This window comes from Pseudomonas sp. LBUM1652 (assembly GCF_059716105.1).
The window spans coordinates 6282473-6339511 of sequence record NZ_CP166804.1 but is presented as its reverse complement, the minus strand read 5'-3'; the positions used below and the strand labels follow the sequence as shown (position 1 = coordinate 6339511).

Sequence of the window (57039 nt, the reverse complement as noted above, 5' to 3'; positions counted from 1 at the left end):
TGCAGCTCAGCTGCGCACCGTCCAGCAGATCCGCAAGAAGTTTGGCGGTTAATCCGTCAGCCACTTGTTGTGTGATTGATAAAAAAGGGTAGCCTCGGCTACCCTTTTTTCTTTTCCGATTTTAACAACCCGGTCGCAGTTGCTGACCACCCAGGATTGGTAGCCAGTCATGTCTCTCGAAATCGTTATCCTCGCGGCCGGTCAAGGCACTCGTATGCGCTCGGCATTGCCGAAAGTGCTACATCCGATTGCCGGCGATTCCATGCTGGGTCATGTTATCCACAGCGCCCGCCAGCTTGATCCACTGCGTATTCACGTAGTTATTGGTCACGGTGCCGATGTGGTGCGTGAACGTCTGGCGGCTGACGATTTGAATTTCGTGCTGCAGGACAAGCAATTGGGCACGGGTCACGCCACTGCTCAGGCCGTGCCGTTCATTACTGCCGACACCGTGCTGATTCTTTACGGTGACGTGCCGCTGATCGAAGTCGAAACCCTGCAACGCCTGCTCAAACACGTTGTGCCAGGGCAGATGGGTTTGCTGACTGTCGAACTGGACGATCCAACGGGCTACGGCCGCATCGTCCGAGACGCTGAGGGCAAGGTCGCTGCAATCGTTGAGCATAAAGATGCCAGCGAAGCGCAACGCGCGATCACCGAAGGCAACACCGGTATTCTCGCGGTACCGGCCAATCGTCTGGCCGACTGGATGAGTCGCCTGTCGAACAACAACGCACAGGGCGAGTACTACCTCACCGACGTCATCGAAATGGCGGTCAGTGACGGTCTGGTGGTAGCCACCGAGCAACCGCACGATCCGATGGAAGTGCAGGGCGCCAACGACCGCAAGCAACTGGCCGAACTGGAGCGTCATTACCAATTGCGCGCCGGTCGTCGCCTGATGGCACAAGGCGTCACTCTGCGTGACCCGGCGCGCTTCGATGTGCGCGGCGAAGTCACCGTTGGTCGCGACGTGCTGATCGATATCAACGTGATCCTCGAAGGCAATGTGGTCATTGAAGACGACGTGATCATTGGCCCTAACTGCGTGATCAAGGACAGTACCCTGCGCAAAGGCGTGGTGATCAAGGCGAATTCTCACATCGAAGGCGCGGTTCTGGGTGAGGGCAGTGATGCCGGTCCGTTTGCTCGCCTGCGTCCGGGTACTGTGCTGGATGCCCGTGCCCATGTGGGTAACTTTGTTGAGCTTAAAAACGCCCACATGGGCGAAGGCGCCAAGGCCGGACACCTGACTTACTTGGGTGACGCCGAAATCGGTGCGCGCACCAACATTGGCGCTGGCACCATCACCTGCAACTACGATGGCGCCAATAAGTGGAAAACCGTGCTGGGCGAGGATGTCTTCATTGGTTCAAACAACTCGTTGGTAGCACCTGTGGATATCTCCAACGGTGCGACCACCGCGGCCGGTTCGACCATCACCCAGAATGTGGATAACGCACAGTTGGCCGTCGGTCGCGCACGGCAGAAGAATATTGATGGCTGGAAGCGGCCTGAGAAGATCAAGAAGGGCTGAGTTATCCACAGCCGTTTAAAGATCAATAGATCGCAGCATTCGGCAGCTCTTCAACGGAGCTGACCGGTGGCTGCGATTTTTTTTGTCTTCCGGGTTGACGATTCATAGCCGATAGGTTTTGATTGCTTCCGTTATCTTTCGAATCGAAACTTAAGCCGCCGCCATGTCGAAACGCAACACGCCGCAACGCCGCCACAATATTCTCGCCTTGCTCAACGAGCAGGGCGAAGTCAGTGTGGACGAACTGGCCAAGCGCTTCGAAACCTCCGAAGTTACGATTCGCAAGGATCTCGCCGCGCTTGAGAGCCATGGTCTGTTGCTGCGCCGCTACGGCGGGGCGATCACCATGCCTCAGGAACTGGTCGCGGAGACTGCCCAAAGCGTTTCCAAGTACAAACAGGCCATCGCCCGCGCAGCGGTGAAACGTATCCGCGAACACGCGCGCATCATCATCGACAGCGGCAGCACCACCGCTGCCATGATTCCCGAACTCGGCCAGCAGCCGGGTCTGGTGGTCATGACCAACTCCCTGCACGTGGCCAATGCCTTGAGCGAACTCGAACACGAGCCCGTGCTGCTGATGACCGGCGGCACCTGGGACCCGCATTCGGAATCCTTCCAGGGCCAGGTTGCAGAGCAGGTACTACGCTCCTACGACTTCGACCAATTGTTTATCGGCGCCGATGGGATCGATCTGGTGCGCGGTACCACCACGTTCAACGAATTGCTTGGCCTGAGCCGGGTGATGGCTGAAGTGGCGCGGGAAGTGATCGTGATGGTCGAAGCCGACAAGATCGGCCGCAAGATTCCCAACCTGGAACTGCCATGGAGCAGCGTCCATACCCTCATTACCGATGATCGCCTGCCCATTGATGCACGCGATCAGATTCAGGCCCGCGGTATCACCGTGATTTGCGCGGCTGTCAGTCAGGAGAAATAAGCATGTGTGGAATTGTCGGCGCAGTTGCTGAACGTAATATCACCGCCATCCTGCTCGAAGGCCTCAAGCGCCTTGAATACCGCGGCTATGACAGCGCCGGTGTGGCGGTGTACACCAACGACGAAACCCTTGAGCGCATGCGCCGTCCGGGCAAGGTCAGCGAGTTGGAAGCGGCATTGGCCGAGCATCCGTTGGTTGGCCGTCTCGGTATTGCCCACACCCGTTGGGCAACCCACGGCGCCCCGTGCGAGCGCAACGCGCACCCGCATTTCTCCGGCGACATCGCGGTGGTGCACAACGGCATCATCGAAAACCATGAAGCCCTGCGTGAGCAACTGAAAGCCTTGGGCTACGTATTCACTTCGGACACCGATACCGAAGTCATCGCCCACCTGCTCAGCGAAAAACTCAAGGCGCAGCCTGACCTCAGCGTCGCCCTCAAAGCCACCGTCAAAGAACTGCACGGTGCATACGGTCTGGCGGTGATCAATGCCAAGCAACCTGATCGCCTGGTCGCCGCCCGCAGCGGCAGTCCGCTGGTGATCGGTCTGGGTCTGGGTGAGAACTTCCTCGCTTCCGATCAACTGGCTTTGCGTCAGGTCACAGACCGCTTCATGTATCTGGAAGAAGGCGATATCGCCGAAATTCGCCGCGATAACGTGCAGATCTGGGACGTGAACGGCAACGCCGTAGAGCGCCAGACTGTGCAATACAGCGACGGTGCTGAAGCCGCCGACAAAGGCGAATTCCGCCACTACATGCTCAAGGAAATCCACGAGCAGCCGGCGGTGGTGCAGCGCACCCTTGAAGGTCGTCTGAGCAACGATCAAGTCTTGGTGCAAGCCTTCGGTCCGCAAGCCGCCGAGCTGTTCGCCAAAGTACGCAACGTGCAGATCGTCGCCTGTGGCACCAGTTACCACGCCGGCATGGTTGCGCGTTACTGGCTTGAAGAACTGGCCGGCATCCCTTGCCAGGTCGAAGTCGCCAGCGAATTCCGCTACCGTAAAGTGGTGGTGCAGCCGGACACCCTCTTCGTCACCATCTCCCAGTCTGGCGAAACCGCCGACACCCTGGCCGCGTTGCGCAACGCTAAAGAGCTGGGCTTCCTCGCCAGTCTGGCGATCTGCAACGTTGGCATCAGTTCGCTGGTGCGCGAATCCGACCTGACCCTGCTGACCCAGGCCGGTCGCGAAATCGGCGTGGCTTCAACCAAGGCCTTCACCACGCAACTGGTGGGTCTGTTGTTGCTGACCCTTTCGTTGGGCCAAGTACGTGGCAGTCTGGCAAATGGCGTTGAGGCCACGCTGGTGGAAGAGCTACGTCGCCTGCCGACACGTCTGGGCGAAGCGCTGGCGATGGACAGTACTGTGGAAAAAGTCGCCGAACTGTTCGCCGAGAAGAACCACACCCTGTTCCTCGGTCGCGGCGCACAATTCCCGGTGGCGATGGAAGGTGCCTTGAAACTCAAGGAAATCTCCTACATCCACGCCGAAGCCTACCCGGCGGGCGAGTTGAAACACGGCCCGCTGGCGCTTGTGGATAACGACATGCCAGTAGTCACTGTGGCGCCGAACAACGAACTGTTGGAGAAGCTGAAGTCCAACCTGCAGGAAGTCCGCGCCCGTGGCGGCGAACTGATCGTGTTCGCTGACGAAAAAGCCGGGATGACCAACGGCGAAGGCACCCACGTCGTGCAAATGCCGCATATCCACAACATCCTCTCGCCGATCCTCTACACCATTCCGCTGCAACTGCTGTCGTACTACGTTGCTGTGCTCAAGGGGACGGACGTTGATCAGCCGCGTAACCTGGCGAAGTCGGTGACGGTGGAATAAGTTATCCACAGTTAAATTCGACCCAAAAAATCGCAGCTTCGGCTGCGATTTTTGTATCTGATTCGAGGTATCCATGGATCGCTTCCAGGAAATGCAGGTATTCGCCGCCGTCGCCCAGGACCAGGGTTTTTCCGCAGCCGCGCGGCGCCTCGGCCTGTCGGCCGCCAGTGTCACCCGCGCGGTAGCAGCGCTGGAGCAGCGGATCGGTACGCAGTTGCTGATCCGTACCACCCGCAGTGTGCATCTGAGCGAAGCGGGGCAGCGTTATCTGGAGGACTGTCGACGAATTCTCGCCGAGGTGCAGGAAGCCGAGGATTCCGCGGCGGGTAGTCACGCCCAGCCCCGTGGGCAATTGACGGTGACGGCGCCGGTGTTGTTCGGCGAGTTGTTCGTTACCCCGGTGATGGCGGGTTATCTGGCGCAGTATCCGGACGTTTCGATCAACGCCGTGTTGGTTGACCGGGTCGTCAGCATGGTTGAAGAGGGCATCGATGTAGCCGTGCGTATCGGCGAGCTCGCGGACAGCAATCAGCATGCGATTCGCGTGGGTGAAGTGCGGCGAGTGGTCTGTGGTTCGCCGCAATACTTGGCAGAGCACGGCCGGCCCAACCATCCTCAGGCGTTGGCCGGTTTGTCCGTGGTGGCGACTTCGGCCACCGGCCAGATGCGGAACTGGCCGTTTCTGGAACAAGGTGAACCGCTGATCGTGCGTCCCGAGCCGCGCTTGGTGGTCACCGCCAATCAGGCCGCGATCACGGCTGCGTGTCTGGGGCTGGGGCTGACTCGAGTGCTGTCCTATCAAGTGGCGAGCAAGGTCGCGGCCGGCGAACTGGAAATCGTCCTCGCGGAATTCGAACTGCCACCGCTGCCGATCCATGTGGTGTATCAGGGCGGGCGCAAGGCGCCGGCGCGGGTGCGCAGTTTTGTTGATTTCACCGTGAACGCTCTGCGTGAGCATCCGGCGCTGAAAAACGTAGCGTTATTGCACGAGAAGAAATAATCGATTGCGAATGCTGGTGATTCTGTTGCTTCGAAGATAGGTGGAAGATGGCTTCCATCGGCGCTGCCACCCTCGGGCAGTGCGATCATCCAGCGGAGTCGACCATGCAAGCGATCAAACTCTACAACTTTCCCCGTTCCGGCCATGCCCACCGGGTAGAGCTGATGTTGTCCCTGTTGCAACTGCCGACCGAGCTGATCTTTGTTGATCTGGCCAAAGGTGAGCACAAACAACCGGCCTATCTCGCCATCAACAGTTTCGGTCAGGTGCCGGCCATTGATGACAATGGCGTGGTGCTGGCTGACTCCAACGCGATTCTGGTCTATCTGGCGCAAAAGTACGGTGAAGGTCGTTGGTTGCCAAGCGATCCGGTGGGTGCCGCACGGGTACAGCGCTGGTTGTCGGCAGCGGCCGGTCCGATCGCTTTTGGCCCGGCGGCGGCGCGGTTGATCACGGTGTTCGGCGCGAAATTCAATGCTGAAGAGGTGATCTCCCGTGCACACAACCTGCTCAAGGTGATGGACGTCGAGTTGGGCAATACGCCCTATCTGGCGGGCAGCGAGCCGACCATCGCCGACGTTTCGGCCTACAGTTATATCGCCCACGCGCCGGAAGGCAATGTGTCGCTGGATGACTACGGCAATGTGCGCGCCTGGCTGGCTCGAATCGAAGCGCTGCCCGGTTTTGTCGCGATGCCGCGCACCGTCGCCGGTCTGCAAACTTCAGTCTGATGCTCGCAATTCACACTGTGCCGACGGCGCAGGGGGAGGTCGTGATGGAACGTTCACCGTGGCACGCTGGCGAGCAACAATTGCAGGCGCATGTCGGTGTTGCCGAACGCATGGAGGCATTCGGGCGTAAGGTGATTCGCACCTGGATGCCGGATCAGCACCGTGAGTTCTATCAGCAACTGCCTTTCATGGTGTACGGCGCGGTCGATGTTGATGGTCGTCCTTGGGCCAGTGTGCTCGAAGGCGCGCCGGGGTTTGCCCATTCGCCCGATCCTGAGCATCTGCACTTCGCAAGCCTGCCTGCTGCCGATGATCCGGCGCAGTTGCGTAACGGCGAGCCTATCGGATTGCTCGGCATCGAACTGCACACCCGTCGGCGCAATCGCCTTAATGGCCATGTCGATCATCTCGGCCCCGACGGTTTCGAGGTGAGCGTCGATCAAGCGTTCGGCAACTGCCCGCAATACATCCAGCTGCGTCAATTCCAGCGCGTCCCGCTGAGCGATCCGCAGACCCGGCCTGCTCAGCATCTCGACACACTCGACGAAGCTGCCATCATCCTGATCGAAGGCGCCGACACGTTCTTTGTCGCCAGTTATGTGGACGCCGACGGCCAGCGTGCTGTGGACGTTTCCCACCGAGGCGGCCAGGCCGGTTTTGTGCGGGTGGAAGGCAATCGCCTGACCATCCCCGACTTTGCCGGCAACCTGCACTTCAACACCCTCGGCAATTTACTGCTCAACCCCAAGGCCGGCCTGCTGTTCATCGACTTTTCCACAGGCGATCTGTTGCAGCTCAGCGGGCGCACCGAAATCATTCTGGAAGGGCCGCAGATCGAGGCGTTTCAAGGTGCGGAGCGGCTGTGGACATTTGAGGTGGAGAAACTGGTGCGGCGTCCGGCGGCACTGGCCTTGCGCTGGCGCTTCGACGGCATGTCGCCCACCAGTCTGTTGACCGGCAATTGGGCTGAGGCCGACGCGCGTTTGCAAGCGCAGGCTTTGGGCAACCAGTGGCGGCCGTTGCGGGTAGCAAAGATTGAAATGGAGAGCCGCCACATCCGCTCGATATACCTGGAGCCGGACGATGGCGCCGGTTTGCCGGTGTTTCTCGCGGGCCAGCATCTGCCACTGCGGTTTACCCTCGACGGCGAAGTACACATCCGCACTTACAGCCTGTCGAGTGCGCCATCGGATGGTTTCTATCGCATCAGTGTGAAGCGCGAGGGGCGCGTGTCGAACCATCTGCATGAGCAGATCCAGGTGGGTGATGTGCTGGAAGCGCGGGCGCCGCAAGGGCATTTCACCGTGGCGCCGCTGGAGCGCCGGCCGCTGGTGTTGTTGGCGGCCGGGGTCGGTATCACGCCGATACTGTCGATGCTGCGTGAGGTGATTTATCAGGGGTTGCGCACGCGCAGGATTCGTCCGACGTGGTTGCTGCAGAGTTCGCGCAGCCTGGCCGATCAGCCGTTTCGCAAGGAACTGGATCGTCTGCTGGAAAGTGCTGGTGATGCGGTGCGGGTCCTGCGTTTGCTCAGTCAGCCGGAAGCGGATGCGCACGAGGGCGAGGATTTTGACCTGCATGGGCGGATTGATGAAGCGGTGCTGAGAAATCTGCTGGAGGTCGAGGATTACGATCAGATCGACTTTGTTCTGTGTGGCCCCGGCGCTTTCACCCAAGGCCTGTACGACAGTTTGCGCGAGTTGGATGTGCGCGACGCGCAGATTCACGCCGAAACCTTCGGCCCCTCGACGCTCAAGCGGCGTGCCGATGCGGACGCGATCGTCATTGAGCAACCACCGGCCGCCACCCAATCGGTGCCGGTGGTGTTCGAACGTTCAGCCAAGGAAGCACGCTGGCAACCGGACGGCGGCAGTTTGCTGGAGCTGGCGGAGAGTCGCGGATTGCGTCCGGAGTTCAGTTGCCGCGGTGGTTCGTGCGGCACCTGCAAGACGCGGCTGGTCAGTGGCGCGGTGAATTATCCACAGGTACCGGCCGAAATACCTGAGGCGGGACATGTGCTGATTTGCTGTGCGGTGCCGGCGCAGAGTGAGCAGCCGCTGGTGCTGGATCTTTAAACCTGATCCCGTGTCTGATAGGGATCAGGCGTAGGACAGCGATTTTTCTTCGAGCAATTCCTGCTAGAGCTCTGTCCACTTGCGGCCCATTTCATCGGCTGTGAATAACTGCCGATAGCGAGCCTCCGCTTTCACCCCCATCTCTGCTGAGCGCAGCGGGTTTTCTCGCAAATCGTAGGGAATCACTCGGGTCTTGTCCTGGAGCTGCTGCAACACGTCGCTGCTGTGCAGGTAGTTCGGCGAGGCCGCGACAATGCGGTCAGCGCTGGCGAGGAAGCGGTTCATCGGCAGCAGCACCTGGCCGTCGATGCCGTGGTTGGCGCCGCTTTCGCACAACTGATAGACCACTTGTCCGATGTCGCAGACCGAACCGGGCAGGTACGTCGTGAAAAAATGAAGAACTCCCTGCGTTAAGGGCAATGCGCATGTTGCCTCGCTGGCGCCACCGGCGCTTTCAGAACATTGCGCACACTGCGTTCGGCCAGTTGCAGACTGGCTTGCCGCCAGTCGATCCACTGCCAGTCGGCGACCTCGCGAGCGGCGGGGAACTGGCCGCTGCGCTCAAAGGTGGTGACCAGATCGGCAAGGCTTTGCGGGTTCTGCAGATCGAAGTACGCCATGAACTCGCCGCCGATTTCGCGGAACACCGCGATATCGCTGCCCATCGCCGGCAAGCCACGCTGCATGGCTTCCACCAGTGGCAGGCCGAAGCCTTCAACGAAAGATGGAAATACCAGCGCACTGGACTGCGCATAGGCGAATTCGAGGCTGGTGTCGTTGAGGTCGTTGAACATGAACAGGCGCTGGTTCAGTTCTGTGTGATTGCGCACACGGGCGAGCAGGCTGTCACATTTCCAGCCGACGTGTCCGGCGATGCACAGCCGTACGTTTGAACCGGCGGCCCAGGCGCGTTCGAAGGCATCGAGCAGGTACGCATGGTTCTTGCGCGGCTCGATGGTGCTGACCATCAGGAACACCGGTTCAGGTGTGTTGAACAAAGCCTGGAGGCGCGGTTCGACTGTCGCGTCGGTGCTGCGCAGGTCCAGTTCGGAGCCGAGGTGGAAGAACTCGAACCAGCGCTTTTCCGTCTGCTCGGCGCCGATACGCCGCTGCAATTCTGCGCGCACCTGATTGCGCACTGTGGCGGAAATAGCCATGTAGCCATCGGCTGTGCGGGTGATCCAGTCGAACCACTCGCTGAAAACCTCAGCCGGACGTGTGTCGTAAAACTGTGGATGAGTCAGTGGGATCAGGTCGTAGATCACCGCAGTCACGCCAACGCCGTCGCGTTTGAGCCGCTCAACATGGGCGAAAAAATCCGAATGCCATGACGAATCCAGCAACACCAGTTGATCGCCTGGTCGGTGTTGCAGCGGTGAACAACGTTTGAGCAGTTGCCTGCGATTGATCCGTCGAATCAGGCGCAGCGGTATGCCGAACGCGCCAAAGGTTGTCAGTCGATAGCCGACATACAAAAGCTGTTGTGCCAGTTTCGAAATGCACTGTGCGTCACGTCGCTGGTGCCATTGGCAGAAGCGATAGGCCAGGCGCTCCAGACGCTCACCGAAGTTCTCAAGCTTGTTGAGCAATGGTGTATCGAGCGGCGTCAGTTGCAGCACACGATAGAGCTGACCATAGAGCATCACTACCGGTATGCACTCGACGCCGTCGACGCTGGCGGGAAGTTGCTTGATGACGTTGCGTACCACGCGCTGAATGCCCGAGTTGACCGTCGGGTGTTTGAACACGTGGGTACATTCCACCAGCAAGCGGGTCATGGTGTACGCTCGACATGGCTGACTTCGGAATAACGGCTGACCGTGGTCTGCGCGTTGAGCCATGAACACCCGACGAAATCTTCGCGTCGATTGTTGATGACATGAAACACCAAAGCGAGATCACGCCACTCGTAGTTTCGATCCAGGTGCGAGTCCAGCCTCGACAGGCTCAGGGTCGCGAAGGTATGCCCGGCCAAATGGATGACTGTATCAGGCTGTGGTGGCCACCATTTGGTGAGGCTATGCGGATTGATGAGTTCGTAGGGCGAGGGGACAGGCAGCAGTTCCCGAGACGAATCCGACGATGCCAGACGCGACCGAATAGGTTGTCCCCCGAATCTACTCGTATCCGTGACGAACAGACGCTTTTTCAAACATCGACCCCTTGGTTTTGAACTTGCGCCGCTTTCCCACAGGCTTTGAGGGTAAGTCTGTCAGACCGATAGAAAAAACCGGCAGGACGACAGGCGAAGTCTTTGTTGTAGTTGTTTGTTACCAATCTGTGCCAATTGCGCAGCAATTTCAACAGGCCATACCGTGACTGGTGAGTTCTCGTCAGCGTAGTCCGATTTTTCTCGCCGGGCGGTTCACGAACCCTCTGCGGATGTGTTTAGAATGCGCCTTGTCGCGATTACCCGGCTTCGTCGGGGCCGTCGTGCAAAGAGTTGAAACTGACCACTAAAACAAGAACAAGACGAGACCTCAGACGAAGGACGGATATCAATCCGATTCGACGCTTGGCCGTCATAGTGTGAGGCTGCCGGGATGGCAGTTTCATCGTGGAATGCCATGAATTTCATTCTTTACTCGGACATCAACGACAGTTCCATCAGTCAGAATCTGGGGCATCCCGATTCCAGTTACTACTTTGTCCTGAAGGCCTATCGCCCGCTGCTCGAAACGCTCGGGCGAGTCCACGTGGTGGATACGGTTGCAGACGTTGATCCGGTCTACCGACAGTTGCTCGCCGCAGGCCAGGAGAGTGTCTTCCTCTCGTTCACGCGGCCGCAGAACACCCCGATCGATCTTGAGTGCCCGACAGTTTGCGTTGTCGCGTGGGAGTACGACTCGATCCCCGACGAACAGTGGGACAACGATCCGCGGCAGGACTGGACGCGCATGCTGGCCAGGCAAGGGCGAGTGATCACGCTGTCCAGCCACGCGGCCCGGGCGATCCATCGCGCTATGGGCGACGACTTCCCGGTGCTGGTGCTGCCGGCGCCCCTGTGGGAAAGCTTTGCAACGATTCGCGATCGGCATGTCAGTGCACCGGTCAATGCCGGTGCGACATTGACCGTCAAAGGCTGCATCTTTGATTCCCGCTTGATGAACCTGCACCCGGATAATCTGCTACCGGAGCCGCTCACCCCGGAGGAGCAGGCCGAAATCGAGGCTCAACTGGAGGCCTCGCGACCGCCGCCGCTGACCTTGAAGCGGCGCTTTGTGATTGCCCGGCATTTCCTGCGCCTGTGGGTACTGAATCTGGGCCACGAGCAGACGCCGCCGGTGCCTCGGGTCAGGTTTGTGCAGAACTGGTACTGGGAAGGGATTCGCGATCTGCTCTCGGACTCCGTGCATGAATGGCTGGGTAACCGCCTGCCGAATATCGCCGGCCCTATCCCTTTACCTGTGGCCGTTCAACCGCCACCGCGGGATATGCCGGACACATCGTTGCAGGTCGAAACCCACGTCGACGGTGTGGTCTACGTGTCGGTATTCCGCCCCTCAGACGGGCGCAAGAACTGGCTACAGATCCTGAGCGCTTTTTGCGCGGCGTTTCGTGACACGCCAGACGCCACACTGGTGATGAAATTCACCCAGAGCGATCTGGCGGCCGTCTATGCGCACTTGATGACACCACTGGCGCAACTGGCACCCTTTTCCTGTCGGGTAGTGATGATTCAGGGCTATCTGGATGATGCTGAATATGCGCGGCTTTACCAGGCTACGAGTTTTTACGTCAACGCTTCGCATTGTGAAGGGCTGTGCCTGCCACTGATGGAGTTCATGGCGTGCGGCAAACCGGTGATCGCTCCCGATCATACGGCGATGCAAGATTACATCGACGATTCCGTGGCGTTTGTGGTCGGCTCCAGCTTAGAGGTGTGCACTTGGCCACATGACCCGCGAATGCTCTTTCGCGCACAGCGTCATCGACCGGACTGGGGCTCATTGAAAAAGGCCTACGAAAACAGCTACCGAATGGCCAAGACACAGCCTCAGGATTATCAGCGCATGTCGCTGGCGGCAGCCGAACGCATGCGCGATTACAGCGCGATGCCGGCACTGCAAAAGCGTGTTGCGGATTTCTTCGGGCCACAGTCACAGGCGAGCAACATTGCCCCGGTTACGGATAACGCCTCATGCTGATCATCATCCATTCGGAAACCAACCAGCACACAATTACCCGCAACCTGGGGCGTTCGGAGTACAGCTATTACTTCGTCCTCAAGGAGTATCGGCCGGTGCTGGAGCGCCTCGGGCGGGTGATCGAGGTCACTGACCCGAACACTGAAGTCGATGCGTTGTACGCCGACTGCCAATCCCGTGGCGAGGCCTGTGTGTTTCTATCGTTCTCGCCACCGCACCGCACGCCGGTGCATCTGGCCTGCCCGACGTTGCCGGTATTTGCTTGGGAGTTCAGCACCATCCCCAACGAGCCGTTTAACGGTGATCCGCTAAACGACTGGCGCACGGTACTCAATGCCTGCGGGGCGGCGATCACCCATTCCAGCTATACCGTCAACGCCGTGCGCGAAGCGACGGACGTCGATTACCCGATTGTCGCCGTACCCGCCCCGGTCTGGGATCGATTCGCGGCGCGCGGCGTTCAGTTGCAGGGGCAACCTGTGGTCGATTCAGTACGATTGAAGATCAAAGGTTTGGTGGTCGACAGCCGCCGGGTCGATCTGAATGCCTTCGGCCCGGTAAATCGGCGGCGTGGCCCGGGAATCGATTTCCGGGCGCCTGTCACCGAGCAGACGTTGTTGCTAGAAGGCGTGGTGTACACCTCGGTGTTCAACCCCCGCGATGGACGCAAGAACTGGGAGGACATGATCAGTGCCTTCTGCGCGACGTTCCGTGAGACCGATGACGTGACGCTGGTGCTCAAGCTCACCCACCACGATGCACAAGAAGCGCTCACCGACATCCTTCATCACCTGTACAAAAATCAGCCTTATCGCTGCCGCATCGTGTTGGTCTATGGCTATCTGGCCGACGCGGATTACGAACGTCTGGTGCAGGCGACCCGTTACGTCGTCAACACGTCCTATGGCGAAGGCCAGTGCCTGCCGCTGATGGAGTTCATGTCTTGCGGTAAACCGGCGGTGGCCCCTTGCACGACGGCGATGATTGATTATCTGAACGCCGATAACGCGTTCCTGATCGAGTCAACCGAGGAGTTCACGGCCTGGCCACACGATCCGCGCTCGGCTTACCGGACCCTGCGCTACGCGACCAATTGGGCCACGATTTGCGCGGCTTATCGCGCCAGCTACGAGGTGGCTAAAAACGATCCGCAGCGTTATGCGCAGATGTCGGCGCAAGCCGTGAGCAGCCTGCAAGGGTTTTGCAGTCAGGCCGTGGCCGAGCAGCGGTTGCAGGCATTCTTTGCGCAATTGTTCGAGCGTCGCGCCGAACTTGCCATGGAGGTGACTGGAGCATGATTCGTCGATTGCTCCAGCGTTTTTTTGCCGAACCGCAACCGCCGCTGGCTGTTGAGCCTGTCGCCGAGCCGCTGGTTGAGGCGACGCCTGAACCGGAACCCTTGTTCACCTGGTCGCCGCGTGATGTGGGATTACGTGATGCAGTACTGGATGGCTGGTTTCTCAATGACAGTGGCGAATTGCTCAAGGGTTTTGCCATAACGCCTGACGACACCCTGCTCGACGTAGGTTGCGGCGAGGGTGCGGCGACGTTGTTTGCTGTACGCCAGGGCGCTTCGGTGATCTTTACCGACAGCGAACACGACAAAGTGCGCGACCTGGCTCGCCAGGTCGAAGCTCAGAGCACCAGGCCGAATCTGGGGCTGGTCAGTAACACCTTGCCATTGCCATTGGCGGATGGCTGCGCGAGCAAAGTGGTGTGCATGGAGGTTTTGGAGCACGTAGACGAGCCCGAATCGTTTATGGCCGAACTGGCGCGTATGGGACGTCCCGGTGCGTTGTACCTGCTCAGTGTACCGGCGCCGGTTGGCGAGCATTTGCAGAAAGGCATCGCCCCGCCGAGTTATTACCAGACGCCCAATCATGTGCAGATCTTTTCCCCGGAGCGCTTCGCTGCCATGGTCGAGGATGCCGGACTGGTCATCGAACATCGACAAGCCACCGGGTTTTTCTGGGTGATGGGCATGATTTTCTTCTGGGCCAGCGAAAAGGTTGCCGGTAAAGATCCTGGCGGTGCGGTGCGCGATCGCATTCATGCGCCGTTCCCCCATTTGATGGGCGGGTGGGCCAGAACCTGGGAAGAGATGCTGGACCGGCCCGACGGGCTTGCAATCAAACAGGCGCTTGACCAATTCATGCCCAAGAGCCAGGTGATCATTGCCCGTAAACCACTGGATGCCGGGAATGCGTCATGAGCAGTAAACGAATCATGGACATCGAAGTGCTGCGTGCCATAGCCGTGCTTGGGGTGCTGTTTCATCATCTATCCGGCAATCTGTTCAGCGATCCCGTGCCGCTGCTCGAATCCATTCATGCCTGGGCGCAGCCTTGGTGGGGGGTGGATCTTTTTTTTGCCATTTCCGGATTCGTCATTGCCCGCAGTCTGATCCCCGCGCTGCGCGGTTGCAGCAACCGTCAGGAGTACTGGGAGCAAACGCGTAATTTCTGGTTGCGACGAGCTTTTCGCCTGCTGCCATCGGCCTGGTTGTGGCTGGCACTGGTGCTGCTGATGTGCGTGGTTTTTAACCGCTCCGGGGCATTCGGCACACTACAGGCCAACCTTCAGGCCACGCTCGCGGGGGTGTTGCAGTACGCCAACTTCCGCTTTGCCGACGCTTTTTTTCATTACGAGTACGGCAGCAGTTTCGTCTACTGGAGTCTGGCGCTGGAGGAGCAATTTTACCTGCTGTTTCCGCTGCTGATTCTGGTCTGTCGCAGGCATCTGGTGTGGGTGTTGCTGGCGCTGGTTGCGGTGCAACTCTTCATGATCCGTACGCCGCTGCTGATGGTCGTCAGGACGGACGCGCTGGCCCTTGGCGTGCTGTTGGCGATGTGGAGTGTGCAACCGAGCTATCGACGGTGGCAGCCGACGTTTCTCAGGAGTCCGTGGGCCGGGATTTCAGCGCTGATAGTCGTCGGGTTGCTGATGAGTTACCTGGCCACCGACCGTTTTTCCCCCACCCACTATCGCATCGGCGCCATTGCCGTACTCAGTGCAGTGCTGGTGTGGATCGCGTCTTACGACGGTAACTATCTGTTGCCCGCCGGACGCTGGCAGCGGTTGATGGCGTGGGTGGGCAGTCGTTCCTACGGCATCTACCTGATCCACGTTCCGGTGTATTTCCTGGTGCGCGAAGTGATTTTCCGTTTGCAGGGTGCAGGCCTGCCGAGCCCGGCGGGACACCCGATCGTTACCTTGCTGTTTGCATTCGGTCTGATCGTATTTCTCAGCGAATTGAATTACCGCTTCATCGAAATGCCTATGCGCAATCGCGGCGTGGCACTGGTGAAACGCCTCGGCCCGTCCCGCAGGCCTGTTCCGTCCACTGAAGCTTCTTCATGTTGAGTCTTTTGGTCCCCTGCAAGCGCGGGTGATACCCCGCTCGACGCCCGCAAGCCCGCTCCTGCAGGGTTTTGTGTAACCTTGCACTCTTGTGGTGTCCGGGATCTGGAAGGTATGCGGTTTATTGTGGGGCTGTTTTTTGGGGTCTTGCTCTCGGGTTGTGAACGGCATGATTCACCGCCACTCGATCAGCAACTCTACGTCTGGCAACGCCAGTGGACGTCGGCCCATGAGGCGGCGTTGCGCGATAGCCGCAGTGATTTTTCCACCTTGCGGGTGCTCGCGTTGCAGGCGTTCCCGAATGCCGGGTGGAGCCGCGCGCGTATCGACCCGCAGTTGCTGAAAAGCGATGGCCGCCCGCTGATTGCGGTGATTCGTCTTGATGGCCAACTCAAGGCGCTGGATCAGCAGCAGGTCACGGCGCAGATCCTTCAGCTCATCAATGACTGGCAGGCGCTGGGCCTGACCCTGAGTGGCGTGGAAATCGACCACGATGCCGGCAATGCGCGGCTGCCGGCCTATGCAGAATTTCTCACACATCTACGCTCGGCACTCCCGCAATCGTTGCCTCTGAGCATTACCGCGCTGCCGGCCTGGCTCGACAGTGCGCAATTGCCGAACTTGCTGGCGACAGTCGACAGCAGCGTGCTGCAAGTGCATGCCGTCAGCGACCCGCGACGCGGCTTGTTCGACGCTGAGCAGGCGCGGCGCTGGGCCGAGGCCTGGGGGGAAATCACCCGCAAACCGTTTTATCTGGCGTTGCCCGCCTACGGTGTGGCGCTGTTGCCGGATGTCGACGGCGCGCCTGTGGTGGAAAGTGAGGTGCCGCTGGAGCGTGGCGGTCAGCGCCGAGAACTGCTCGCCGATCCAGTGCAACTGAGCCAACTCGGTAAAGCGCTGCGGGACGATCCACCCGCGTATCTGGCCGGGTTGATCTGGTTTCGCTTGCCGCTGGTCAATGACCGCCGCGCCTGGAGCCTGACCACGCTGCGCGCGGTGGCGCGGGGCGATGAGTTGCACGGCCAACTCGCCCTCAGCGTCAGTGAACACAGCGGCCTCTACGACCTCCGACTCGACAATGCCGGCAACCTCGACAGCGCCTGGCCCGCACGTATCACCGTGAAGGCCAGCGACTGCGAAGGCGCCGACGCGCTCGCCGGTTATTCATTGCAACAGAGCCCGGATCTGCTTACCTTCACCCGCCTTCGCAACGGTCGCTTGCCGGCGAACGGGCAGCGCGCCATCGGTTGGGCGCGCTGTGCATTTATTGATCAAGGAGGTTCGCATGTTGACCCGTAACTGGCCCCGCCATCTGCTCTGCCTGAGCCTCTGTCTGCCGCTGGGCTCGGCGCTGGCCTGCGGCCCGGACTTCCCGAACCGTTTGCTCGACGATCGCGCGCAGACGCTGGCTGATCTGCCGGCGGGCAACTTTAAATTCGAAATAAGCCGACTCGGCAAGACCATCGCCGGGCTGAAGAATGTCACCGCTGCGACGTACGATCCCGACGACATGTACGGCGAGGAAAACGCTGCGGCCAAGGTACGCGAACAAGCCGAACAAGCTGGTTTGAACAACGAGCAGGCCGCGTTGGTCATGCAATTGCGTGGCCTGACGGATGCGCGTCAGGTTGAAGAGCAGGGCGCCGGTCTGCCGGCTGAAATCCGTCTGTACGTGGCAGGCGCGGTAGCGTTTTCGACGGGTGATCATCAATTAGCGGTCGAGTATTTCAACAAGCTGCTGGCCTTGCCGGCTGATCAGCGCCCGTTGCGCAGCACTTGGGCAGCCTATTCCCTGGGCCGTACATGGTTTGCCATGAGCCGTGAGGTAGATGACGCCATCGAGGCACTGGAGCAATCGCGCGAAGCGTTTCGTCAGACGCGACAAATGAGCATCGACGGCTTCAGTGATCCACTGGAACTGGGCGTTGCGAGTCTTGGTGAAGAGGCGCGCGTGTTGCGCACAGCCGGTGACTGGACCGGCGCCATCGAACTGTATGAAGCGCAAAACCTTCACGGCTCTGCTGTGGGTTACACCTCGTTGAAACAACTGGTGAATGAACTGGCCGAGTTGCCCGAGGCTGATCTGGCGCAGTTGCTGGAGCGCAAAGCGGTACAACAGCTGATCACTGCGTCCTTGATCAGTCGTCTCGACTGGTCGTACGGCGAGCAACCGCCGAACGAGAAAAAACTCATCAAGCTGCTGCAGAACAGTACCCGTGGCAGCCTCGAAAACGCCGATCGCCTGGCGGCGATGAATTATCAACAGGGCGATTACGCCAGCGCCAAGGCCTTCCTCGAAAGTGCCGGCGATGGCGGGCTCGCCTGGTGGTTGCGGGCGAAACTGGCGGTGCGCGACGGTGATAAAAATGCTGCCGCTGCCGCGTACGCCAAAGCCGCGCAGGCCTTCCCGCAGAACGAAGACTGGGGTTACCAGCTCACGACGGACTCGGCGTTTGAAACAGTAAAACCGAAATGCCGGGTCGAAGGCGAAAGCGCGATTCTGGCGTTGCAACGGGGTGAATACCTGCAAGCCTTTGTGCAGTTGTATCGAAGCAACAGCATCTATTGGTTTGATGCCGCGACGGTCGCTGAGCGAGTGCTGACGGTCGAAGAACTTAAGCGGTATGTCGATGAGAATGTCCCGGCTTCACCAGAGCCAATTGAGGAAGGCCAAGCCGATTCCGAACGACTGCGAATAGGCGAGAACCTGCGCTATCTGCTCGCCCGGCGTTTGTTGCGCGAAGGGCATTACGCTGAGGCAGTCGACTATTTCGTTAACACTACTCAGCAGGAGCAGGCCAGGTACTACGGCGAACAGCGTCTGGCGGCAGAAAACGCCTGGTGGCCGACTAAACGCGCCACGGCGTTGTTCAATGCCGCCATAACTGCGCGTGAGTCCGGCTTCGAGATTCTTGGTTATGAGATGGCGCCGGACTATGTGTCGTTCGGCGGCTTCTACTACATAGGGAACAAGGAGTTGCGAGTCGGGCCGCTGGTCAGCGAAGACGAAGTGCAACGCCAGACAGCCAGCGAAGCGCTGACGAAGCAGCGTTTTCACTACCGTTCCGTTGCGACCGAGTTGGCCAACCGTGCCGCCGACAACCTGCCGCACACCAGTCAGGCGTTTGCCGCTGTGCTGTGCAAGGCCGCCGGTTTCAATAGCAGCGTGGAAGAGCAGAAAGCGCTGTATCAGCGTTACGTCAAGGAAGGTCCGTACGTGTCATGGGCGGAGAATTTCGGCCGTCAGTGCGAGAAACCGGATTTCGAAAACGCCGACAAACGCTACGTCACCCAAGTCACCGACGCTGTCCGCGCGGGCCTGCGACCGTACAAGTGGCCGGTGCAGATCGGCGCGATTGTGCTGGCGGTCGGCGCGGCGTTGTTGCTGATCACTCGTCGCCAGCGCAAGGCTCGCAAGGGTTAAGCCTGCTGGATGAACGTCAGGCGCACGGCGAAGCCGATCAACAGGCTGCCGAACAGCCATTGTTGAACCCGTTGCGCCGTTGGCCTGTGTTGCAGCCAACGGCCCAGCGCGGCACCGGCCAGGGCGTAGATGCTGTCGAACAGCAGGCCTATGCCGACCAGCAACAGGCCGAGCAGGGCGAACTGGCTCAGCACCGGTGCGCCGTCGGTGACGATGAATTGCGGCAGCAGCACCGAGCAGAACAGCAACGCTTTGGGGTTGAGCAGATTGGTCAGCAAGCCACGGCGGATTGCTTCGCGCCATTGCCCGCGTGCCTCGGTAGCATCCCCGGCATCCAGGTTGGGCACCAGCGTGCTGCGCAGGCATTGAATGCCGATCCACAGCAGATACGCCGCCCCGGCGAGGCGCACCACTTCGAACGTCCACGGCGCAGCCTTGAACAGCGCCGCCAGCCCCAACGCCGCCAATACCACGTGACATGCGCGGGCAATCGCCAAGCCTATTACGGTGGCCAGCGCCGCACCGCGGCCCTGTCGGGCGCCAGTTTGCAGCAGCAGAATCATGTCCGGCCCGGGCAACAGAAACACCACCGCCAATGCCAGGAAAAACAGCCATAGACTCGCCACGTCACACTCCTTTCGTTGTCGATTCGGTGACGTCAGTCTAGAGGCGAAGGGCGAGGCAGGTGCTTGCGTAGTCCGCTTCAAAATGCCTCTGTATTGGCATAACCTGCTTTCTTTTTGCGCTCTCGCCATCAGGATCTGCCAACCATGAAACTCGACGCCTTCGACCGCAAGATTCTCGCCGCCCTGCAACGTGACGGACGCTTGAGCAATGTCGAGCTGGCGGATGAGATCGGCCTGTCGGCGTCGCCGTGTTTGCGGCGGGTGCGGATGCTGGAAGAGGCGGGGGTGATTCGCGGCTATCAGGCCAACGTGGATCGAGATGAGGTGGGGTTGGGATTGACGGTGTTTGTCGGGGTGAAGGTCGAGCGCCACAACGACGAACAGGCCGAAGCTTTTTACGCGGCCGTCACCGCGTTGCCGGAGGTGATTTCAGCGTTTCTGGTTTCGGGGGAATCTGACTTTCTGCTGCAAGTGGTGGTGCCGGATTTGCGTGCGTATGACCGGTTTCTCAGTGGGTGCCTTTTGAAACTACCGGGGGTGAGCGATATCCGCAGCAACTTTGCGATTCACACGGTGAAGACGCCGGGAGCGTTGCCGTTGGGGCATCTTCCATCCTGAAAACCGAAAAGATCGCAGCCTTCGGCAGCTCCTACAGGGTACGCATTTCAGGTAGGAGCTGCCGGAGGCTGCGATCTTTTGATCTTCTACATCTGCGTCGCCATCCCCTCCACATTCATCGCGGCCTGGCGCAGCGCCTCGGAGCGAGTTGGGTGCGGGTGGCAGGTCAGGGCTATGTCCTCGGCAGAAGCGCTGAATTCCATCGCCACACAAAACTCGCCAATCATTTCGCTTACGTTGGGGCCGACCAGGTGCACGCCGAGCACTTCATCCGTGCGCTCATCAGCAAGGACTTTGGCAAAACCATCAGTCTCGTGGTTGATCTTCGCCCGGCTGTTGGCGGTGAACGGAAACTTGCCGACCTTGTAGGCGCGGCCCTCAGCTTTGAGCTGCTCTTCAGTCTTGCCGACGCTGGCCAGCTCCGGTTTGGTGTAGATCACGTTGGGGATCAGGTCGTAATTGACCTCGCCGGCCTTGCCGTGGATCTGCTCGACGCAGGCCATGGCTTCGTCTTCAGCCTTGTGCGCGAGCATCGGCCCGGACGTGACGTCGCCGATCACCCAGACCCCCGGGGCTTCGGTGCGATGTTGTTTGTTGGCGAGCATGCCGCGCTTGTCGGTGCTCAGGCCGACGTTCTCCAGGCCCAGGCCTTGGGTGTAGGGGCGGCGACCGATGGCCACCAGCACGTAATCCGCTTCCAGTAACTCAGCCGTGCCGCCCGCGGCCGGTTCGACGCTGAGTTGTACGCTGTTGGCCGAAGTGGTGGGGCTGGTGACTTTCGAGCTCAATTTGAACGCGATGCCTTGCTTGCTGAGTGAGCGTTGCAGGGTTTTACCGGCCTCGCCATCGACGCCGGGGCAGATGCGGTCGAGGTATTCGACCACGGTGACCTGCGCGCCGAGACGGCGCCACACCGAACCTAATTCGAGGCCGATCACGCCGGCGCCGATCACCACCAGATGCCTGGGCACTTCGCTCAGGGACAACGCGCCGGTCGAATCGAGAATGCGTTGGTTGTCGATCTCGACCCCGGGCAGGGGCGTGGGCTCGGAACCGGTAGCAATGATGATGTCCTTGGCAGTCAGCTCGATCTTGCTGCCCTGATCGCCTGTCACGGTGACCTTGCCCGGGCCGTCGATGTGGCCCCAGCCTTTGATCCAGTCGACCTTGTTCTTGCGAAACAGAAACTCGATGCCTTTGGTCAGGCCGGTCACGCTTTCGTCTTTCTGCTTCATCATCTGCGCGAGATTGAGCGTCGGTTTGACCTCGATGCCGAGATTGGCGAATTCCGCACCCATGGCCGCATCGTAAAGCTCGGAGGCGTGCAGCAAGGCTTTGGACGGCATGCAACCGACGTTCAGGCAGGTGCCGCCGAGGGTCGCGCGACCTTCAACGCAGGCAGCCTTGAGGCCTAACTGGCCAGCGCGGATGGCCGCGTTATAGCCACCGGGGCCGCCGCCCAGAATCACTACGTCATAGTTGCTCATGCGCTTACTCCTGGTTGAGGGATGCGGATCGCTAACGGTAGTTCTTGAGTAAAATTACGAGCGTAATATGTGCGATCCCGAACATTTCGGTCAAGGCTTCAGGCAAGCGACAGCTTGGGCGTTCTTAGATAAGCGCAATTTGTGGACGAATATTTCACGTATTTCGTTATATCGTAACGATATGAGATGAGAGCCGATGGCGTTGGGGTGATATGCAGGTCGATCTGGAGGTTGATGGCACGCAAGTGGCCGGATTGCCGCGCTTTCAGCAGGCGGTTACGCAGGGCCGCCGATTGCGACGGCTGGCGATTGCTTTGGGTGGATTGGCCGGGGCAGGGTGGGTGCTGGCGTTTTTTGTCGCACTGTTTGCGCCGCAATCGTTGTGGGTTCCGCTACTGATCAACCAGAGCGCGGCGTTGCTGGTGCTGGTTGCCGGGTTGCAATCGGCTTGGTGGGTGACGCGATGGCGGGCACGGGTGATCAATCCTGTCGTACCGAATCCTGCGCCGATGGAGCAGCCTGGCGCGCCGGATGGCTGGTACGAACGGCTGCTGGATCGACTGAGTCAACGCAGCCTGCACCTACTAAGTCTGATCGGTACGGCGACGTTATGGCTGGGCGCTTGGGCAGTGCTGGTGGTAATCAGCCTTGATCAGGTGTGGAACCTTGCCTTACCGCCCGCCGCTGTTGGGGCGTCTGCCACTGTCGGCGCGGCGTTGGCCCTGTTGTTGGCGTTTGGTTTGCTGGTGCTGGAGCGGCAATTGGCTCAGCAAACCCCGGCGCAATGGCCTGAAGCGAGTTCGCTGGCGCAACTGTCGCGAGTCGCGATCATCAGCCTGGTGGTGGGGGCGCTGTGTTTGTTGTTCGCCAGCGAGACCGCCTTATGGCCGGTTCGCCTTGCAGTGCTGATCGGCATCTTGCCGGGGTTGGTCGCGATTGAGTTGCTATTGCGTGCCGTTCTTTCGATATTCAGCCCGCGCCGCGAACAGCTTGAACCGACGCTACTGGCGCGCAGTTTTGTCGCCGACCTGCTGCGTTGGCCGCCTCAACCACTGCTCGCGCTGCAGCACGAATTGCACAACCGCTTCGGCATCGATCTGCGCCAGATCTGGGCGTTCAGTTACATGCGTCGTGCGTTTCTTCCGGTGTTGGCACTGGTCGCGGCGTTCGGCTGGTTGCTGACCGGTATCCACGAAATTCCCCTGCAAGGTCGTGGCATCTACGAACGTTTCGGCAAACCGGTGCAGGTGTTCGGCCCCGGTTTGCACGCCGGTTTGCCATGGCCACTGGGTCGAGTGTTGAACGTCGAAAACGGCGTGGTCCATGAACTGGCGACCAGCGTCGGCGAAAACCCGGCACCGCTGCAATTCGATCCCGCCGAAGGCCCAGCACCGATTACAGCAAATCGCCTGTGGGACGCCAGTCATGTGAACGATAAATCCCAAGTCATCGCCAGCAGTCGGGGCGAGCAACAGAGCTTTCAAATCGTCAACATGGACGTGCGCTTCGTCTACCGCATCGGTCTGAGTGATCAGGCAGCGCTGGCTGCAACCTACAACAGCGCCGACGTGCCGACTCTCATCCGCAGCACCGCCAGCCGAATTCTCGTCCACGACTTTGCCTCACGCACCCTCGACGGTTTGCTCGGTGCGGACAGGGTAGGGCTGGCGGAAGAGATCGGCCGTGCGGTGCAAAATGATCTGCAAACACTCGACAATGGCGTGGAGATTCTCGCCACGGTGGTTGAGGCGATTCACCCGCCGGCCGGCGCCGCGAACGCCTATCACAGTGTGCAAGCGGCGCAGATCGGTGCGCAGGCGTTGATCTCCCGCGAGCGCGGTGCTGCTGCCGAAGCGAGCAACCAGGCGCAGTTGCAAGCCAGCCTTGCTCGCGATCAGGCCAGCGCCAACGCCCGCGAAATCGGCGCAGCCGCACAGGCCGCTGATTTGAAATTCAGTGCCGAACAAAAAGCCTACGTCAGCGCCGGCCAGGCGTTTGTGCTGGAGCAATACCTCAGTCAGCTCAGCCAAGGCCTGAGTAAAGCCAAATTGCTGATCCTCGACCATCGCCTGGGCGGCAGCAGCAACGCGCCGACCATCGACTTGCGCACGTTCACGCTGCCGGCTGACCCGACGCCCGCGCGTACCACCGCTCAACCAGGAGTTGCCCATTGAGCCAGTCGCATACACACGATCATCATGACCACGGCGGCCACGATCACGGCCATGGCGGGCATCACCATCATCACGGTCACCACCACCACGGTGCGCCGGAGGAGGCGGGGCCATTCCCTTGGCGGCGCATGGGTTGGGCGGCGTTGCTGGTGGCGTTCGCCATCGCCGCAGCGAGTCTGGTGCAAGTGCGCTCCGGTGAAGCGACTGTCATTACCCGTTTCGGTAACCCGTCGCGAGTTCTGCTCGAGCCGGGGTTGAGCTGGCGCTGGCCGGCGCCGTTCGAAGCGGCGATCCCGGTGGACTTGCGCCTGCGCACCACCTCCAGCGGTTTGCAGGATGTTGGCACCCGCGACGGTTTGCGCATCATCGTCCAGGCTTACGTCGCGTGGCAGGTGCAGGGTGACCCGGACAATGTGCAGCGCTTCATGCGTGCGGTGCAGAACCAACCCGACGAAGCGGCGCGGCAGATTCGCACGTTTGTCGGCTCTGCCCTGGAGACCACCGCCAGCAGTTTCGACTTGGCCAACTTGGTGAACACCGATGCCAGTCAGGTGCGGATTGCCGATTTCGAAGCACAACTACGTCAGCAGATCGATCAGCAATTGCTCGCCACTTATGGCGTGCGCGTGGTGCAGGTCGGTATCGAACGGCTGACGCTGCCCTCAGTGACACTCACTGCCACGGTTGATCGCATGCGCGCCGAGCGTGAAACAATTGCCACCGAACGCACCGCAATCGGCAAGCGTGAGGCGGCGCAAATTCGCTCTGCCGCCGAACGCGATGCGCGGATTGTGCAGGCGGATGCCACAGTGAAAGCCGCCGATATCGAAGCGCAATCTCGCGTTGAGGCCGCGCAGATTTATGGTCGCGCCTACGCGGGTTCGCCGCAGCTGTACAACCTGCTGCGCTCACTGGATACCCTCGGGACCATCGTCACCCCAGACACAAAACTGATACTGCGCACCGATGCCGCGCCGTTCCGCGTGCTGGTCGATAGCCCGCCAAATCTCGACAGCAAATCCGGATCGCAGCCATGAATGAAGAAGTTCCACGTGGAACACATTCGTTGAGCAGTCCGTGGATTCAGGCGGGACGCTTGGCCTTTTTAGCCTTGTACGCGGTGACGGTGTTGGCCGCATTGGCTTGGGTGTTCTCTAATGTGCGGCAGATTGATCCGCAGAATCGCGCCGTGGTTTTGCACTTTGGTGCGCTGGATCGCATCCAGAACGCCGGCCTGTTATTGGCCTGGCCACAGCCGTTCGAGCAGGTAGTTTTGCTGCCAGCGGCGGATCGTGTGATCGAGCGTCGAGTGGAGAATCTGCTGCGCAGTGACGAAGCGCTGAAAGCTGAACGGGTCGCTTCATTCGCCACACCGATCAGCGATGCGTTGGCCGGATCTGGTTATTTATTGACCGGTGATGCCGGTGTGGTGCAGCTGGATGTGCGGGTGTTTTACAAGGTCACTGACCCCTATGACTTTGTGCTTCAGGGCGAGCATGTGGTGCCGGCGCTGGATCGTTTGGTCACGCGCAGCGCCGTGGCACTGACGGCCGCTCGGGATCTGGACACCATTCTGGTTGCCCGACCGGAACTGATCGGCGCCGACAATCAGGCTGCCGAGCGCCGTGAAAGACTGCGTGGCGATCTGGTGCAAGGCATCAATAAACGTTTGTCCGAACTGAAGGCGAGCGGTCAGGGCATCGGTGTCGAAGTGACGCGGGTCGATGTGCAATCGAGTCTGCCCGATCCTGCCGTCAGTGCCTTCAACGCCGTTTTGACCGCCAGTCAGCAAGCCGACAAAGCCGTAGCCAACGCGCGCACCGATGCCGAGAAACTCACCCAGACCGCCAACGAACAAGCTGACCGCACGCTGCAAGTCGCCCACGCTCAGGCGGGTGAGCGCTTGGCCAAAGCATCTGCCGACACTGCGACGGTGTTGCGCCTGGCCAAAGCTCAACAACAAGGCACCGACCCGCAAATGCTCTTGCGTCTGTACCGCGAGCGCATGCCGAAGATCCTCGGCCAGGCCGGATCGGTGACCACAGTCGATCCGAAAGACGATTCCCGCCTGATCATTCAGGGAGCCAGTCAATGAGCGCGACCACCCCAGCACCGAGCCTGTTGTCCTCGGCCGAACAACGTCGTGCGGCGAGGCAATTGACCTTGGCGATGCTCGCCCTGGGCTTGCTTGGCCTCGGCTTGATCTGGCGTTGGCTGGCGCCGGAGCAGACCGGTGTCAGCCAGTTGCTGCTCGGTTTTGCTTCTTTATTAGTGGCGGTGCCGGTGATGCGTTCGGCGTGGTACAGCCTGCGTTATCCGAGCTTGCACGGCATCACTGATCAACTCATTGCTTTGGCGATGCTCGGCGCTTGGGCGACGGGTGATCTGCTCACTGCGGCTTTGCTGCCGATCATCATGATCTTCGGTCATGTGCTGGAGGAGCGCAGCGTCATCGGTTCGCAGGAAGCGATTCATGCACTCGGCCAATTGACCCGCAGCCATGCACGAAAGATTCAGGCTGACGGCTCGATCATTGAAGTGGACAACGGCACGCTGAAACCGGGCGATACCGTTGAGGTGCGTGCCGGCGATCGGGTGCCGGCTGACGGTCGAGTTCTCTCTGGCCAGGCCAGCCTCGACACCGCTTCTATAACTGGAGAGTCGGTTCCGGTAGAAGCTGCAGTGGGCATGACGGTGTTCGGCGGCGCGATCAATCTAGACGGCCTGCTGCGAATCGAAGTGAGCCGCACCGGAGACGAATCGACGCTCGGCAAAGTCATCGCTCTGATGCAAAACGCCGAACGTTCCAAACCGCCAATCACTCGATTGCTTGAACGCTATGCCGGCAGTTACATGGTGCTGGTGTTGCTGCTGGCGGCGGTCACCTGGTTCATCACCAACAACGCGCAAGCGATGCTTGCGGTGTTGGTGGCGGCGTGCCCTTGCGCCTTGGTGTTGTCGGCGCCAGCCACGGCGATTGCCGGTGTAGCGGTTGCGGCGCGGCATGGGATTCTGATCCGCAGCTCGGCGTTCCTCGAAGAACTGGCCGACCTCACATCGCTGGTGGTCGACAAGACCGGCACCCTGACTTACGGCACCTTGCGCTTGCAGTCGATCAACAGTTCGCGCGCGGATCAATCGACGGTCATGGCGCTCGCCGCCAGCCTCGGCGCGGCGAGCAGTCACCCGGTCAGTCGGGCACTGGCAGGCTTGGTCAGTCAGGAAGGCTATCTGCCGCTGAGCGAAATCCACGAGCGGCAGGGACTCGGTATCGTCGCAATGACCGCGCAGGGCGAAGCAGCGCTTGGTCGGCCAGAGTTGTTCACCCAATTGAAAATCGCCACGACGAGTATTCCTGAGCATGACGGCCCCATTGCCGGCCTGGCCTTGAACGGTGAATTTCTCGCTTGGCTGTTGTTGGCCGACAGCGTCAAACCGGAGGCCCGGTTTGCTCTCAATGAATTGCGCGAATTGGGCCTCGGGCGGCAACTGTTGCTGACTGGCGACCGACAAAGTGTCGCCCAGACATTGGCACAAGAAGTCGGCTTGCACGAGGTACAAGCCCAGGCCTTGCCCGAGGACAAACTCAATCGCGTACTCAAGGAAATCGACAACGGCTTCCGGCCTATGGTGGTCGGTGACGGCATCAACGATTCGCTGGCACTTAAGGCGGGCGTAGTCGGTGTGGCGATGGGTGCGGGCGGGGCAGACATCGCCTTGGCGTCGGCGGACATCGTTCTGATAGGCAGCGACCTGCGCCGGCTCGGCACTTGCGTGCGGCTGAGTCGTCAGTGTCGTCGCACCTTGCAGGTTAACGTGATCATCGGTCTGGGCTGGACGCTGGCCATCGTGGTATTCGCCGCGTTCGGCTGGTTGGGCGCCGCCGGGGCGATGATCGCCGCGTTGTTGCATAACCTCAGTACGTTGCTGGTACTGGGCAACGCTGGGCGTTTGCTGCGTTTTCAGGAGCCGCTGCTCAAGCTCAAGGAATAAATCTGAATATTTTTTCTGACACCTCTGTAACGCCGTCGGGACCGCTCTCTCTAGTGCTATGTCGTGACTGAACACACCGTCCAGCCGACACACCTGATGATTACCGAGGATAAGAAAAATGACTATCAAGACCGCTGCTGCTGGTGCCGCTCTCGCTTTGGCTGCCGCTACCCTGTTTGCCGGTGTCGCAACCAACGCGATGGCCGCTGATGCCAACGTTCACTGCTACGGCGTGACTGCCTGCAAAGGCCAGAACGACTGCAAAACCAAAGACCACGCTTGCAAAGGCTTGGGCTCCTGCAAAGGCCAGGGTTTCAAAGCCATGACTCAAGCGGCTTGCGAAAAAGCAGGTGGCAAGGTCGGCGAATAACTGGCCGGCAAGTGCCGCCGCAGTGGCTCACGCCACTGCGGCCACTTTTAATCAGGAGTCTGCACATGTCCGCCTCTGTTCCCTTCCTCGGCTACGGCTTGGGATTGCGTAGCGCTTATTACCAGCAGATCCTCGAACAGTCGCCGGACGTGGACTGGTTTGAAGTGGTCTCCGAAAATTTCATGGTGCAGGGCGGCAAAGCCCTGTATTACCTGGACGCCATCGCCGAGCGCTATCCGCTGGTGATGCATGGCGTTTCCCTCTCCATCGGCGGGCCGCATGCCCTCGATGCGGACTATCTGAAACAACTCAAGCAACTGGCAGAACGGGTCAACCCGGCGTGGATCTCCGATCACTTGTGCTGGAGCCGCGGCAACGCCCATCAGTTGCACGATTTGCTGCCTCTGCCTTACACCCAAGAAAGTCTTGAGTACATTGCCCAGCGAGTGCGCCACGTTCAGGATGTTTTGCAGCGTCCGTTGGTGCTGGAGAACGTCTCCAGCTATGTCCGAGCCGCTTCAGATGATTTCACTGAATGGGAGTTTCTTGCTGCCCTGAGCCGGGAAAGCGGCTGCCAGTTGCTGCTGGACGTCAACAATGTCTACGTCAGCTCACGCAATCACGGCTTCGATCCGTGGACATTCATTCAAAGCCTGCCGGCGGACAAGTTGCGTCAACTGCACCTGGCGGGCCATAGCGATTACGGCGATTACGTCATCGATACCCATGACCAACCAGTGAGCGACCCCGTCTGGGCGCTGTATCAACGTACATTGGAGCACTTCGGGCCGGTGGCTACTTTGCTGGAACGTGATGATCATTTTCCGCCTTTTGAAGAGTTGCTCGATGAACTGCAGAAAGCCCGGCAGTCAGGTGACACGGTTCTGGCCGGGAGACAGCAATGCGCCTGAAAGAATGGCAATCTGCATTTGAGTCGTTTTTGCTGGATGAGGGGGCAACAGCCCATGCGCTATTGAGCACCAGCCTGATCGGCGGGCCGACACTGGATGTCGGCACCGGTCTGGCGATCTATCACAACGCCTATCTAGCGCGGTTACTGGAGGTGTTGCGCAACGATTTTCCAGCCATCTGGCACTGGATGGGCGACGAGGAATTTGACGCGCTCGCTACCGCGTACCTGCGCCAATCCCCGTCTGCGCATTACAGTCTGCGTTGGCTGGGCAAAGGCTTCGAAGGGTTTATTCGCGAGCATCTGGTGCCTGAGCAAAGTGCTCCTTTGGCTGAAATGGCAGTGGTCGAATGGGCATTCACGTTGGCTTTCGATGCGCCAGCGGGTGAGCCGTTAACCCTCGAAACAATGACGACACTGTCCGCGCAAGAATGGCCAGCGCTGCGAGTCAAACAGGCGTCTTGCGTTCAGTGGCTGGAATGCCGGTTCAATAGCTTTGCCCTGTGGCGCTCAGTCAAGGAAGAAACCGATTTCCCTCCCAGCCAGCCACTTCAAATCCCCCAGATCTACCTGATCTGGCGCAACGGTCTGAGCTGTCATTACCGCAGTCTGGAATCTGCCGAGGCCAATGCCCTGAACGGCTTGGTAAACGAAGGTTGGAGTTTCGCCGAACTGTGCGCCGAGTTAGCAGTCATCTATGGAGAGGGCGCTCCACTTCAGGCCGTGACCTGGTTGAAACAGTGGGTGCAGGAGGGCCTGCTAGAGCGTCTGCAACGATAGATAAGGCTAATTAAATCGATAGCCTGCTAATTTTCCAGGATGGTCTACCCTCAGATTGGACGTCTGAAACATGGGGGATTTTCCATGCTCGTGCAACTTCCACCGGCCTTACAGAACCTGCAGCTTCCGCTTCGCCTGCGGCTCTGGGACGGCCACGAGTACAATCTGGGCCCGGCGCCCAGTGTCACCATCGTGGTCAAGGACCCGCAGATGGTCAGCCAGTTCACCCATCCAAGCCTGAACGCGCTGGGGGCGGCGTTCGTTGAAGGCAAGCTTGAACTGGAGGGCTCGATCAGCGAGGTCATCCGGGTCTGCGACGAACTGAGCAACGCTTTGCTCAATGAAGACGAAGACAATCAGCCTGTGCGGACCTTGCACGACAAGGAAACCGATGCCAAAGCCATTTCCTACCACTACGACCTGTCCAACGCGTTCTACCAGCTCTGGCTGGACAGCGACATGGCGTATTCCTGTGCCTATTTCGAGACTGGCAGCGAGTCGCTCGAACAGGCGCAGCAAGCCAAATTCCGTCATTTGTGCCGCAAGCTGCGTTTGCAGCCGGGCGATTATCTGCTGGATGTCGGTTGTGGCTGGGGCGGATTGGCGCGTTACGCTGCGCGGGAATTCGGTGCCAAGGTCTTCGGCATCACACTGAGCAAGGAACAACTCGAACTGGCGCGCGAGCGCGTCAAGGCCGAAGGTCTGGAAGACCAGATCGAACTGCAATTGCTCGACTACCGCGATCTGCCGCAGGACGGCCGTTTCGATAAAGTCGTCAGCGTCGGCATGTTTGAACACGTTGGCCACGCCAACTTGGCCGAGTACTGCAAGACCCTGTTCGGCGCGGTGAAGGAGGGCGGTCTGGTGATGAACCATGGGATTACCGCCAAGCACATCGATGGCCGTCCGGTCGGGCGTGGCGCCGGGGAGTTCATCGAGAAATACGTATTCCCCAACGGTGAGTTGCCGCATCTGTCGATGATTTCCGCCGAGATCAGCGAAGCAGGCCTGGAGATTGTCGACGTCGAAAGTCTGCGCCTGCATTACGCCCGTACGCTGGATCACTGGAGTGAGCGGCTGGAGGACAACCTCGAAGCGGCCGGCAAACTGGTGCCCGATCAGGCGCTACGGATCTGGCGGCTGTACTTGGCCGGTTGTGCTTACGCGTTCGCGCACGGCTGGATCAATCTGCACCAGATCCTTGCGGTGAAAGCACACGCCGATGGCAGCCATGAACTGCCATGGACACGCGACGATATCTACCATCCTTGATGGTTTTTAGAGAATCGGTGAGATCAGCCGGGCGATCCGCATGCCGACTTGTTGCAGGCGGTGGACCTCCCGGCTTTCTTCTTTGGCGATCTCGTAGGCCTGCTCGAAATCCTGTTTGAGCATGTGTTCCACGTTGGCGGCGAAGTCGCTGTCGACGGTCAGCAGCATCACTTCGAAATTCAGCCGGAACGAACGATTGTCCAGATTGGCGCTGCCGATCGCGCTGATCTCGCTGTCGATCAACACCACTTTCTGATGCAGGAAACCGGGCTCGTAACGGAACACCCGCACGCCTGCACGCACAGCCTCAAAGGCATATAGGCTGGACGCGGCGTAGACGATGCGGTGATCGGGTCGCGACGGCAGCAACAGGCGCACATCGACACCGCGCAACACCGCCAGACGCAACGCCGCAAACACGGCTTCATCCGGAATGAAGTAAGGGCTGGTGATCCACACCCGCTCTGTCGCTGCGTGAATGGCTTCGACAAAGAACAGAGAACAGGTTTCGTAGGCGTCTGCAGGGCCAGTGGCGAGCAATTGGCAGAGCACGCCGTCGTCCGGGTATTCGTCCGGCAGGATCAGCGGCGGCAACGTGCGCGCGGCCCAGAACCAGTCTTCGGCAAAGGATTCCTGCATGCACGCTACTACCGGGCCGCGCACTTTTACGTGAGTGTCGCGCCACGGTGCCAGCGGCGGTTTCTCGCCCATGTATTCATCGCCGACGTTGTGCCCGCCGACAAACCCGACCACGCCATCGACCACGACGATTTTGCGGTGATTGCGGAAGTTGACCTGGAAGCGATTGAGCCAGCCGCTGCGCGTGGCAAACGCTTTGACCTCGACGCCGCCATCACGCAGCGCCTGCACATAACTGTGGGGCAGGGCGTGGCTGCCGATACGGTCGTAGAGCAGGTGAATGGTCACGCCTTCGGCAGCTTTCTTCAGCAACAAGTCACGCAGGCGTTGGCCAAGGCGATCGTCATGGATGATGAAGAACTGGATCAGCACTGCTTCCTTCGCTTGATCGATGGCCTGGAAAATCGCGTTGAACGTCTCGGTGCCGTTCAGCAGCAACTGGACTTCGTTGTTCGCCAGACACGGCATGCGCCCCAGTTTTGGCATCGCACGCAAGGAGGCGTAGGCATTCGAGGCGCGCGCGGTTAGGGCTTCTTCCACCCACGGGCGCCAGTTCAGCTCGGAAATGGCCAGGCGCATCTGCTCGTTGGCCTGGCGGCGCGCCTTGATGTAGCCATCGAAGGTGCTGCGACCGAACACCAGGTACGGAATAAGCGTCAGGTAAGGAATGAAGATCAGCGACAATGCCCAGGCGATCGAGCCTTGAGCCGTGCGCACCGTCAGCACCGCATGTATGGCAGCGATCAAGCCGAGGGTGTGTATCAGGGCGATCAAATAACCGAAAATGTGCGGTCCAAAATAATCCATGGGGCAGCCTTGCTCCGCAAGATTTTGATGCCTTAACAGACCATGTTCTGTGGCGAATGTCGCTATTTAATTGGCGCATGAACCGAAGCAATCGGCCGACGTCTAACGGCCACTACTGATCAGGAGTTTCTCGATGAACGTTCGTCTGCTGGGTTTGGCGTTGGGCCTGGGTTTGGCATTGCCGGTGATTGCGCAGGCGCAAATGCTGCAGCCGGGGTTGTGGGAAATGACGTCGAGTAATGTGAAAGTCGATGACCAGCCAATGGATGTGCAATCGATCCTGGGTCAGCTTCAAGGCCAGATGACGCCGCAGCAACGGGCGGCGCTGGAGAAAAACGGCATCAATATCGGCGGCAAGGGCATCCGCGCCTGCCTGACTCCACAGCAAGTGGCGACCAATGATATTCCGTTGGCCGATCCACAATCGGGCTGTAAACAGCAGATTACCGAGCGCAGCGGTAACCAGTGGAAATTCCGCTTCAGTTGCCCGAAAGCTCAGGGTACCGGTGTGGCGACGTTCCTCAGTGATCGTGAGTTCACCACGGTTGCCAACGGTACGTTCAATGCCATTGGCATCAACCAGAAGGGCAGCCTGGAAACCCGCGCGGTGTGGCTGGGACAGGATTGCGGCACGGTCAAACCAAGAGCTTGAAAGCTTCGCGAGCAGGCTCGCTCCCACCGGTAGTGCGCTGTACTTGTGGGAGCGAGCCTGCTCGCGAAGGCATCAGCGCATAAACCGCAGCGGCAATCCCCGACACCCCTCATTCACCTGGCCCTCGTGCCAGGCAATCTGCCCTGACACCAACGTCGTCCTTACCCGATGCCGAAAGCTTCGACCGGCAAACGGCGTCCATCCACACTGCGACAGAACCGGTTGCCGCGACACATCCAGCATCTCTGGTTTAACCAATACCAGATCCGCCCAATACCCCTCACGCAGATAACCCCGATCCGGAATCGCAAACAGATCCGCCACTCGGTGGCTGATCTTCGCCACCAGCGTGGTGATCGGCAGCACACCCTCCGCCACGAGTTCCAGCAACGCCGGCAGGGCGTGCTGCACCAACGGCAACCCCGAAGGCGCTTCGGCATAGGGACGCTGCTTTTCGTCCCACGTATGGGGGGCATGATCACTGCCGATCACATCCAGTCGATTGCTGTTTAACGCTTCACGCAATGCATCGCGGTCGGCCTGAGTCTTGATCGCCGGATTGCATTTGATCAGGTTGCCGAGGCTTGAGTAGTCGCGATCATCGAACAACAAATGGTGCAGGCAGACCTCGGCAGTGATGCGTTTTTGCGCCAGGGGTTTGTCCTCGAACAGTTCCAGTTCACGGGCGGTAGTCAGATGTAAAACATGCAGGCGCGTGCCGTGACGTCTCGCCAGATCCACGGCCAGTGAGGAGGAGCGATAACACGCCTCGGCATTGCGAATCAGTGCATGAGCCGCAGTAGGCAGATGAATACCAAACCGTTCACGCAGGTTGGCCGCGTTGGCGTCGATACTCGGCGTGTGCTCGCAGTGGGCCAATAGAATTGTCGGTACTTCGGCGAACAGTCGTTCAAGAATCTTCGGATCATCCACCAGCATGTTGCCTGTAGACGCGCCCATGAACACTTTGACCCCGGCCACTTCACAAGGATTGAGCGCGGCAACGGTGTCGAGATTGTCTTGGCTCACGCCAAAGTGAAAAGCGTAATTGGCCACCGAACTGATTGCCGCACGGCGCTTCTTATCCGCCAGCGCTTGGAGGGTGAGGGTGGCCGGATTGGTGTTGGGCATGTCCATGAAACTGGTGATGCCACCCGCGACCGCCGCGCGGGATTCGCTATGTATGCTGCCCTTGGCCGGCGCGCCGGGTTCGCGAAAATGCACCTGGTCATCGATCATGCCCGGCAGCAGCCATTGTCCTTTGGCGTCGATTTCCATGCGCGCGGTTTCACCTTCGATGCTGCGGGCAATCTTGACGATGCGGCCATTGCTGACCAGCAAATCTGCGTCGAACTCACGCCCCTCGTTGACCAGTCTGGCGTTGCGGATCAGTACGCTGCTCATGGTTCAGAACTCGTTCTGCAAGGCTTTGTAGCCGCGCACCAGATCGACGTTGGTCCGCGCCACATCTTCGGAAAACTCCGAAGCGCTGACGCTCACCGGCGGGAATAACGAAAGGTCGGTGTTCGGCCCGATCCGGGTAGTGGAGGGCACGTAGAACGCGTCCGGCAAATCACGGCCGTCGACCACCGAGTTATGCCGCACCACGCAGCCGTCGCCGACCACGCAATTGAACAACACGCTGTTGAAGCCGATGAACACCCGGTCGCCCACCACGCAGGGGCCATGGACGATCGAGCGGTGGGCGATGGAGCTGAATTCGCCGATGGTCACCGCCGCACCGGATTTGGAGTGGATCACCACGCCGTCCTGGATATTCGAATTGGCGCCGATGGTGATCGGCTCCATGTTGCCCGAAGCGTCCACTTCGTCAGCGCGGATGACTGCGTAAGGACCGACGAAGACGTTTTCGCCAATCACTACTTTGCCGCAGATGATCGCGGTTTTATCGACATAGGCCGACTCGGCAATTTGCGGCAGATCGCCTGAAGGATTCTTGCGGATCATGGTTGGTTCAGCGCGTTGTAAAGGGTGTTGAGGTTGTATTCGAACAGCCCGATGAAGGTGCTGGCCGGGCCGCTCGCGGCGAGGGCATCCGAGTAGAGCGTGCCGCCGATGTGGGCATCGCTCTCGTCGGCGATCTGTTTGAGCAGTCGTGCGTCCTTGATGTTTTCCATGAACACCGCTTTGACTTTGGCTTGGCGGATTTGGGTGATCAGCGCAGCGACTTCTGCAGCGGAAGGGTCGCGTTCTGTGGACAGACCTTGCGGGGCTATGAAGTCGATGCCGTAAGCCTGACCGAGATAACCGAACGCATCGTGGCTGGTGACAATTTTGCGGTTGCCTGCTGGCAGCGATCCGAGCTTGGCCTTGGCTTCGGCGAGCAGGGCGTAGATTTGTTTCAGGTAGGTTTTACTGTTGCGCTCGTAGTCGGCCTTATTCGTCGGATCAGCGGCGACCAGTGCCTTGGTGATGTTGGCGACGTACAACTCGGCGTTGGCCAGATTGTGCCAGGCGTGCGGGTCGGGAATGGTTTCACCGTCCTCATCGAGTGAACGTGGAATCACGCCATGGCTGGCACTGATGACTGTGGCTTGGGTGTCGGTGCTGTTCACCAGGCGATCCAGCCACGGCTCGAAACCCAAGCCATTCTTGATGATCAGTTTGGCTTTGAGCAGCGCTTTGGCGTCGTCCGGAGTCGGCTCATAGGTGTGAGCGTCAGCGTCAGGCCCGACCATGTTGATGATCTGAATATGCTCGCCGCCGACCTGATGCACCATGTCGGCGAGGATGCTGAAACTGGTGACCACCGGCACTTTCTCCGCCGCCGATAAGGACATCGACAGCATCAGACTGAACAGCACGAGTAGAGCGCGCATCGGGAAACACCTCATTGTGATGTGAGCAAAGGCGGGCGGCGCAGCAGGCCATGGACCGGCCCGAACACCACGGACAACAGATAACCCGTGCCAGCGACCAGCACGATGGCCGGGCCGCTAGGGAGCGAGTAATAGAAAGAGACGAGCAAGCCGAACCACACCGAGACGCAACCGATGATCGCCGCGATGGCAATCAGGGTCGGCAATCGGCGGCTCCAGAATCGAGAAGCGGCAGCGGGCAGCATCATCAGGCCGACCACCATCAACGCGCCGATCGCCTGGAAACCGATCACCAGATTCAGGACAACCAGGGTCAGGAATACGCCGTGGGCGATCGGACCGAGGCGGCTCACGGTTCTTAAAAACAATGGGTCGAGGGTGTCGAGCAATAGGGGTTTGTAGATCAGCATCATCGCGATCAGGCTGAATGCCGAGACCCACAACATGCCATTGAGGGTTGGTCCGTCGACGGCCAATGCCGAGCCGAACAGTAGATGCAAGAGGTCGAGGCGTTTGCCGGCGATGCCGAGAATCAACACGCCACTGGCCAGCGATATGGGATAGATCGCCGCGAGGCTGGCGTCTTCGCGCAGGCCTGTGCGGCGGGTAATCCAGGCGGCGAGGCCGGCCATGCTCAGACCCGCGGCGAGACCGCCAAAGGTCAACGCGGGCAGACTCAGCCCGGCGAACCAGAAGCCCAATGCGGCGCCGGGAAGGATGCCGTGGGCCACGGCGTCGCCGATCAGACTCATGCGCCGCAGGATCAGAAACACACCCAGTGGCGCAGTGCTGCAGGCCAATACCAGGCCACCGAGGAGGGCGCGGCGCATGAAGACGAACTCGGTGAACGGTTGCCAGAAGTGAGCGAAGGTGAGCATCAGGCCACCTGAGTGTGACGTGACTGCTGGATGAGTTCTGCGCTGGCGCCAAATACGCAATCGCCGTTTTTGATTAACAGCGTTTTTGGGATGTGTTGGCGGACGGCGGCGAGGTCATGGCAAACCACGACCAATGTTCGACCTTCGCCATGCCATGCGTGGATGTGTTGCCATAGCAGCCGTTGGCCTAGCTCATCAAGCGCAGCATGGGGCTCGTCGAGCAGCAGCACAGGTGAGTCGGTCAGACTCAATCGAGCGAGCAGGGCACGTTGTAATTCTCCGCCGGACAGGGCCATCAGCGGACGATCTTCGAGTCCACTCAGGTGCCAGTTTTCCAGTGCCGCAGCGAGGCGTTGAGCGCGCAATTGCGTGGACAGTCGTCGTCCCCAGAAACCAGCGGCTACCAAATCTTGGAGACTGATGGGGAACTGGCGATCCAGATGCTGTTGCTGGGGGAGGAAGGACAATCCGCTTTGGCGTGGAACACTCAGGGTGACGTTGCCTGCCAATGGCTTTTGCAGTCCGGCGATGACTTTCAGCAGACTGCTTTTGCCACAGCCGTTCGCCCCGATGATTGCCGTGAGACTACCGCTGTCGAGTTCGAGACTGAGGGGGGATGTCAGCGGTTGACCGGGTGCGCCCCAACTCAATGATTGGCAGCGAATCATGCGTGCTCCCGATGCCAATGGCTTTCAGCAACGGCATCGTGTGCGTGCAAGCTTTCGGCGTGGATCACCCGCAGATGAAAAGCACTGACGCCGGGGGAGCGACGCAGTGCCAGACTCAGTCGACGCGCGGCGTCTTCGCAGAACATCAGATTCTGTCCATTGGCGAGTGCGAAGGCTTGTTCGTCAGCGCGTTTTACCGCGGTTTGGACGGCTGTTCCGAGTGCTGCTTCTGCGTCATTGATGAGTGCACTCAGCGGCAACTCATCGATGAATTCATCGAGATGAACATGCAGTTGTGCGGTGCTGCGTTGGCTGTGGGGCGTGGCGATGATGCCCTGGGTCGAACCGAGCCAAGTTAAAACGTCGGCGTGTTGTAGGGGCTTGTGTGCGAAGTCGTCGATGAATTGTTGCTGGATCAATTGTCTTGCGAGGGCTGCAGAACAAGGGCACGTCGAAGAGTAGGGCACATCGATTTTGAGTTCCACGTGGAACATTTCGTTTTTCAGACTGGCTGAAATGGTCGCTTGATACGATTTCCAACCGGCCAAAGGACTGACCAGTGCAGGCCTTTTCAGCAGAATCTCTGTGTGGATATTCAGGTACGCGTTGTTGGATAAACCTTCATGGCTATCGACGAAACGCTGGAGTACGTAACGCAGCAAAGTAGGGCAAAGGTTGTCCCGCTCAAGGGTCTCCAGTGCCAGATACAGTCGTGACATATGAATGCCGCGAGCATCGCCGTCATCAAGGCTTACACCTGCATCGACTTTGGCATTCAGCCGTTGGCTCTCTAACAAGACTGGCAAAGCGATGCCGCGCATGCCCACCCATTCGAGTGTTAACGCTTGGCGCGCAGCCTGCGCAGCGATATCCGGAAGTGTCAGCGAATTCATGTTCGGGACCATCGTGTTGATTGAATTTGATGTTACATTATAACAATTCAAATCACGACGCATTTTTCATGAACAGGCTTTCATATTCACAGATGCCACTTGCTCAATCTGATCCTCGCCGCCGTGTTCGCTTTACCTTTCACTGTCTCAGCCGCAAAGACAAAGATCCGCAACGTGAGACTTTGGCGCTCGGCGACACGATGATTCGTTCGAACAATCAGGCACTTCCGATACTAGAGGTTCCACGTGAAACACCTGGGGATAGACTCATCCGAAGAGCGACATCGGCGACTGCGCGTTTCATGGCACAGCGAGAGAACGGTGCGGATCTGCTCGGTGCGACCAGTTTGCTAAATCTGAAGGACAAGGATCCGATGCTCGCCGGTGTGATTCTCGACATCTCAATGAACGCTACCATCGCCGTGAGTTTGCAACTGGGAAGTACGATTCTCCGCAGTCTGGCCGGCATCACCACACTGCATCAGAAGCGCGTGGAACAGCATTTCTACGCAATTTTCATCACATTTCCCAAGCGCTGCACTGATGGCAGCTTCTGACTCTTTATCTCTAAGGGGCAAGAGCAAGGCTGGCTAATTTATGTTGTTATACTATAACATTAACTTGAGCTAAGCCTGATTCAGCCGATTTCAAGCGTTTACCTTCTACGAACCGTCGTATGAAGCCCAGAACGTCACGCGCTACGCAAAAGTGCAGATCGGCTGCTACCTGAAGAGGATTACCCAATGTCAGCCGAACTGCCCGTCACCGTTCTTTCCGGATTTCTCGGCGCTGGAAAAAGTACACTTTTGAATTACGTACTACGTAATCGCAAGGGATTGCGCGTAGCGGTCATCGTCAACGATATGAGCGAGATCAACATTGATGGCAGCGAAGTTCAGCGCGATGTCAGCCTGAACCGCGCCCAAGAGAAACTCGTGGAAATGAGTAACGGTTGTATCTGCTGTACGTTACGCGAAGACTTGCTCGAAGAAGTCAGCAAGCTCGCTCGCGATGGTCGCTTCGATTACTTGCTGATCGAGTCCACCGGTATCTCCGAGCCACTGCCGGTGGCAGAGACCTTCACCTTTCGCGATGAACAGGGACAAAGCCTCGCCGACATCGCGCGCCTCGACACCATGGTCACTGTAGTCGACGGCGTGAATTTCCTCATCGACTACCAGGCTGCCGAAAGCCTTGCCTCTCGCGGTGAAACCCTGGGCGAAGAGGACGAACGCTCCATCACCGATTTGCTGATCGAGCAGATCGAGTTTGCCGATGTACTGCTCATCAGCAAGATCGATCTGATCAGCCAACATGAGCGTGAAGAGCTGATCGCCATCCTCAAACGTCTCAACGCACACGCCGAAATCATCCCGATGGTGATGGGCGAAGTGCCGCTGGAGAAGATCCTCAACACCGGCCGTTTCGACTTCGAGAAAGCCGCACAAGCGCCCGGTTGGTTGCAGGAATTGCGCGGCGAGCACGTCGCGGAAACCGAGGAGTACGGCATAGCTTCCACCGCCTACCGCGCGCGCCGGCCCTTTCACCCGCAGCGTTTCTTCAGCTTCATCGACCGCCCATGGCTGAACGGGAAATTGCTGCGCTCCAAAGGTTTTTTCTGGCTGGCGAGCAAGCCCACGGATGCAGGCAGTTGGTCGCAGGCAGGCGGTTTGATGCGCCACGGTTTTGCCGGACGCTGGTGGCGTTTCGTGCCGAAAAACCAGTGGCCGCAGGATCAGGAAAGTACCCAGGCGATCATGGAAAACTGGACGTCGAGTGTCGGAGATTGTCGTCAGGAACTGGTCTTCATCGGCCAAAACATCAATTTCCTACAGCTCTCTGCCGAACTGGATGGTTGTCTGCTGACCGACGATGAAATGGCGATCGGTGTTGAAGGCTGGCGATTGCTGCCGGATCCGTTCGGCCCTTGGCACGAAGAGGCTGCCTGATGCTCGCATTGAAACTCCAGCAAAACCGCACACGCCATCAGCATCAAGGCCCGACGCCCGAGGTGCTGACACGAATCCTTGAGGACGACACCAACCTCGCCGTCTGGCAGCGACAACTGCCGCTGCACATCGCCGATTTCGCTCACTTGCTGCTGTCACTCAACGAGCCTCTGGCCGAGTCGCTGTGCCTGGAGTTATCCGACGAGGAGGCAGATCCGGATCTTACCGGGCTGGCCTTGGGGTTTCGCGATCTGCAAGGCTATGACGGCTTTATCGCTGATGTGAAATGGCTCGTGAGCGCCTTCGCGTGCCTGCTCGGCGCCCGGCGGATCGGCCTGCGCCTGCGGGTGTTGGATAAAGCCATGTGCCCACGCTTTCACGTCGATCATGTACCGGTGCGCCTGATCACCACCTACGCGGGAGTCGGCAGCCAGTGGCTCAGGGAAGGCGCGATGGATCGTCAGCAACTGGGCCAGGCCAACGCCGAGCCTCAGGAAGCAGGGCAGATCCAGCAAGTCAAAAGCGCTGATGTGGCGTTATTGAAAGGCGAAAAATGGCACGGCAATGAAGGCTTCGGCCTGATCCATCGCTCGCCGCAACTCGCTCACGATGAGCGTCGACTGATCCTGACCCTCGACTGGCTCGGCTAACGGCTAACGGCTAGCGGCTCAAGGCTTGAGCCAAGCACCCTGGCTCTGGCCTTCGCAGTAAGGTTTCAGATACGCGGCATCGGTGGCAACGCCGTAATAGTGGATGTCTTGGCGATAGGGCATATTGGCGACTTGCGCGTTGCTGCACACGCCGAAAGCTCCGGTCGGGCATTGATTGACGTACTGCACGTCGACTTTCTGCCCGGCCAGTGTGGGCTGGCAAAAGCCGTCGTTGAACAGTTTTTCCGGGATGTTGCGGTTTTGCTGGCAGACTTTGACGTCGAGCCGCTCGCCCTGACTGTGCACCACGCAGGCCTGGGCCAACACTTCGCTCGACATCACCATCAACAGCAACGACCATCCCATCCAACGCATCTTCGACCTCCTCAAAAGCTCTCCTCAGAAAATACCCACCATGTTGCAGAACATTCCTACTCATGTCATTGCAGGCCCGTTAGGCGCCGGCAAGACCAGCCTGATCCGCCATCTCATGGCGCAACGACCGGAAGGCGAGCGCTGGGCGGTGCTGATTAATGAGTTCGGCCAGATCGGCCTCGACGCCGCACTGCTGACCCGCGACGGCGATGGTATCGCACTGGGCGAAGTGGCCGGGGGCTGCTTGTGTTGCGTCAATGGCGCGCCGTTTCAGATCGGCCTCGGGCGGTTGCTGCGCAAGGCCAGGCCGGATCGGCTGTTTATCGAGCCATCCGGGTTGGGCCATCCGGCGCAATTACTCAAGCAACTGAGTGAAGCACCATGGCAGGGCGTACTCGCCATACAGCCGTGTGTGCTGGTGTTAGATGCCCAGTCGCTCAACGCGGGGAAAGCGCTGCCGGCTGCGCAACAGCAAGCGATGGCCAGCGCCGGCTTGTTGTTGCTTAACAAGGCTGAAAACCTGGATGAGGTCGCTCTACAGAAAATATCCAGTCAGTTGCCACCCGTCAGGCTGATCTGGACGCAACAGGCGCAACTGTCCTTGAGCGAACTGCCAGGTCTGGCCATTCAAGCGGTGGCGGGTGTGGATAACTGGGTCGTGCCCAAAGGATTGGCGCAGATGCCGACGGTCTGGAGCGATCCGACGCAACCCATTTGCCTGAGTCAGGCGCAGGAGGGCGGTTGGAGTATCGGATGGCGCTGGCATCCGAGTCAGCAGTTAGACATGCATCGAATGGCCGTTTGGCTTGAAAGCCTTGTGTGGGCACGGGCCAAACTGGTTATCCACAGCGCGGACGGCTGGGTTTCGGCGAATGCGCTGGATAACTCAACGCTGAACTGGACAGCCAGCGAATGGCGAAAGGACTCGCGGATCGAGCTGATCTTCGCCGATCCGCAAAATATCGACCAATTACAGGCTGGACTGGCGCAGTGCCGGATTCAGGCAGGCTGACTCACGGCTTCCACTTGGTATGTTCCTGCCGCCACTGACTGAGCTCGATCACTTCAGCCCGAGGCTTATGCACCTCAACCACTGGCGGCGTGTCGTCGAATGGGACCGGGTAGGGCGCCAGTTCGATCTGCGCGCTATGGGCGCCGAATTGGGTGATGGTGCCGTTGTGTCGGGTTTCGCCTGTCACGGTGAATTCGAAGTTATAGACCCGCGCCAGGCGTCGCCGACCATTGGCATCCTTGATCAAACCAATTTTCTTCAACGCGACGTTACCGTCCAGCAGCTCGACGCCGACGTTGGTGCAATGCTGTTTGACCCGCTCCAGCGCCCGCTCGCGCAAGCCGTGGTTGTGCCAAAGCCACGCGCCGGCAGCGGCGAACAGCATCAACACGAAGATGTTTTCGAGGGTCAGCATCAACAAGGGACTCCAAAAGATAGCGTCAGCTTAACTGCGTCGCCGGTCTGTCGTACAGGCTGCGTTTCGTCGCATACTGCGCGGCTTGAATTTCAATCGTTTTACGGAAAACCCGAATGAAACGTACGCCTCATCTGCTCGCCATTCAGTCCCATGTGGTGTTCGGCCACGCCGGTAACAGCGCCGCTGTATTTCCGATGCAGCGGGTCGGGGTGAATGTCTGGCCGCTCAACACCGTGCAGTTTTCCAACCACACCCAGTACGGCCAATGGACCGGCGAAGTGCTGGCGCCGCAACAGATTCCCGAGCTGGTCGAAGGTATTGCGGCCATTGGTGAGCTGGGCAACTGTGACGCGGTGCTATCCGGTTATCTGGGTAACGCAGCGCAGGGCCGGGCGATTCTCAGCGGCGTTGCACGCATCAAGTCGGTCAACCCGAAGGCTCTCTATCTGTGCGATCCGGTGATGGGCCACCCGGAGAAGGGTTGCAGCGTGCCGGCCGAGGTCAGTGATTTCTTGCTGGAAGAAGCAGCGGCTGTGGCCGACTTCATGTGCCCGAACCAACTGGAGCTGGACAGCTTTTCCGGGCGCAAGCCGCAATCGCTGTTCGATTGCCTGGCGATGGCGCGGGCGCTGCTGGCGCGCGGACCGAAAGCGGTGCTGGTCAAGCATCTGGACTACCCGGGCAAACCGGCGGAGGCTTTCGAGATGCTGTTGGTGACTGCCGAGGGCAGCTGGCATCTGCGCCGTCCGTTGCTGGCGTTTCCGCGTCAACCGGTGGGTGTGGGCGATCTGACGTCCGGCCTGTTTCTGGCGCGGGTGCTGCTGGGCGACAGTCTGGTAGCCGCGTTCGAGTTCACGGCGGCAGCGGTGCATGAGGTGCTGCTGGAGACTCAGGCGTGTGCCAGTTATGAGCTGCAACTGGTGCGGGCGCAGGATCGTATTGCGCATCCGCGGGTGAAGTTCGAGGCTACGCCGATCAGTCTGTAACCAGCTAAAAGCGAAAAGATCGCAGCCTGCGGCAGCTCCTACAGGGTGGACGTTAATCCTCTGTAGGAGCTGCCGCAGGCTGCGATCTTTTGCTTTTGATCTTAGGCGTCGCCTTTTATTTCCTGATAACGCTTTTCCAGCTCCTGGCGAATCTGTCGGCGCTGCTGGGCCTGTATGTAGCGGCGTTTGTCTTCGCTGTTCTGCGGCTGCAGCGGCGGCACTGGAGCCGGTTTACGCTGATCGTCGACCGCGACCATGGTGAAAAAGCAGCTGTTGGTATGGCGCACCGAGCGCTCGCGGATGTTCTCGGTCACCACTTTGATACCGACTTCCATCGAGGTGTTGCCGGTGTAGTTGACCGACGCCAGAAAGGTTACCAGTTCGCCGACATGAATCGGCTCGCGGAAAATCACCTGATCCACCGACAGCGTCACCACGTAGCGGCCGGCATAACGGCTCGCGCAGGCGTAGGCCACTTCGTCGAGGTATTTGAGCAGGGTGCCGCCGTGGACATTGCCAGAGAAGTTGGCCATGTCGGGGGTCATCAGTACCGTCATCGACAGCTGGGCGTTTCCGGGTTCCATAACGTTCTCACGGATCAAGGCGGGTTTGCTGGAAGCACCTCTGCGGGTGCCTGGTCGCTTTTCAAAAGTACCGTTATCGGGACGCCGGGCGACGGACCGCCGTCACGCCGGGATCGATCTGTTTCCTTATATTGCACCGCCTTCCTGCCGGAAGTCGCGGTGTTACCCTGCAAAAGCCCGCCTCAAGGGCAATTCCCACACGAAAAGCGGATTTTTACCCAGCTCGCTCAGACTTTTCTGATGTCTGACTGCGAGCCTCGTCATTCAAGGAGCCCACGCCATGCATGCCATCAGTTTTATTCAGGACCTGGCAGTGATCATGTTGGTCGCGGGTGTGGTGACCGTCCTGTTTCATCGCTTCAAGCAACCAGTGGTGCTTGGCTACATCGTCGCCGGGTTTATCATCGGCCCGCACACCCCGCCGTTCGGCCTCATCCACGACGAAGAAACCATCAAGACCCTCGCCGAGCTGGGGGTGATCTTCCTGATGTTCTGCCTTGGCCTGGAGTTCAGCTTGCGCAAGCTGTTCAAGGTCGGTGCCACGGCATTTATCGCGGCGTTCCTCGAAATCGTGCTGATGATCTGGATCGGTTACGAAATCGGCCGCTGGTTCGACTGGAACACCATGGATTCGCTGTTCCTCGGCGCGATCCTGGCGATTTCCTCGACCACCATCATCGTCAAGGCGCTCAACGATCTGAAGATGAAGAACGAGCGCTTCGCGCAGTTGATCTTCGGCGTATTGATCGTCGAGGACATCCTCGGCATCGGCATCATCGCCTTGCTGTCGAGTATCGCGGTCAGCGGCACTGTTAGCTCCGGCGAAGTATTTTCCACGGTCGGCAAGCTGTCGCTGTTCATGATTGTCGCGCTGGTGATTGGCATTCTGTTGGTGCCGCGCCTTTTGGCCTACGTCGCCAAATTCGAAAGCAACGAGATGCTGCTGATCACCGTATTGGGCCTGTGTTTCGGCTTCTGCCTGTTGGTGGTCAAGCTCGAATACAGCATGGTGCTGGGGGCGTTCATGATTGGCGCGATCATGGCCGAGTCGCGGCAACTGCTGAAGATCGAGCGGTTGATCGAGCCGGTTCGAGACCTGTTCAGTGCAATCTTCTTCGTCGCCATTGGCCTGATGCTCGACCCGATGATTCTCCTGCAATACGCGTGGCCGATCGCGGTGATCACCGTCGCCGTGGTGCTCGGCAAGATTCTGTCCTGCGGCCTTGGTGCCTTTATCGCCGGCAATGACGGACGAACCTCACTGCGGGTAGGGATGGGGCTGTCACAGATTGGCGAATTTTCCTTCATCATCGCCGCGCTGGGCATGACCTTGCAGGTCACCAGCAACTTCCTCTATCCGGTGGCCGTGGCAGTGTCGGTGATCACCACACTGCTGACGCCGTACCTGATTCGCGCGGCGGATCCGCTGTCGATCAAGCTGTCTGCCGCCATGCCCAAGCCTCTCGCACGGGTATTCGGAATGTACGGCGAATGGCTGCGCAGCATCCAGCCGCAAGGCGAGGGCGCCATGCTGGCGTCGATGATCCGGCGGATTCTGTTGCAGGTCGGGGTCAATCTGGCGCTGGTGATTGCGATCTTCTTCGCCGGCGCGTATTTCGCCGAGCGCATCTCGCTGTCGCTGCAAGACTGGATCAGTGATTCGAGCTGGCAGAAGGCGTTGATCTGGGGCGGGGCATTGCTGGTGTCGCTGCCGTTCCTCATCGCCGCCTATCGCAAGCTCAAGGCGCTGTCGATGCTGCTGGCGGAAATGGGCGTGAAGCCGGAGATGGCCGGGCGGCACACGCAGCGAGTGCGTCGGGTCATCTCAGAAGTGATCCCGATTCTCTCGCTGCTGGTGATTTTCCTGCTGCTGGCAGCCTTGTCGGCCAGTATCTTGCCGACCAACAAGTTGCTGGTGCTGATCGCCGTGGTCGCGGCCGCCGTGGCGGCGCTGCTCTGGCGATGGTTCATCCGCGTGCACACGCGGATGCAGGTGGCCTTGCTGGAAACCCTCGACAACCACAAGGAGTCGTCGGGCCACTGACCAACCGGGGCGTTTGGCCGATCAGCTTTCCAGCCAGACGTCCCGCGCCCAGTGCCACACCGACTCCCAGGTTTCTTCGGCAATCAGTTCTTCTTCGGCCTGCCACAGCACCACGGTGCCGTCTTCTTCGACGCAGTAGTAGTCGTCGCCGTCCTGGCAAATTGGGATCAGGCTGCGATCCACGCCGGCATCCCAAGCGTTGGCGGCGACATCCGGCAAGTAGGTGTGCGATTGCGGGTCGGTGACAGTTACCGGTTCCAGGCTGCCGTAAACCACGTCGCTGACCGTCAGCAAAAACTCTCTGAAGACAAACGGAATGTCGATGAACAGTTGTTCTTCGATTTCGACCAGCAAGTCTTCGTCAGGCAACTCCAATGGAACCGGTACGGGTTCGTTGGCTTCGCGCAGTTGTTCGATGATTTCTTCCACGTCCGGGATCCTCTTGCTTGAATGGCGCGGTTTATATGGGCCGGTTTATACAGTAGCTCGCTATAGATGCAACCGCGAAATAGAAAAACCCCGGACAAGTCCGGGGTTTTCGTTACCGCATGCTTAAGGCAGAGGGTATCAGCCGTTCTGGCGGATACCAGCCACCAGCCAAGGCTGGTTGTCGCCCTGCGGACGTTCCATGTTCCAGCTTTCGCTGAACACTTCGCCCTGGTCGAAACGCGAAGTCTTCGACACGCCGCTGAAGGTCAGGGTGGCGATGGTCTTGTCCGCACGGTCATCCACGCCATCCAGTTGCACCTGGAGATTGTCGATGTAGGTCGACTGGAAAGCGTCGCCCAGATCCGCACGCTCACGCTTGAGGAATTCAAGCATTTGCGGGGTCACGAACTCGGCGATCTTGTCCATTTCGTTGGCGTCCCAGTGCTGCTGCAGCGACTGGAAGTGGCTACGGGCTGCTTCAAGGAAGTTCTGTTCGTTGAACCAGGCCGGTGCGTTGATTACCGGACGGGCGGCGGCAGGTGCAGCCGAACCACCGAAGATCGAACCCATGCCGGCAGGCTTTTGTTCGAACACTTCACGCTGCATTGGCGCGCCGGCCGGAGCCAGTTGCTCCTGCTGCTTGCGACGACGAGCGGCGATGAAGCGGAAGATCACGAACGCGATCACGGCCATGATCAGGATGTCGAAGATCTGCATACCCTGGAAGCCGCCGCCCATGAACATGGAAGCGAGCAGACCACCGGCGGCGATGCCGGCCAGAGGGCCGAGCCATTTCGAAGCGCCGCCAGCCTTGGCAGCAGCGCCAGCGGCACCGGCAGCACCAGCGGTCGCTGCAGCGCCGCCCACGCCTGGGGAAGAAGGAGCCATCTGGCTAGTCTGGTGCGTCGGCGCAGCGCCGGCGCTTTTGCCACCACCAAAGCGCTTGGCGTTGGCGTCGAGGCTCATCGTCAGGCCGATGCACAACGCCATGGCGATGCTAAGAAAACGTTTCATAAAGGGAATTCCCGTTTGTGGAGACACGCGCGCCATGTTGCACAGCTGAACTGTTGCTGGCTAGCGAGAGAGTGTTTCGGGCTTTTGCCTGACAGGTTACGTTCAGCTCGGTCGCGGCAATAAGGCCATGTACTTTTGGCTGTAGGAAAAGTCGATAGGTTCAGAAAGAAATCGATCCCTGTGGGAGCGAGTAGGCTCGCTCCCACATTTGTTCTACGCGTGAACGTCAGATCGCTTCCAGCTTCGCGTAACCCAGCATCAGCCACTTGCTGCCTTCGCTGAAGTTCACCTGCACCCGAGCCTGGGCCCCGGCGCCTTCGAAGTTGAGGATCACGCCCTCGCCAAAGATCGAGTGACGCACCGCCTGACCCAGGCTGAAGCCGGTTTCCGGAATCTCGCTGCCGCTGAACAGGTTGCTGCCGCTCATCGACTGGTTGCCGCCGAATGGTCGGCTGACGCTGTTCGACAGGCGCACTTCCTGAATCAGGCCTTTCGGCACTTCACGTACGAAACGCGAGACCTTGTTGTAGGTCTCGCTGCCGTACAGGCGTCGGGTTTCAGCATAGGTCATCACCAGATTCTGCATCGCCCGGGTGATGCCGACGTAGGCCAGGCGCCGTTCTTCTTCAAGACGCCCCGGCTCTTCCAGGCTCATCTTGTGCGGGAACAGGCCTTCTTCCATGCCCACCAGGAACACGTAAGGGAATTCCAGGCCTTTGGCGCTGTGCAGGGTCATCAGCTGAATGCTGTCTTCGTGTTCGTCGGCCTGAGTGTCGCCGGCCTCCAGCGAAGCGTGGCCGAGGAATGCCGCCAGTGGCGTCAGTTCTTCGTCTTCTTCGGTGTTCTCGAAGTTGCGTGCGGCGCTGACCAGTTCCTCAAGGTTTTCTACCCGAGCCTGGCCCTTCTCGCCTTTTTCCGCTTCGTGGTAGGCGATCAGGCCGGACTGCTCGATGACGGTTTGCGTCATCAAATGCAGCGGCATCTCCATGCACTTGGCCGCGAGGTTTTCGATCAGCTCGATAAACGCGCCGAGTGCACCGGCAGCGCGGCCGGTCAGGCCTTTATTGGCGACGAGTTGGCGCATGGCTTCCCACATCGATACATCGCTGTGGCGTGCATGCTCGCGAATGGCTTCGACGGTTTTCTCACCGATGCCGCGCGCCGGGACGTTGATCACCCGCTCCAGTGCCGCATCGTTGCCGCGACCTTCGAGCAAGCGCAGGTACGCCATGGCGTTCTTGATTTCCGCCCGCTCGAAGAAGCGCTGGCCGCCATAGATGCGGTACGGAATGCGCTCGCGCAGCAAGGCTTCTTCCAAAACGCGGGATTGGGCGTTGGAGCGGTACAGAATCGCGATATCGCTGCGAGCCAAGCCGGTTTTCAGCGCGCTTTCGATGGTTTCGACAACGTAGCGTGCTTCGTCGTGTTCGTTGAACGCGGCGTACAGGTTGATCGCCTCGCCGTCGCCGCCGTCGGTCCACAGCTCCTTGCCGAGACGGCCGGTGTTGTTGGCGATCAGGGCGTTGGCCGCTTTGAGGATGCCGGCGGTGGAGCGGTAGTTCTGCTCCAGACGGATGGTCTCGGCGTCCGGGAAGTCGGACGAATACTGATGAATGTTCTCGATTTTCGCGCCACGCCAGCCGTAGATCGACTGGTCATCGTCGCCGACCACCATCAGGCTGTCGCCACCCTTACCGAGCAAGCGCAACCAGGCGTACTGCACGGCGTTGGTGTCCTGGAACTCGTCCACCAGAATGTGCCGGAAGCGTTTCTGATAGTGCGCCAGCAGGCCCGGGTGATCACGCCACAAATCGAGGGCGCGCAGCAGCAGTTCGGAGAAGTCGATAACGCCCGCGCGCAGGCAAGCAGCCTCGTAAGCTTCATAAATGCCGCGCATGGTGGCCAGGTACAAGTCGCCGCTGGCCTGAATGTGTTGCGGACGCAGACCTTCGTCTTTCTGTCCGTTGATGAACCACTGGGCCTGACGGGCCGGCCAGCGTTGCTCGTCCAGGCCCAGCTCGCGGATCACTCGCTTGACCAGGCGTTGCTGGTCATCGCTGTCGAGAATCTGGAAAGTCTGGCTCAAGCCCGCTTCCTGCCAGTGCGCCCGCAACAAGCGGTGCGCCAGGCCGTGGAAGGTGCCGACCCACATGCCGGCCGGGTTGAGGCCCAGCAACTGCTCGATGCGGTGACGCATCTCGGCAGCAGCCTTGTTGGTGAAGGTCACCGACAAAATGGAGTGGGGCGAGGCGTTTTCGACCTGGATCAACCAGGCGATACGGTGCACCAGCACTCGGGTTTTACCGGAGCCAGCACCGGCCAGGACCAACTGACGGCCAACGGGGGCTGCTACGGCCTGGCGTTGGGCATCGTTGAGGGAGTTCAGCAGAAGGGAGAGATCATCGCGCATCGGGGCATTCTAGGGTGCGCCGCAGGCCCGGGCAAACCGAGCTTTGCATTAGCCGATGAAACTGCTGCCGATGACGACCGGTCGGTCACTGGCTACAAGCGTCAGCCCGTCTCGCTTTGCGGGTTTTGTCGGTGCCACGGGGGCGAAAAGTTTCGCTGAAATTATGATCCGGGGCAGTTTGGCAAAGGGGTTGGCTTGTGTATGCTCCGTTCACGTTTCGGGCGCACGCCCCCTTATAAGAACAAGAACGTTGCCCATGACCCTCAGCGCCGAACTGTCGGGCCCCTCTGTGGAACCCCGGGTTATCCGCAAGCACTATGCCGTCGAAATGGCAGTCGAGCGCACGCGCCTGCTGTATCAGGGCTCCTTGTTGCCCACCCTTTTCATGTTGATCAATGGTCTGGTCTGCGCCGGTTTGCTTTGGAGCCCGCAGCGCTACTTTGTGGTCAGCGTCTGGCTGGTGTGGCTGTTGTCGCTGGTGGCGCTGCGGGTGATTCAGGTCGCGGCGTTCGACTCGGCGATCCCTGATCGTCAGGCCCAGCCGATCTGGTTCCGCATGTTTCTGATCGGTTCGACCATGACCGGGTTGACCCTGGCCGGAGCCGGCATCGCCCTCGTGCCCGCCGACAACTTTATGCAGCAGGCCTGGGTGTTCGGCCTGATCGGCGCGGCGACCCTGTCGGCCAGCGTCGCCTATGCGGTGAGCCTGCCGGCGTTTCTGTCCTTTACCTTACCGTGCCTGCTGCCGGCGATTGGCTTTCTGTTCTGGGGCGGTGATGACATGGCGCGGGGCTGGGGCTGGCTCGGGTTGATCCTGTTGGGCTCGCTGAGTGTGGTGGCGTGGCAGGTCAATCGGCTGATTGATCGTGGCTTGTTACGGCGCTTTCAGAATCAGCACCTGATCGAACACCTGCAACAGACGCAAGCTCGCAGCGAGCAGCTCAATCAGGAACTGGCCAAGGAAATCGAACACCGTCGCTGTGCCGAGGGCAAATTGCGCGAAGCCCAGGTTGAGCTGGAAGACCGCGTTGCCCTGCGCAGCCGCGAACTGGACGCGGCCAATCAGGCCTTGAGCAAAAGCGAGGCGCGTCTGGCGCTGGCGTTGAAGGCCAGTGAGTTGGGCCTGTGGGACTGGAACCTGCAAACCGACGAAGTCCATCACACGCAGATTCAGGAGTTGGTCGGCCTTGCCCCGGGATACGTCACGGCCATCCTGCGCGACCTCAAGCCGCGGCTGCACCCGGAAGACCTGCCGTCGCTCAAGCACGCGCTGATAGAGCATTTGAAGGGCCGCACCGAGGACTATCAGATCGAATACCGCGTGCGTCACGGCGATGGCCATTGGGTGTGGATAGAAGACCGTGGCCGCGCCGTGGAGCGCAGCGACAGCGGGCGGGTGATCCGCATGCTCGGCACGCGGCGCGACATCAGCGCCAGCAAGCATCTGGAAGAGCAGCAGCGATTGGCGGCAACGGTGTTTGAAGCTGCCAGCGAAGGCATCGTGATTCTCGACCCGAACTACGCATTGATCGCGATCAACCAGGCCTTCAGCCGCGTGACGGGTTATGACATCGACGACATGCTCGGGCGCAACGTCGTCGAGCTGCCGTGCAGTCGCGATGCCCGCCGCCATTACGTCGCGATCCGTCATGCGCTGGAGCAGCACGGCAGTTGGCAGGGCGAACTGGTGGAAACCCGCAAGAACGGTGAGCTGTATCCGCAGTGGCTGCAACTCAACGCGGTGCGCGATAGTCGAGGAAATGTCAGCCATATCGTCGGCTTCTTCGCCGATCTGTCGGCGCGACGCGAATCCGAAGAGCGCATGCGCTATCTGACCCATTACGACGAACTGACCGGGCTGGCGAATCGCTCACTGTTCCGCGAACGCCTGCACGAGGCGCATCAGCGGGTGCGGCAGGGCGGGCGGCGCAGCCTGGCGTTGCTGCACATCAATCTCGATCGCTTCAAACTGCTTAACGACAGCCTCGGCCATGAAGTCGCTGACCAGTTGTTGCAGAAAATGGCCCGGCGGCTGGTCAACGCCTTACCGGAAGCCGACACCATCGCCCGGCTGTCCGGTGACGAATTTGCGGTGTTGTTCGATGCTTACGGCAACCTGTCGAGTCTGGCGCGCGTCGCCACACGACTGTCGACCAAGCTGCGGCTGCCGCTGACGGTCGAAGGGCATGAGTTGGTGGTCAGCGCCTCGATGGGCATCAGCATGTTGCCGGACAACGCCCGGGAGATTTCCGCGCTGGTCAGTCAGTCGAACATTGCCATGCAACATGCCAAACACTTGGGCGGCAACAACTTCCAGTTCTACACCGAGAGCTTGCAGGCCAGTACGCTTGAGCGTTTGCAGCTGGAAAACCAGTTGCGCAAAGCCATCGATGAGAAGCAATTGAAGGTGTTCTATCAGCCGAAGCTGTGCCTGGAAACCGGGCGCCTGAATGCGGCGGAGGCGCTGGTGCGCTGGGATCATCCAACGATGGGTCGGGTGCCGCCGGGAGATTTCATCGGGTTGGCCGAGGAAACCGGTCTGATCGGCCCTATCGGCGAATTCGTGCTGCGTCAGGCCTGCTGGCAGGCATGCGAATGGCAGCGTCAGGGGCTGGCGCCGATCCGTGTTTCGGTGAACCTGTCGGTGCATCAGTTGCGCCAAGGCAAACTGGTCAGTCTGGTGCGCCAGGTGCTGGAGGAAACCGGCCTGGCGCCGCACTACCTTGAGCTGGAACTGACTGAAAGTCAGTTGCTCGACAGCGTTGAGCACATCATCGCGACCTTCCAGCAACTGCGCGATCTGGGCGTGAAGCTTGCCATCGACGATTTTGGCACCGGCTATTCGTCATTGAGTTATCTCAAGCGGATTCCGGTGGATTACGTGAAGATCGATCAGGCGTTCATTCGCGGTTTGGGCGAGGGCAGTGAAGATGCGGCGATCACCCGCGCGATCATTGCCATGGCCCATGGACTGTCGCTGAAAGTGGTGGCCGAAGGCGTTGAACGGCACGAGCAGCTGGAATTTTTGCGCGCAGAGCGATGCGATGAAGTGCAGGGCTATCTGATCAGTCGACCGGTGGAGGCCGCCGGTCTGGCCGGGCTTTTGCGCCAACAGGGAAATCCGCTTTAAGGGCTACATGCAGCCCATCGCGCCTGATATGGGGACATGGAGTTACGCATTGAGCAGGCAAAAAGCCAATTCATGTAGTATAACTACAAGCTTGCTACATCCCCGACCATAACAAGAGTCCAGCCCCTTGAATCTGCTGCAACACATCGCCCAGTCACGTCACCTGTTACGCAAGTCGGAGCTCAAGGTCGCCGACCACGTGCTGCTTGACCCTGCGGCAGTGATGCACAGTTCCATGGCTGACCTGGCGCACAGCGTCGGCATCAGTGAGCCGACCATCGTGCGCTTCTGTCGCGCCATCGGTTGTTCCGGTTTTCAGGATCTGAAACTGAAACTCGCGCAGAGCCTGGCCGCCGGTGCCAGTTTTGGCCAGTTCGCGATCCATGAAGACGACTCGGTCGCCGATTACAGCCTGAAAATTTTCGACACTACGTTGCACACCCTGATGGAGGTTCGCGAGAAGCTCGATCCGGTGGAGTTGCAGCGCGCGGTGACGCTGATGTCCCAGGCGCAGCGTGTCGAGTTCTACGGCTTCGGCGCGTCGGGCGCGGTGGCGGCGGATGCCCAGCACAAGTTCTTCCGTTTGCTGCTGACCGCAGCGGCGTATTCCGATCCGCACATGCAGGCGATGTCGGCAGTGACGCTGAAACCGACCGACGTGGCGATCTGCATTTCCCAGTCCGGGCGTTCGAAAGATCTGCTGATCACTGCCAATCTGGTGCGTGAGAGCGGTGCATCGCTGATCACCCTGTGCCCGAGCCAGACGCCGTTGGCGGAACTGTCGACGGTCAACCTTGCCATCGATGTTCACGAAGACACGGAAATCTATACGCCGCTGACGTCGCGTATCGCCCACCTGGTGGTGATCGATGTGTTGGCGATGGGGGTGGCGATGGCGCGCGGGCCGAGTCTGGTCAACCATCTCAAGAGCGTGAAGCGCAGTTTGCGCAGCTTGCGGTTGTCGCCCAAAGCCGTAAAAGCCCTCGACGACTAAGATCAAAAGATCGCAGCCTTCGGCAGCTCCTACAGAGATCGGTGTAGGAGCTGCCGAAGGCTGCGATCTTTTGCTTTTCGATGGAAATTTTCATCGGACTGTCATCCCCTCGCCGCCAAATCGTCATCCCCCACGCCTATCGTGAAACTCCCGTAAACGCCTTGGGAGACTCGAAATGGCTCAGCCTTACGAAGAACGCAACAGCGCCGCGAAAACCCGTCGTCAGCAGGAAGATCAGCGCCGCATGGAATTTCGCCGCGCGATCGAAGATCGCTTCGAACTCCGTCAGCTTCAGGCCGAAATCGGCGATTTTCCCGAGATCAATCACTGGCAGGCAGCACCGGCAGCTTCCCGTCGAAGCGCTCAACCAGCGCACTGATCTGCACGCGCTCGCTGCGGATAAACGCCAGGAAGGCGTGCGCCACCGGTGACAGTCGTTTCGCTTTGGCTTGCACCAGGCACCAGCTACGGAACAGCGGCAACTCTTCGACCGGTAACTCGACCAGGCCGCCGGTCGCCAGTTCCAGGTTCAGGGCGTGGCGCGTCAACAGCGCCAGGCCCAGACCCGCCACCACGCATTCGCGCTGAGCTTCGGCCGAGGCCACTTCCTGGGTCTGGGTGAAGTGCACGCGTTTCTCTTTGAAGTATTCCTCGCAGGCCAGTCGCGTGCCTGAACCGGGTTCGCGGATCAGCAACGTATAAGGTTCAAGATCCTGCAAACGCAGCGGACCCATATGCGCCAACGGATGATCCGGGCGCGCCGTGGCCACGATGGGGTTGTTCAAGAACGGCAGAAATTCCAGGCCCATGTCCTGCGGCACCATCGACATGATCACCAGATCGTCACGGTTGTCCGACAGGCGTCGGATCACCTGGCCGCGGTTGACCACGGTCAGTTGCAGATTCACTTCCGGATGTTGGCGCTTGAACGCGGCGAACAGGTGCGGCACGAAGTACTTGGCGCTCGATTCCACCGCCAGTTTCAGCTGACCCTGCAACGAACCCTGCATGTCCGACAGCTGCATATCGAGGTTTTCCAAGCGCCCGAAAATGTCTCGACTGGCACGTTGAAGGGCTTCGGCAGCTTCGGTCATGTAGAGTTTTTTGCCGACGTAATCGAACAATGGCTGCCCGATCAGCTCTTCCAACTGACGAATCTGTAGGCTGACGGCCGGTTGTGTGAGAGACATTTCATCGGCTGCGCGGCTATAAGAACGTAAATCGCAAACCTCGTTGAAGATCTGCAACTGACGCAATGTCATACGCATCAAGGACTTACGCATTTTCTACACGCTCTGAACGCTAGATGATGCGCTGACTATAAGTCTTTACTTATGGCTAACCCAATTTTTATTCATTTTTGTTAATCCCTTGTGGGCGCTAGTGTGGGGTCGCGACTAAATTGAAACATTTGGTCACGCGTCGACCTGGGTCTAGCAGGTCGTGGTGCCACCGGCTCAAGGGAACCTCCAAGTGATAACAAAGATCCTGATCGCCAACCGTGGTGAGATTGCCGTACGAATCGTGCGAGCCTGCGCCGAAATGGGCATTCGCTCGGTTGCGATTTTTTCCGACGCCGACCGGCATGCGTTGCATGTGAAGCGTGCGGACGAGGCCCACAGCATCGGTGCCGAGCCACTGGCCGGTTACCTCAACCCGCGCAAGCTGGTGAACCTGGCCGTGGAAACCGGCTGTGATGCACTGCACCCCGGTTACGGTTTCCTCTCGGAAAACGCCGAGCTGGCCGACATCTGCGCCGAACGCGGAATCAAATTCATTGGCCCGTCGGCAGAAGTCATTCGCCGCATGGGCGACAAGACCGAAGCGCGCCGCAGCATGATCAAGGCCGGCGTTCCGGTCACGCCGGGCACTGAAGGCAACGTCGCAGGCATCGAAGAAGCGCTGATCGAGGGTGACCGCATCGGTTACCCGGTGATGCTCAAAGCCACTTCCGGTGGGGGCGGTCGCGGTATCCGTCGCTGCAACAGCCGCGAAGAGCTCGAACAGAATTTCCCTCGCGTTATCTCTGAGGCCACCAAGGCCTTCGGGTCGGCGGAAGTGTTCCTCGAAAAATGCATCGTCAATCCCAAGCACATCGAAGCGCAGATCCTCGGCGACAGCTTTGGCAACGTCGTGCACCTGTTTGAGCGTGACTGCTCGATCCAGCGTCGCAACCAGAAGCTGATCGAAATCGCGCCGAGCCCGCAACTGACCCCGGAACAGCGCGCCTACATCGGCGACCTGTCGGTGCGTGCGGCCAAGGCTGTCGGTTACGAGAACGCCGGCACCGTGGAGTTCCTGCTCGCCGAGGGCGAGGTGTACTTCATGGAGATGAACACCCGGGTGCAGGTGGAACACACCATCACTGAAGAAATCACCGGGATCGA

At 59.6% G+C, this 57039-nt stretch carries 49 protein-coding genes and 3 pseudogenes (2 of these 52 only partly in view); 33 read left to right on the top strand and 19 right to left on the bottom strand.

Annotated features, from left to right (window positions below):
• The 7 genes from ACA069_RS28725 to ACA069_RS28695 form a co-directional block, all read left to right on the top strand.
• Positions 1-52, top strand: partial view of a F0F1 ATP synthase subunit epsilon gene (locus ACA069_RS28725; protein WP_016772407.1) — the 3' portion only. Its footprint begins 374 nt before the window's first position; only the last 52 of its 426 coding nucleotides appear in the window; its start codon lies off the left edge, out of view; it ends in the stop codon at positions 50-52.
• Positions 53-169: 117 nt separating this feature from the next.
• On the top strand, positions 170-1537 hold the full coding sequence (gene glmU / locus ACA069_RS28720; protein ID WP_497615735.1) for a bifunctional UDP-N-acetylglucosamine diphosphorylase/glucosamine-1-phosphate N-acetyltransferase GlmU: 1368 nt from the start codon (positions 170-172) through the stop codon (positions 1535-1537).
• 163 nt (positions 1538-1700) lie between these two features.
• Positions 1701-2477, top strand: coding sequence for a DeoR/GlpR family DNA-binding transcription regulator (locus tag ACA069_RS28715; RefSeq protein WP_064116539.1), 777 nt, complete (start codon positions 1701-1703; stop codon positions 2475-2477).
• A gap of 2 nt (positions 2478-2479) precedes the next feature.
• Positions 2480-4312, top strand: a complete 1833-nt coding sequence (glmS, locus tag ACA069_RS28710) for a glutamine--fructose-6-phosphate transaminase (isomerizing) (protein WP_401266783.1) — start codon at positions 2480-2482, stop codon at positions 4310-4312.
• Between the two features lie 73 nt (positions 4313-4385).
• Complete coding sequence (locus tag ACA069_RS28705) at positions 4386-5312, top strand: LysR family transcriptional regulator (RefSeq protein ID WP_401266780.1); 927 nt, start codon at positions 4386-4388, stop codon at positions 5310-5312.
• A 104-nt stretch (positions 5313-5416) separates the two neighbouring features.
• Positions 5417-6043: a glutathione S-transferase family protein gene (locus tag ACA069_RS28700; RefSeq protein WP_401266777.1), complete on the top strand. Its 627-nt coding sequence runs from the start codon at positions 5417-5419 to the stop codon at positions 6041-6043.
• Between the two features lie 44 nt (positions 6044-6087).
• A complete protein-coding gene (locus ACA069_RS28695) occupies positions 6088-8118 on the top strand; it encodes a pyridoxamine 5'-phosphate oxidase family protein (protein ID WP_497615731.1) in 2031 nt (676 codons plus the stop codon).
• 168 nt (positions 8119-8286) lie between these two features.
• On the opposite strand, the pseudogene ACA069_RS28690 reads toward ACA069_RS28695, so the two are convergent.
• The 3 genes and pseudogenes from ACA069_RS28690 to ACA069_RS28680 all read right to left on the bottom strand — a co-directional run.
• A pseudogene (locus ACA069_RS28690) lies at positions 8287-8538 on the bottom strand (hypothetical protein); the annotation flags it as partial.
• Positions 8529-9896, bottom strand: coding sequence for a glycosyltransferase family 4 protein (locus ACA069_RS28685; protein ID WP_497615729.1), 1368 nt, complete (start codon positions 9894-9896; stop codon positions 8529-8531). The gene ACA069_RS28685 and the pseudogene ACA069_RS28690, both read right to left, overlap by 10 nt.
• Positions 9893-10087: pseudogene (locus ACA069_RS28680) on the bottom strand (ABC transporter ATP-binding protein); the annotation flags it as partial. The pseudogene ACA069_RS28680 and the gene ACA069_RS28685, both read right to left, overlap by 4 nt.
• A gap of 598 nt (positions 10088-10685) precedes the next feature.
• Between ACA069_RS28680 and ACA069_RS28675 the strand changes: the two are divergent.
• From ACA069_RS28675 to ACA069_RS28650, 6 genes are all read left to right on the top strand, one after another.
• Positions 10686-12266 carry a glycosyltransferase family 4 protein gene (locus ACA069_RS28675; protein ID WP_497615727.1) on the top strand — a complete coding sequence of 527 codons (1581 nt, stop codon included), beginning with the start codon at positions 10686-10688 and terminating at the stop codon, positions 12264-12266.
• A complete protein-coding gene (locus ACA069_RS28670; protein ID WP_497615725.1) occupies positions 12260-13564 on the top strand; it encodes a glycosyltransferase in 1305 nt (434 codons plus the stop codon). Before ACA069_RS28675 ends, ACA069_RS28670 begins: the two co-directional genes overlap by 7 nt.
• Positions 13561-14478, top strand: coding sequence for a class I SAM-dependent methyltransferase (locus ACA069_RS28665; RefSeq protein WP_489880169.1), 918 nt, complete (start codon positions 13561-13563; stop codon positions 14476-14478). Before ACA069_RS28670 ends, ACA069_RS28665 begins: the two co-directional genes overlap by 4 nt.
• Positions 14475-15629 carry an acyltransferase family protein gene (locus ACA069_RS28660; RefSeq protein ID WP_489880170.1) on the top strand — a complete coding sequence of 385 codons (1155 nt, stop codon included), beginning with the start codon at positions 14475-14477 and terminating at the stop codon, positions 15627-15629. The genes ACA069_RS28665 and ACA069_RS28660 overlap by 4 nt, the downstream gene beginning before the upstream one ends.
• A gap of 111 nt (positions 15630-15740) precedes the next feature.
• On the top strand, positions 15741-16925 hold the full coding sequence (locus tag ACA069_RS28655) for a DUF3142 domain-containing protein (RefSeq protein WP_497615722.1): 1185 nt from the start codon (positions 15741-15743) through the stop codon (positions 16923-16925).
• Positions 16912-19050, top strand: coding sequence for a hypothetical protein (locus tag ACA069_RS28650; RefSeq protein ID WP_497615720.1), 2139 nt, complete (start codon positions 16912-16914; stop codon positions 19048-19050). The genes ACA069_RS28655 and ACA069_RS28650 overlap by 14 nt, the downstream gene beginning before the upstream one ends.
• Here the strand turns inward: ACA069_RS28650 and ACA069_RS28645 are convergent.
• Positions 19047-19676 carry a LysE family translocator gene (locus tag ACA069_RS28645; protein WP_497615718.1) on the bottom strand — a complete coding sequence of 210 codons (630 nt, stop codon included), beginning with the start codon at positions 19674-19676 and terminating at the stop codon, positions 19047-19049. The two genes, ACA069_RS28650 and ACA069_RS28645, sit on opposite strands and share 4 nt — an antisense overlap.
• 144 nt (positions 19677-19820) lie before the next feature.
• Between ACA069_RS28645 and ACA069_RS28640 the strand changes: the two genes are divergently transcribed.
• The gene (locus ACA069_RS28640; protein WP_187677209.1) at positions 19821-20294 is read left to right on the top strand and encodes an Lrp/AsnC family transcriptional regulator; all 474 of its coding nucleotides are present in this window, start codon (positions 19821-19823) and stop codon (positions 20292-20294) included.
• An 86-nt stretch (positions 20295-20380) separates the two neighbouring features.
• Here the strand turns inward: ACA069_RS28640 and lpdA are convergent, their stop codons facing one another.
• Positions 20381-21781 carry a dihydrolipoyl dehydrogenase gene (gene lpdA, locus ACA069_RS28635; RefSeq protein WP_497615716.1) on the bottom strand — a complete coding sequence of 467 codons (1401 nt, stop codon included), beginning with the start codon at positions 21779-21781 and terminating at the stop codon, positions 20381-20383.
• Positions 21782-21993: 212 nt separating this feature from the next.
• On the opposite strand from lpdA, the gene hflK (ACA069_RS28630) reads away from it, so the two are divergent.
• The 8 genes from hflK (ACA069_RS28630) to cfaB all read left to right on the top strand — a co-directional run bounded on the left by hflK (ACA069_RS28630) (position 21994) and on the right by cfaB (position 31280).
• Positions 21994-23955 (top strand): protease modulator HflK, encoded by a 1962-nt coding sequence (gene hflK / locus ACA069_RS28630; protein WP_497615714.1) that lies wholly within the window; start codon positions 21994-21996, stop codon positions 23953-23955.
• Complete coding sequence (gene hflC / locus ACA069_RS28625; protein WP_497615712.1) at positions 23952-24992, top strand: protease modulator HflC; 1041 nt, start codon at positions 23952-23954, stop codon at positions 24990-24992. The genes hflK (ACA069_RS28630) and hflC overlap by 4 nt, the downstream gene beginning before the upstream one ends.
• Positions 24989-26050, top strand: a complete 1062-nt coding sequence (gene hflK / locus ACA069_RS28620) for a protease modulator HflK (RefSeq protein WP_497615710.1) — start codon at positions 24989-24991, stop codon at positions 26048-26050. The genes hflC and hflK (ACA069_RS28620) overlap by 4 nt, the downstream gene beginning before the upstream one ends.
• Positions 26047-27948: a heavy metal translocating P-type ATPase gene (locus ACA069_RS28615; protein WP_497615708.1), complete on the top strand. Its 1902-nt coding sequence runs from the start codon at positions 26047-26049 to the stop codon at positions 27946-27948. Before hflK (ACA069_RS28620) ends, ACA069_RS28615 begins: the two co-directional genes overlap by 4 nt.
• A gap of 118 nt (positions 27949-28066) precedes the next feature.
• Positions 28067-28318, top strand: a complete 252-nt coding sequence (gene bufA2 / locus ACA069_RS28610) for a BufA2 family periplasmic bufferin-type metallophore (protein ID WP_401266721.1) — start codon at positions 28067-28069, stop codon at positions 28316-28318.
• A 65-nt stretch (positions 28319-28383) separates the two neighbouring features.
• Entirely contained in the window at positions 28384-29229 is an 846-nt protein-coding gene (gene bufB / locus ACA069_RS28605; RefSeq protein WP_187677202.1) for an MNIO family bufferin maturase, read from the top strand.
• Positions 29220-30008 (top strand): HvfC/BufC family peptide modification chaperone, encoded by a 789-nt coding sequence (locus ACA069_RS28600; RefSeq protein ID WP_497615705.1) that lies wholly within the window; start codon positions 29220-29222, stop codon positions 30006-30008. The genes bufB and ACA069_RS28600 overlap by 10 nt, the downstream gene beginning before the upstream one ends.
• Positions 30009-30092: 84 nt before the next feature.
• Positions 30093-31280: a C17 cyclopropane fatty acid synthase CfaB gene (cfaB, locus tag ACA069_RS28595; protein WP_187677200.1), complete on the top strand. Its 1188-nt coding sequence runs from the start codon at positions 30093-30095 to the stop codon at positions 31278-31280.
• Positions 31281-31286: 6 nt separating this feature from the next.
• On the opposite strand, the gene cls is transcribed toward cfaB, so the two are convergent.
• Positions 31287-32726 carry a cardiolipin synthase gene (cls, locus tag ACA069_RS28590; RefSeq protein WP_497615703.1) on the bottom strand — a complete coding sequence of 480 codons (1440 nt, stop codon included), beginning with the start codon at positions 32724-32726 and terminating at the stop codon, positions 31287-31289.
• Positions 32727-32859: 133 nt separating this feature from the next.
• Here cls and ACA069_RS28585 point away from each other — a divergent pair, with 133 nt between their 5' ends.
• The gene (locus ACA069_RS28585) at positions 32860-33378 is read left to right on the top strand and encodes a DUF3617 domain-containing protein (protein ID WP_187677198.1); all 519 of its coding nucleotides are present in this window, start codon (positions 32860-32862) and stop codon (positions 33376-33378) included.
• Between the two features lie 72 nt (positions 33379-33450).
• Here ACA069_RS28585 and ACA069_RS28580 read toward each other — a convergent pair whose 3' ends face one another.
• From ACA069_RS28580 to folE2, 6 genes are read right to left on the bottom strand one after another with little or no spacing between them, the layout of a single operon-like run.
• Positions 33451-34782, bottom strand: a complete 1332-nt coding sequence (locus tag ACA069_RS28580) for a dihydroorotase (protein ID WP_497615700.1) — start codon at positions 34780-34782, stop codon at positions 33451-33453.
• A gap of 3 nt (positions 34783-34785) precedes the next feature.
• Positions 34786-35346, bottom strand: coding sequence for a gamma carbonic anhydrase family protein (locus ACA069_RS28575; RefSeq protein ID WP_187677196.1), 561 nt, complete (start codon positions 35344-35346; stop codon positions 34786-34788).
• Positions 35343-36218 (bottom strand): metal ABC transporter substrate-binding protein, encoded by an 876-nt coding sequence (locus tag ACA069_RS28570; protein WP_497615697.1) that lies wholly within the window; start codon positions 36216-36218, stop codon positions 35343-35345. Before ACA069_RS28570 ends, ACA069_RS28575 begins: the two co-directional genes overlap by 4 nt.
• A gap of 11 nt (positions 36219-36229) precedes the next feature.
• Complete coding sequence (locus ACA069_RS28565; protein WP_497615695.1) at positions 36230-37096, bottom strand: metal ABC transporter permease; 867 nt, start codon at positions 37094-37096, stop codon at positions 36230-36232.
• Positions 37096-37764, bottom strand: coding sequence for a metal ABC transporter ATP-binding protein (locus tag ACA069_RS28560; RefSeq protein ID WP_497615693.1), 669 nt, complete (start codon positions 37762-37764; stop codon positions 37096-37098). Before ACA069_RS28560 ends, ACA069_RS28565 begins: the two co-directional genes overlap by 1 nt.
• Positions 37761-38657: a GTP cyclohydrolase FolE2 gene (gene folE2 / locus ACA069_RS28555; protein WP_497615691.1), complete on the bottom strand. Its 897-nt coding sequence runs from the start codon at positions 38655-38657 to the stop codon at positions 37761-37763. The genes ACA069_RS28560 and folE2 overlap by 4 nt, the downstream gene beginning before the upstream one ends.
• A 278-nt stretch (positions 38658-38935) precedes the next feature.
• On the opposite strand from folE2, the pseudogene ACA069_RS28550 reads away from it, so the two are divergent.
• The 3 genes and pseudogenes from ACA069_RS28550 to ACA069_RS28540 all read left to right on the top strand — a co-directional run.
• Positions 38936-39172, top strand: a pseudogene (locus ACA069_RS28550) (N-acetylmuramoyl-L-alanine amidase); the annotation flags it as partial.
• A gap of 228 nt (positions 39173-39400) precedes the next feature.
• Positions 39401-40606 carry a zinc metallochaperone GTPase ZigA gene (gene zigA / locus ACA069_RS28545; RefSeq protein ID WP_497615689.1) on the top strand — a complete coding sequence of 402 codons (1206 nt, stop codon included), beginning with the start codon at positions 39401-39403 and terminating at the stop codon, positions 40604-40606.
• Positions 40606-41256, top strand: coding sequence for a DUF1826 domain-containing protein (locus ACA069_RS28540; RefSeq protein ID WP_497615687.1), 651 nt, complete (start codon positions 40606-40608; stop codon positions 41254-41256). The genes zigA and ACA069_RS28540 overlap by 1 nt, the downstream gene beginning before the upstream one ends.
• An 18-nt stretch (positions 41257-41274) precedes the next feature.
• Here ACA069_RS28540 and ACA069_RS28535 read toward each other — a convergent pair whose 3' ends face one another.
• Positions 41275-41631 (bottom strand): NADH:ubiquinone oxidoreductase, encoded by a 357-nt coding sequence (locus ACA069_RS28535; protein ID WP_497615685.1) that lies wholly within the window; start codon positions 41629-41631, stop codon positions 41275-41277.
• Between the two features lie 40 nt (positions 41632-41671).
• Here ACA069_RS28535 and ACA069_RS28530 point away from each other — a divergent pair, with 40 nt between their 5' ends.
• Complete coding sequence (locus tag ACA069_RS28530; RefSeq protein WP_497615684.1) at positions 41672-42643, top strand: CobW family GTP-binding protein; 972 nt, start codon at positions 41672-41674, stop codon at positions 42641-42643.
• Position 42644: 1 nt separating this feature from the next.
• On the opposite strand, the gene ACA069_RS28525 is transcribed toward ACA069_RS28530, so the two are convergent.
• Entirely contained in the window at positions 42645-43058 is a 414-nt protein-coding gene (locus tag ACA069_RS28525; RefSeq protein ID WP_497615682.1) for a DUF3301 domain-containing protein, read from the bottom strand.
• Between the two features lie 116 nt (positions 43059-43174).
• On the opposite strand from ACA069_RS28525, the gene pdxY reads away from it, so the two are divergent.
• The gene (pdxY, locus tag ACA069_RS28520; protein ID WP_401266685.1) at positions 43175-44047 is read left to right on the top strand and encodes a pyridoxal kinase PdxY; all 873 of its coding nucleotides are present in this window, start codon (positions 43175-43177) and stop codon (positions 44045-44047) included.
• A gap of 101 nt (positions 44048-44148) precedes the next feature.
• Here pdxY and ACA069_RS28515 read toward each other — a convergent pair whose 3' ends face one another.
• Positions 44149-44631, bottom strand: a complete 483-nt coding sequence (locus ACA069_RS28515; protein ID WP_083349923.1) for an acyl-CoA thioesterase — start codon at positions 44629-44631, stop codon at positions 44149-44151.
• Positions 44632-44911: 280 nt separating this feature from the next.
• Between ACA069_RS28515 and ACA069_RS28510 the strand changes: the two genes are divergently transcribed.
• Positions 44912-46675, top strand: a complete 1764-nt coding sequence (locus ACA069_RS28510) for a cation:proton antiporter (RefSeq protein WP_497615679.1) — start codon at positions 44912-44914, stop codon at positions 46673-46675.
• A 21-nt stretch (positions 46676-46696) separates the two neighbouring features.
• On the opposite strand, the gene ACA069_RS28505 is transcribed toward ACA069_RS28510, so the two are convergent.
• The 3 genes from ACA069_RS28505 to uvrD form a co-directional block, all read right to left on the bottom strand.
• Positions 46697-47104 carry an SMI1/KNR4 family protein gene (locus tag ACA069_RS28505; RefSeq protein WP_003187120.1) on the bottom strand — a complete coding sequence of 136 codons (408 nt, stop codon included), beginning with the start codon at positions 47102-47104 and terminating at the stop codon, positions 46697-46699.
• A 138-nt stretch (positions 47105-47242) separates the two neighbouring features.
• Positions 47243-48118: a Tim44 domain-containing protein gene (locus ACA069_RS28500; protein ID WP_187677184.1), complete on the bottom strand. Its 876-nt coding sequence runs from the start codon at positions 48116-48118 to the stop codon at positions 47243-47245.
• Positions 48119-48344: 226 nt separating this feature from the next.
• Positions 48345-50528 (bottom strand): DNA helicase II, encoded by a 2184-nt coding sequence (uvrD, locus tag ACA069_RS28495; protein WP_187677183.1) that lies wholly within the window; start codon positions 50526-50528, stop codon positions 48345-48347.
• Between the two features lie 256 nt (positions 50529-50784).
• On the opposite strand from uvrD, the gene ACA069_RS28490 reads away from it, so the two are divergent.
• From ACA069_RS28490 to ACA069_RS28480, 3 genes are all read left to right on the top strand, one after another.
• On the top strand, positions 50785-53658 hold the full coding sequence (locus ACA069_RS28490; protein WP_497615676.1) for a putative bifunctional diguanylate cyclase/phosphodiesterase: 2874 nt from the start codon (positions 50785-50787) through the stop codon (positions 53656-53658).
• 127 nt (positions 53659-53785) lie between these two features.
• Positions 53786-54652 (top strand): transcriptional regulator HexR, encoded by an 867-nt coding sequence (gene hexR / locus ACA069_RS28485; protein ID WP_007962240.1) that lies wholly within the window; start codon positions 53786-53788, stop codon positions 54650-54652.
• A gap of 175 nt (positions 54653-54827) precedes the next feature.
• Positions 54828-55031 (top strand): PA3496 family putative envelope integrity protein, encoded by a 204-nt coding sequence (locus tag ACA069_RS28480; protein WP_187677181.1) that lies wholly within the window; start codon positions 54828-54830, stop codon positions 55029-55031.
• Here ACA069_RS28480 and ACA069_RS28475 read toward each other — a convergent pair.
• The gene (locus tag ACA069_RS28475; RefSeq protein ID WP_187677180.1) at positions 54973-55935 is read right to left on the bottom strand and encodes a LysR family transcriptional regulator; all 963 of its coding nucleotides are present in this window, start codon (positions 55933-55935) and stop codon (positions 54973-54975) included. The genes ACA069_RS28480 and ACA069_RS28475 overlap by 59 nt on opposite strands.
• A 190-nt stretch (positions 55936-56125) precedes the next feature.
• On the opposite strand from ACA069_RS28475, the gene ACA069_RS28470 reads away from it, so the two are divergent.
• Positions 56126-57039, top strand: the 5' portion of a protein-coding gene (locus ACA069_RS28470) for an acetyl-CoA carboxylase biotin carboxylase subunit (RefSeq protein ID WP_187677179.1). It continues 502 nt past the right edge of the window; 914 of the gene's 1416 nt are visible here — the first part of the coding sequence; it begins with the start codon at positions 56126-56128; its stop codon lies beyond the right edge, outside the window.

Bases quoted from the DNA above. Each gene is read 5' to 3' on its own strand.
- glmS (WP_401266783.1), top strand. From the start codon at position 2,480: ATGTGTGGAATTGTCGGCGCAGTTGCTGAACGTAATATCACCGCCATC.
- ACA069_RS28475 (WP_187677180.1), bottom strand. From the start codon at position 55,935: ATGCGTAAGTCCTTGATGCGTATGACATTGCGTCAGTTGCAGATCTTC.
- ACA069_RS28685 (WP_497615729.1), bottom strand. From the start codon at position 9,896: ATGACCCGCTTGCTGGTGGAATGTACCCACGTGTTCAAACACCCGACG.
- pdxY (WP_401266685.1), top strand. From the start codon at position 43,175: ATGAAACGTACGCCTCATCTGCTCGCCATTCAGTCCCATGTGGTGTTC.
- folE2 (WP_497615691.1), bottom strand. From the start codon at position 38,657: ATGAATTCGCTGACACTTCCGGATATCGCTGCGCAGGCTGCGCGCCAA.
- ACA069_RS28570 (WP_497615697.1), bottom strand. From the start codon at position 36,218: ATGCGCGCTCTACTCGTGCTGTTCAGTCTGATGCTGTCGATGTCCTTA.
- ACA069_RS28525 (WP_497615682.1), bottom strand. From the start codon at position 43,058: ATGCTGACCCTCGAAAACATCTTCGTGTTGATGCTGTTCGCCGCTGCC.
- ACA069_RS28655 (WP_497615722.1), top strand. From the start codon at position 15,741: ATGCGGTTTATTGTGGGGCTGTTTTTTGGGGTCTTGCTCTCGGGTTGT.
- ACA069_RS28585 (WP_187677198.1), top strand. From the start codon at position 32,860: ATGAACGTTCGTCTGCTGGGTTTGGCGTTGGGCCTGGGTTTGGCATTG.
- ACA069_RS28600 (WP_497615705.1), top strand. From the start codon at position 29,220: ATGCGCCTGAAAGAATGGCAATCTGCATTTGAGTCGTTTTTGCTGGAT.
- uvrD (WP_187677183.1), bottom strand. From the start codon at position 50,528: ATGCGCGATGATCTCTCCCTTCTGCTGAACTCCCTCAACGATGCCCAA.
- ACA069_RS28500 (WP_187677184.1), bottom strand. From the start codon at position 48,118: ATGAAACGTTTTCTTAGCATCGCCATGGCGTTGTGCATCGGCCTGACG.
- ACA069_RS28540 (WP_497615687.1), top strand. From the start codon at position 40,606: ATGCTCGCATTGAAACTCCAGCAAAACCGCACACGCCATCAGCATCAA.
- ACA069_RS28715 (WP_064116539.1), top strand. From the start codon at position 1,701: ATGTCGAAACGCAACACGCCGCAACGCCGCCACAATATTCTCGCCTTG.
- ACA069_RS28670 (WP_497615725.1), top strand. From the start codon at position 12,260: ATGCTGATCATCATCCATTCGGAAACCAACCAGCACACAATTACCCGC.
- bufB (WP_187677202.1), top strand. From the start codon at position 28,384: ATGTCCGCCTCTGTTCCCTTCCTCGGCTACGGCTTGGGATTGCGTAGC.
- ACA069_RS28615 (WP_497615708.1), top strand. From the start codon at position 26,047: ATGAGCGCGACCACCCCAGCACCGAGCCTGTTGTCCTCGGCCGAACAA.
- ACA069_RS28515 (WP_083349923.1), bottom strand. From the start codon at position 44,631: ATGGAACCCGGAAACGCCCAGCTGTCGATGACGGTACTGATGACCCCC.
- glmU (WP_497615735.1), top strand. From the start codon at position 170: ATGTCTCTCGAAATCGTTATCCTCGCGGCCGGTCAAGGCACTCGTATG.
- ACA069_RS28490 (WP_497615676.1), top strand. From the start codon at position 50,785: ATGACCCTCAGCGCCGAACTGTCGGGCCCCTCTGTGGAACCCCGGGTT.
- ACA069_RS28480 (WP_187677181.1), top strand. From the start codon at position 54,828: ATGGCTCAGCCTTACGAAGAACGCAACAGCGCCGCGAAAACCCGTCGT.
- ACA069_RS28575 (WP_187677196.1), bottom strand. From the start codon at position 35,346: ATGATCCGCAAGAATCCTTCAGGCGATCTGCCGCAAATTGCCGAGTCG.
- ACA069_RS28510 (WP_497615679.1), top strand. From the start codon at position 44,912: ATGCATGCCATCAGTTTTATTCAGGACCTGGCAGTGATCATGTTGGTC.
- bufA2 (WP_401266721.1), top strand. From the start codon at position 28,067: ATGACTATCAAGACCGCTGCTGCTGGTGCCGCTCTCGCTTTGGCTGCC.
- lpdA (WP_497615716.1), bottom strand. From the start codon at position 21,781: ATGAGCAACTATGACGTAGTGATTCTGGGCGGCGGCCCCGGTGGCTAT.
- ACA069_RS28560 (WP_497615693.1), bottom strand. From the start codon at position 37,764: ATGATTCGCTGCCAATCATTGAGTTGGGGCGCACCCGGTCAACCGCTG.
- ACA069_RS28675 (WP_497615727.1), top strand. From the start codon at position 10,686: ATGAATTTCATTCTTTACTCGGACATCAACGACAGTTCCATCAGTCAG.
- ACA069_RS28530 (WP_497615684.1), top strand. From the start codon at position 41,672: ATGTTGCAGAACATTCCTACTCATGTCATTGCAGGCCCGTTAGGCGCC.
- ACA069_RS28700 (WP_401266777.1), top strand. From the start codon at position 5,417: ATGCAAGCGATCAAACTCTACAACTTTCCCCGTTCCGGCCATGCCCAC.
- hflK (WP_497615710.1), top strand. From the start codon at position 24,989: ATGAATGAAGAAGTTCCACGTGGAACACATTCGTTGAGCAGTCCGTGG.
- hflK (WP_497615714.1), top strand. From the start codon at position 21,994: ATGCAGGTCGATCTGGAGGTTGATGGCACGCAAGTGGCCGGATTGCCG.
- ACA069_RS28660 (WP_489880170.1), top strand. From the start codon at position 14,475: ATGAGCAGTAAACGAATCATGGACATCGAAGTGCTGCGTGCCATAGCC.
- ACA069_RS28640 (WP_187677209.1), top strand. From the start codon at position 19,821: ATGAAACTCGACGCCTTCGACCGCAAGATTCTCGCCGCCCTGCAACGT.
- zigA (WP_497615689.1), top strand. From the start codon at position 39,401: ATGTCAGCCGAACTGCCCGTCACCGTTCTTTCCGGATTTCTCGGCGCT.
- ACA069_RS28535 (WP_497615685.1), bottom strand. From the start codon at position 41,631: ATGCGTTGGATGGGATGGTCGTTGCTGTTGATGGTGATGTCGAGCGAA.
- ACA069_RS28705 (WP_401266780.1), top strand. From the start codon at position 4,386: ATGGATCGCTTCCAGGAAATGCAGGTATTCGCCGCCGTCGCCCAGGAC.
- ACA069_RS28665 (WP_489880169.1), top strand. From the start codon at position 13,561: ATGATTCGTCGATTGCTCCAGCGTTTTTTTGCCGAACCGCAACCGCCG.
- ACA069_RS28565 (WP_497615695.1), bottom strand. From the start codon at position 37,096: ATGCTCACCTTCGCTCACTTCTGGCAACCGTTCACCGAGTTCGTCTTC.
- cfaB (WP_187677200.1), top strand. From the start codon at position 30,093: ATGCTCGTGCAACTTCCACCGGCCTTACAGAACCTGCAGCTTCCGCTT.
- ACA069_RS28650 (WP_497615720.1), top strand. From the start codon at position 16,912: ATGTTGACCCGTAACTGGCCCCGCCATCTGCTCTGCCTGAGCCTCTGT.
- ACA069_RS28580 (WP_497615700.1), bottom strand. From the start codon at position 34,782: ATGAGCAGCGTACTGATCCGCAACGCCAGACTGGTCAACGAGGGGCGT.
- ACA069_RS28695 (WP_497615731.1), top strand. From the start codon at position 6,088: ATGGAACGTTCACCGTGGCACGCTGGCGAGCAACAATTGCAGGCGCAT.
- cls (WP_497615703.1), bottom strand. From the start codon at position 32,726: ATGGATTATTTTGGACCGCACATTTTCGGTTATTTGATCGCCCTGATA.